Source organism: Endozoicomonas elysicola, assembly GCF_000710775.1.
Lineage (GTDB): Bacteria > Pseudomonadota > Gammaproteobacteria > Pseudomonadales > Endozoicomonadaceae > Endozoicomonas > Endozoicomonas elysicola.
Window position 1 is genome coordinate 1048770 of record NZ_JOJP01000001.1, and the last position, 57671, is coordinate 1106440.

The window sequence follows — 57671 nt, forward strand, 5'->3', positions numbered from 1 at the left end:
TCTCATAGACTTGCTTTTGGATGTACTCGCTCTCCATTCTGGCGGAAGGTCGGACAGGGTTGTCAAATCTTTACCACCGGAGATAATTAACTTCTTGGATAAAAAGCTTGGCTATCGAACTTTTGTATCTGAATCCTGCTCACGCGAAACGAGATCATTACTTCATCCAGCAAACCTGGGGTTGGATTAAAGTCTTAAGGAAGGGAACTTCTTTTATGGAAGTTGAGTGGTTTTATCGCCTGTACAAAGCTGTAGGCTTTATGGTTGGTAACGTATGAAACGATCAACGTTAATTTTCATACTGCTGTTTTTCCCAAACAGCCTTTTTGCTGAGTATGAGGGCAGCAGCTTCTCTGAGACATGGCAACAAGTCACTTCTGATGAGTATCTTCTTCCCCGGAATGAGATTTCTTTTGGCTATATTTTGAACTGGGGAATAAACGAAATAAGAGCGTCTGCAAAAAGAACATTATCAGATCGTTCAGATACCCTACCTCAGTTTACTAAGCTGGTTCATCCAAATGGAATTTGTCTCAGTGGAAAATGGCGAATAATAAATGAGAATCCATACGGTGGGTATTTTAAGCAGGGTTCTGAGGCTTTTATAATAACCAGAGCATCGGTGGCTTTTAATAAAACCACAAAAGGCAATCAACGGGCCTTTGGCTTTGCGGGTAAGTTATTTCCGACTACTAACAGTGATGAAGTAGTGAAAACGGCGAATTTCTTTCTGATTGATAATCTGGGTGGTACCAGGGCAGAACACTATACCAGCGTTAACATGACCAATGAGCCTGACAGCTCAATAACACTGGCCGTAATCAGACATTTGATTTATTCCATTAAATTAGCGGTTACATTTGGAATGGCAGACAGTAATCCGGGGATTCGGCAGCTCTATGAAGTGTCTTATCTCGGTGAAGAAAACACGTCTACAGTCAGAACGCCAAGATGGATGAAAGTTCAGGCGTTACCGGGGCAAATGGTTAATGCGGAAGACTTTCGGGATGAGCTGAATGTGGATATGCATGCAGGAGAAATAAAATTCACAATCTCAGTTGCCAGTATAGAAGGTGCTCACGGGAGAAAGCAGTGGCTTGAGGTCGGTGAGATCATTTTAGATGCTTCTGTAGTATCTAATTCTTGTGACCATCGATTGCATTTTCATCATCCGAAGTGGAAAAGCAATTTGACGTATTAGAATCTGCTGAAACCGCGCTTCAACAGATTCTAATACCAGTATTGGGTTAGAAATCCAGCATGTAGTCCTTACTGTTTACTTTGGCTTTCAGCTCCCCATTTTCCTGCAGATAGTCTGCAAATGCCTGATAACGACCTGCATCTTTAGCTGCAGGTCTAAGATCGAAGCGGGAAATAGTGTCAAACCAGGCGCGACGGTTCAGTTCGTTATCCAGTTTCTTGGGGCTGTAATCCCTGAAAATTTTCCAGGATTTTTCCGGGTTATTCACAATGTATTGTGTGCCCAGTTCAATCGCCCTGAGAAAACGACGAATAGCATCTTTATCGTTCTTCTTGCTATTGGCGATAAAAATCAGCTCATCATAAGGGGGAATATTGTTTTCCTCGTAATAGAACATGCGTCCCTTACGCCCTTCAATGGCCAGCTGGTTCAGCTCAAAGTTACGATAGGCACCCATAATGGCATCTACCCGGCCACTCATCAGGGAAGAGGATAGATTCCAGCCCACATTGACCAGTTTTACATCCTTGGCACCAAACCCATAAGGTTCAAAAAGTGTGTCCAGAATCGCATTCTCTATGCCTCCAATATTCAAGCCAATGGTTTTACCCTTCATGTCTTTTAGAGATTTGATCGGGCCATCATCCAGAACCAGTAGGCCATCCAGTGGTGTGGCCACCAGTGTGCCTGCCCAGGCCAGAGGAAGACCATTGGCTACACCATGAATCAGGCTGGGCTGATAGTAAACAGCAAGGTCCACCTTTTCAGAAGCCACCAGTTTTGGCGGAAGGTTTGGGTCCGCAGGTTCCTGAATATCGACCTTGAGCCCCTGATCTTCGAAGTAACCGTTTTCCTGTGCAATGATGATGGGGCCGTGGTCGGGGTTTACAAACCACTCCAGCATCAGCGTCAGTTCTTTGAGTTCTTTTTCCTGCTTATTATTGGAAGTCTGCTTATTTCCACTGGCATGCAGGCCAGCAGACAGCATCAGTGTTATTGCCCAGAGGAAAGTCAGTTTTATCAGTTTTTTCATTTCTTATTCCTGAGAAGTTTCCGGTTGCCACGGAATGAACCTGCGTAGAAGGCGGTCAGTGGTGTAATAAAGGCTGACGGAGCAGAATGCTAGCACGGTGAGTGCTGCAAACATCTGGTCAACCCAGAGGCGCGCATTGGCCTGGAGCATCAGGTAGCCAAGCCCAGCACTGGAGCCAACCCATTCACCAACGACTGCGCCAATCGGTGCAACCACAACAGCAACCCGGAGCCCGGACGCAAGGGCAGGCAATGCTGCTGGCCAGCGAATATTTCGGAGAATAGCAAAGCGGTTGCCGCCCATGGTTTGTGCCATATCCAGCCAGCCCTGATGGGTATGGCGCAGTCCGTCATAGCAGCAGGTGACCACTGGGAAGAAGATCACCAGGATGGTCATTACCACCTTGGAGGTCAGGCCATAGCCAAACCAGAGCATCAGTATGGGGGCGAGGGCAAATACCGGTATCGCCTGAGTGATTAACAGTGGTGGTAAAAGCCATGGTCTCAACGCCGCAAAGTAAACCAGCACCAGCGCAAGAACGATACCCAGTAATACGCCAAGCAACAGCCCTAGCAGCATTTCACTGAGTGTCACCAGTGTGTGTTCCCACAAAAGGCTGGCATTCTCAGCCATACTCTTTGCTACATCAACGGGTCCGGGAAGAATGTAGCCCGGCATATCAAAGGCAATCACCAGAGTGTGCCAGAGAACCAAAAGGCCAAGGAGAACAACGAAAGGTTTGATGGAGTCTTTCATTCCTTATTGCTCTCCTGCCAATGGCTCTAAAAGCGACTCATGTCGTAAACGATCCAGAAGCTTTCCCTGTAAAGCCATAAGGTTATTGTCTTCCAGTGATCGGGGTATTTCTCCCGGCGGGGTGATGGCATCGGTCAACTGAGCAGGCTGGCCTCTCAAATGATAGACATCATGACCAAGACGAAGTGCCTCAAGGGGGTCATGAGTAATCAGAAGTACGGTTCGGTTTTTTAGCAGTTCGCAGGCAAGATCCTGAAGATTAAGCCGGGTGATGGCATCCAGTGCTCCAAAAGGCTCATCCATTAAAACCAGTGGCCGGTTTTCCATCAGGGTTCGGGCCAGTGCAGCCCGCTGTCGCTGCCCACCGGAAAGGGTTTGAGGTAAAACATGTGCTTTCTCAGTCAGCCCGACCTTTTCCAGAATGGACATGGCTTTGTCCTGAACTTCCGGTGGTAATATGGGGCGGCGTTTAAGTATATCTGCCCAGCTGCGGCGAAGTCGCTGCCCTAATGTGATATTTTCGAGCACGGTAAACCAGGGCAGCAACAGGTCTTGTTGCGCCATCCAGGCAATACGGTTGCTTACGGGGAATCCATCCTGGCAGAGAATCTTGCCATCGGTTTCACCGGCAGGAAGGTCGGCAATCAAACGCAATAGACTGGTTTTTCCCACGCCACTACCCCCCAAAAGGCAGGTCCATTTGCCGCCTTTCAGGGTCAGGTTTAGCTTTTCAAAAACGCAGTGGTTGCCAAACCTCAGACTGGCATCCTGAATGATCACATCAAACATACGCCTGTGTATTCCTTACCAGCTGCGGTAGAAGTGGTGGACAGGCCCATGTCCGTCAGCCTTGTTCCTGGAGATATTCAGATGGTCTGCGTGAGCAATGGCTCCGGCAATGTATTCTTTAGCTGATCGTACGGCTTCCATTAACGGATAGCCTTTTGCCAGCAAGGCAGTGACAGCAGACGACAGAGTGCATCCAGTACCGTGGGTATTGCGGGTTTCGACCCAGGGAGACTCAAGCTTATGAAGAGCCTTACCGTCATGGAAAAGGTCAACAGCCTTGCCAGTTCCATTACTTGACGGTAAATGGCCCCCTTTTAGTAATACGGCTCCCGCTCCCAGTTCCATTAAAGGCTCTACCATGGCAATCATAGCTTCCAGAGATTCAGGGCGTGGGCAGTCGAGAAGAACAGAGGCTTCCGGCAGGTTAGGCGTAATGAGCGTCGCTTTGGGGATCAGTTTATTACGGAGGGTATCAATAGCTGCCGCCTGAAGAAGGACATCACCACTGGTGGCTACCATGACGGGGTCAACAACCAGATATTGCAAGCGGTGGTCACTGATTGCCTGAGCAACCGTTTCAATCACTTCTGGCTGGCTTAGCATACCAACCTTGGCGGCGGAAATATCTAGATCTGAAAATACAGAGTCCAGCTGCTGGCGTACAAAGGCTGGTGTGACATCAAAAATACCCTGAACACCCAGGGTGTTCTGTGCGGTCAGCGCAGTAATAACACTGCAACCGTATGCGCCCAGGGCTGAGAAGGTTTTCAGGTCTGCCTGAATTCCGGCACCACCGCCACTGTCAGAACCGGCAATGGTCAATGCGATTGGTGTAGAAGACATAAGCTCGGAACTCTCCATTGGGTACATCATCCGATCCGAGCTGGCGTGAAAAGGGGCGGGACGCTGGTTTAATTCTGGTTCAGACTCCTGTCCAGAAAATTGCTCCATGCAGAGTTGAATAACAGGCTTGCACTGTTGTTAGTACATCAGGGTTTTATCAGCTCTCTGGCAGCACTTTGCTTCAAAAGTCAGCCACGCCCGTCGGTTTCCTACGCCAGCATTATCTGGTTCAGGTTCTATGGGTGTTTCTCAGTTCTGTTTCTCTAATCAGGCTTTCAGTTGCAAGAAAGCAGAACACCCCAACCAACAACGGCCGAGTCTATGGGGTTTGGTACAGACTGTCCAGTGAGATAGGCGAATTGACGCCTCTCAAAAATGCGTTATGTTATAACATGTCTTTTCTCAAAAAAAGGAGTGTGGTATGAAAAAAGGTATTCACCCTGAATACAGAACGGTTGCATTCCACGACTTAGGAGCAGACAAGTTTATTTTTGTTCGATCCACCGTGCAGGTGGAACGAACGATGGATATTGATGGTACAACCTACCCCTATATGACATTGGATGTGTCTTCCTATTCTCACCCCTTCTATACCGGTAAACAGAAAACGTCCACACAGGATGGTCGTGTTGCCCAGTTCAATAAACGATTTGGGAATAAGGGGCTCAAAAGGAGTAAGTAGTGCAGGTTCTATGTTCTTTAAAAAGTGCGAAACACCGCAGCAGTGACTGCCAGGTGGTAAAACGCAGGGGGCGTGTATACGTCATCTGCAAATCAAATCCCAAGTTCAAAGCCGTTCAGGGGCGGGCAAAGATGAAAAAGTGATGCTTTTTGGCATTCAACATTAAAAGGCAGAAACCGGATAGATAATCAATGAGTTTGAGAGACACCGTAATTACTATCCGGTTTTGTTCAACCAGAAATTAATTTTCAGTTTATCAATAATAATGATGATTGGTATTTAAGTTTAAAAATTGTAATCTATATCCAGCTTTGTTGTTTAAAAAACTCTATGACTTTACTTGCGGAATTGCCAGGTTGTTTCGGTAGGTCATTTAATAATTTCCTAGCTTGATCAATTGGCGTTGTTTTTGCCTTTATATATGATGTTGTAATAAAGATTTTTTCTTGCTCACAGGCTTCAATAAGCCCATTAAGTAATTCAGGGTTGGCAGTAAGTCCATCTAGAATAGTCATACGATGATGCGTTAGTAAGTCTTTATCTTCTTGAGAGATTTGAGGAGCAAGTGTAGGAGATTCATTGTTATATTCTGGAGAGTGCGGGGGGAGAGTTACCGGCTGAATTCTAGAACCTGAACCGACACTCAATCTTAAATAACTTTGAGGATGCTGTCCTTGATTAAGTAATTCACAAACTCGATCTAGGACTTTTTTCTGTTCTACGGGATTAGATCGTTGGCCAAGTTGGCTCTTTAATTGGTGGACAAGGTTTGATGCAATTTCGTTGTTGTCTTCAATTTGTGAGCTATGTGCAGGTGAAGGATTCTGATAATTAGTTGATATCATGAGTTTACTCTAAGAAATGGTTGAATTTCATATATTGTAAGTTCTTAAATAATAAGAACTATACTTATTAGAGTTTTATTACCTTGGAAAGTTTCATTCCCTAGATCAGGGATCAGGTTTTAGGGTGTTTATGCTGAAAAAATATTGTGGAGTAGTTAATAGCTAATAAATATTTCTGATTACCACTTAATCTCAGCCATTATAGAAGCGGACACCTTAAACCCGCTGCATCATATCGTTTACATAGATTTTGCATAGTGGTGCAGTACAGGAATTCCAATAACTGACATTCCTGTAACACCTGTATCTACAAGGGGGCTTCTCTACGAGGCTGAAGAAGAGTAGTAATCAGGTAAATATTTATATTAATTGGTTTTTCGTATTAACCAGAAATACAGTGGGTAAGGCAGGCGACGCAAAATCCCCAAGAATGCTGCAAAAACACGTGGGAACCGAATCTCAAATTGTCGAGCCTTCATGCCTTTGACGATAATCTCCGCCGCTTTCTCAACCTCCATTATAAAAGGCATAGGAAATCGATTTTTACTGGTTAAGGGAGTCTTAACAAAACCGGGATTGATGACTTTGATATCAATGCCGATTTCAGAGAGCTCTGAGTGTAATGATTCTGCCATATTAATCAGCGCTGCTTTAGTTGCGCCATAACCTGCCGCTTTTGGCAAGCCACGATAGCCAGCCAGTGAGGCATTGATGGCAATAATGCCTTTGCCCTGAGTTTTCATGATGGATATCAGTGGCTCAATACAATGGCAAACCCCCATCAGGTTGAGCTCAACTTGTTGTCGAACGGCGCTGCTAGTGAACTCAGCTGCCGGGGTAGCGATATAGGTTCCGGCATTAAGAATGGCCTGATTGATCTGGCCATGATCCATGATGATTTTGTTTACGGTTTCATGGACGGCGTTCTGATCAGTAACGTCCAGAGGGTAAGGTATGATATTGCCTTGCAGCTCTGCCGAATGTTTTGCCAATACTTCCAGCTGGGCAGCGTTGCGTGCACTGGCCGCAACGATCATCCCTTCGCGAGCCATCGCCATTGCAACGGCTTTTCCAATGCCCTGACTGGCGCCTGTAATCCAGATTACAGGAGTACTGGTGGATATTTTCTCGTCATTAGTGCTCATTTCAGCAATGCCTTAATGATTATTCTTTTTGGCTTTTTGTGATCCGGGTTTTTCAAAAGCAACGGTCAGGGTACCCAGCTTGATCCCCCATTTGCTCATCGTGGCAACATTCAGTAAAACACCGTCTTCCTGCAGGAACATCCAGTCATCAAACGTGACGACCCACTCTCGGCCACTGATGGGGAGGCGCATCTGATATTTGAAGTTGAAGGCATTACCCGCACTTCGTCCAATCGCACGGCCAACGATATCTCCGGCGGTTCCCTGGTAGTGTCCATCACCAATAATTTTGACGCTCCAGATTCGGTTTGACTCAGTGCCGTCTGAGTAAATGAAATCCTCATTCAAGGTCAGCACACCGTCTTTTACTTCACCATTCATGAGAACTTTAAAGCGCTTTTGAACATTACCAAACCGATCCTGAAACATGCCCCAGGCAACGGTTTCTCCAGCAAAGTATTCTTCAATTTTCAGACTCGGCTCGCTGTCTGCATAATCTTCAATATTCATCGTGGAGCACCCCGTCAGCATAAACAGTAAGGTCAGGAGCCAAACACGACTCGACTGCCAGGTTGTTGTTAAAGTGCCTGACATGTTTTTCCCTCCAGTGGTTTGGTCAGCTTATAGAGGCAAACATCAATGCTTTTGAACTGAAAACCGGTAGTGCAGTAATCCAGATAGAATTGCCACATGCGTTTAAAGCGCTCATCAAATCCGAGTTTTTCAATCGCGGGCCAGGCGGCAAGGAAATGCTTTTTCCACTCAATCAGGGTTCTTGCATAGTCGAGTCCAAAGGACAGACGATTGGTGATTGCTAATCCTGCCCTGCTGGCTTGCTCTTTCATGGTTCGATCGCTGGGGAGCATGCCACCGGGAAAAATGTACCTCTGAATGAAATCAACACCGCTGCGGTATTCTTCAAAGCGACAATCATCAATGAGAATGGCCTGAATAACCGCAGAACCACCAGGTTTCAGGCTGCTGTAGATTTTTTCAAAATAAGCTGGCCAGTGCTCTTCACCGACAGCCTCGATCATTTCAATGGAAACGATATGGTCAAACTGCTCATGAATATCCCGGTAATCAGTGAGACTGAACTGATGGGACTGGGTGTCGGACATTTGTTGCGCATAGGTGAGCTGTTCTTTTGACAGTGTGATCCCGTGGTATGCGCCCTGATGTCTCTGGTTGAGTGTTCGGGCAAAACCACCCCAGCCACAGCCTATTTCAAGAACGGACTGCCCTTCTCGAAGTTCAAGCCAGTCAATAATGGTGTTGTATTTATTCTTTTGTGCCGTTTCCAGATCCTCGTGTTCCTCAAGGTAGAGTGCACTGGAATAGGTCATTGAAGGGTCAAGCCATAGCTTATAAAAGTCATTGCCCAGGTCGTAATGAGCGGCAATATTGCGGCGACTGCCTGAGCGGCTATTGCGGCGCATCTTGTGCAAGATGCGATTAAATATATTGCTGAGCCAGTTGGATGCCATTACTCCCTGCAGATTGTCCTCATTGGCCATGGCCCAGTCGGTCAGAGCTTTCAGGTCCGGAGTGCTCCAGTCACCATTGATATAGGATTCTGACCAGCCGAGTAACCCCTGGCTGCTTTGCTGGATCAAACCCATAGGGTTATGGATTTGCAGACAGGGAATGGGAGTGCCTGACTTGAATTGACCGACCATAACGCTTTCATTGCCATCAATGCGCAGCTCGATTCTGCTAACTTCGGCCTTTACCAGTCGTTTTTCCAGCCAGGAAAGTACTTTTCGTAGTGCAGGGAACAGCGGTTTACTGGTTATTTCCGTGGAACTGGTTGAGTTCATATATGTTTCTCCCTGTTCGCTGCATTTTTTCCTTTCGCTATAGGCATTTCTGCACGGCTATGGCTGAAAAAGAAATTTCTTGGTCTGTGTGTGTGAATTGATGTGCCCTTAAGCCAGAGCCTCAAGGCTTCCCAGTGAATGGCCGCCATGACTTTCATGGTTTGCAGTGGCAGAAGCATGGTCTGTTTTACGATGAAGCGGTCACTGATGGTTTGCCGAAGTCCGTTGAAAACAGCAGTAAAAAGTTTGCCACTGGGGTTATGCAGGTTAATAGCAAGAGTAACGCTCTCTTGTGGAGGGCGTATCCGGAAGTGGTAGTAGCAATCCATGGGGAAGAACGGGGAGACATGCAGTGCTTTATCCGCTCGTTGGTGAAAAACCTTTGTTTTATGGTCTATAGACAGGGGATCATTTGATCCTGTTTCAGCATCGATTTTCGCAACATACGAGTGTCTTTCACCAAACGTATTGCTGACTTCATAGACGATTGCTGTCAGCAGGCCATCTCGATAGCAAAAGTAAACGGCCAGTGGGTTAAATGTATAGCCAAACATTCTTGGATAGCAGAGCAGGCTTATTTTATCGGGTGTGTCGATATCATGTTGCTGCAGCAAAAGCTTGATCTGATCTTGTAATGGTGTATCTGAACCATCGCCGTGATCGCGATGATAGAACGACACAACATTGAACCTATTGCTGGAAAACAGGGTTAGCTTTTTATCCAGTTCGTCAATGCCATCCAGATCCAATAACCAGGAGGCAACACGGTAAGCAAAGCGATGCTTCTTTGGTTTAAAACGATGATGCATCAGCTCACCCACGTAGATAGATGAAGAGCTATCAGACGGGTGCATTCTCAGGACTCCTGCTTCTGAGGCTGAGACGTTGCAGATTGAGAGTCCGCGAAGCTTTGACCAGAAAAGTTCCTCCCAAACAGGTCTGGCCGATGAAGCCGGTCATTTTCGCCTTTAACCTGCCAGGGCCTGCGAATACCACCAAGACTTTCTGCCACGGCAAGACCGGATTGAAGCCCATCTTCGTGGAAGCCATACCCCATCCATGCACCACAATACCATGTGCGGTTTCTTCCCTGGAGCTCCCAGATTCGCTCCTGGGCTTCAATGGCGGCACGATCAAATACTGGATGATCGTAGAGGTAACAGCCATGAATCAGGCCAGTGTCAGGCTCCTGTTCGGGATTTAACGTGACAAATAGTGGCATGCCTTTCAGGTGTTGCAGTTTGTTCATCCAGTAGGTAACGGCAGGACCCTGTTTACTGTCTTTGCCTGACGGTGCGGATCCAAGATAATTCCAGCTGGCCCAGGCCTTTTTATTGTGAGGCATTAGTCGTTCATCACTGTGCAGAAGCGCTTTGTTTCGCTGAAAGGTAAATGCCCCGAGTAAATGTTGCTCAAACTCGTCAGGCTCAGAAAGCAGGTTGAGCGTCGTGTCCGCATGGCAGGCCATCACGATATGGTCAAAGCTCCACTCTTTGCCCTGAAAGTCGGTGAGTTGGACCCGGTCAGGAAAACGTTTGACCTTTCTGATGCAGCGATTAGTGAGTGCGTCAGTGCCCAGCTCATCGATAATCCGCTGAACATACTCACGACTACCGCCTTTAACTGTCTGCCATTGTGGGCGATCCGTGAGCTGAAGCAGTCCATGGTTTGAGCAGAATCGCAGAAAGGCCAGTGCAGGATAATCCAGCATTTTATCCGCTGGAGTTGACCAGATGGCAGCACCCATTGGAATCAGATGATCGTGAATGAATCGTTGGCTGAATCGTTCACGGTGTAACAGTTGTCCCAGTGTTAACGACGCATCAATGCCATCTTCATGCTCAAGGCTGCCCAGCCACTTCTCACTATTACGGTAGAAGCGCAGGATATCGGCGATCATTACCCAGAAACCCGGGCGAAACATATTTCGCTTCTGGGCAAACAGGCCTGACAGGTTGGTGCCAGCATACTCTGTAGCCCCGTTGTTCAAAGAAACCGCAAAAGACATGTCCGTGGGGACAAAAGGCACCTGTAGGTGTTTGAAAAAAGCGATCAGGTTTGGATAAGTTTGTTCATTAAAAACAATAAAGCCAGTGTCTACAGGTATAGGTTTCTCATCGCCCACAGAAACAGTGTGGCTGTGCCCGCCAAAGCGATCATCCTTTTCAAATAAAGTCACGTTATGCTGTTTGGAAAGTAGCCAGGCGCAGGAAAGTCCGCTAATACCGGAACCGACGACAGCTATATTCATTCCTTTTGTGGACACGAATGAGACTCCCTGTTGGTTTTATTCGCTATAAAAAGACCTTAATACAAGCAGTAATATTGTTAGTATTTGTTGTTTGTGAAGGCTTTTCATAAGAGCAGTTCAGCAATGCTAAGAGCGCTTACGATCAGAATGACACATTGGTTCACAGGAAAAAATGATTATTATGGGGAGAGCGTAGGGGAGGGGAGCAATTAGGTACTTGACCAGCCGTCCATGGTTTGCTGACAAAAGCAGTCATGGCTAGTTCTAAGCCCCGGGGGGCTGCTGTGAGTGTTTTATTTGGAAGAAGTACTAACGTCACAAAAAAGACTATTGAGATACTATCTGAATGAAATATGGCCTTCGAAGTATTGTCTATTTCAATGCGTTGAATGATATATATGATCAGTAGTTTTAACTTTATGGGCAGTTCCCTTCCATATGCTAGATGATAATTACATATCTTTATAGTGAATAACGGCAATAACTGTATTGAATTATTAGATTAGTAGCTGGATGGCCTGATCTCTGAAAAATTAACCATTTGTAGCTTTTTCAGATAATAATTTTAAATTAAATAGCATCGATTCTTACAAGGAGGGTATTAATTATTTAAATAATTAAGTCTATGGGGAGAGTGAAGTTATTAAGCCTGATAAGGAAGGGGTTAAGTACATAAGTTTTTATTGTTTTTTATGATTTTGATAAAAATTATTTTGAACATTTTTTAGGGGTATTTGTCTGAGTTTCCAGTTTTTATGCTTTTTCGTCTGGAGATTTGAGACATGCTTAGTAATTTAGTATCGAACTTGTTTGGTGGCAGTGGCGGAAATGAGTCTAATGGAAACAATAGTGTAAGAAGAGATTCATCTTCGGCTCTTGGTTACGACGGTGTTAGTCCTGCACCAGGTGTCTCTTCATTCGGTGTTGACAATGCAACTCCTTTTCCTGGGGACATGGGAAAAACTGATATTGAAAAGCGTGGTATCAAAGAGGCTCCATCAACTCACTATGTATCTGGCGATTTGATGCCTATGCAAACAGCTCAATCTTTCCCATCAGCACCTCCTAGTTATGAGAACTCTCAGCTAAATCATATCAATGACCAACTATCAACTTTGCAAGGCAATATTGAACGGCTATCGCGAGGAGATTTTTTTGGGCGCGAGACGGAATGGCTTAATTATCTCAATGATCAGCTACGTTGTTTAAGTGATCAAGTGCTCGCTACGCGCGCAGAGAATCCTGGTTGTTATGACGAACTTTGTGCAAAACATCATGAACTGAGTTCCCAGCTTGAAAACACCAGAATGAGAATTCTAGATTTTATGCTTCTGAATCAGTTTGAATGGGTTACATCCCAGCTTGGTGCTGTTTTGAACACAGAAATAGTTGAATCGAGTCAGGTTAAAGGCGTTGAACTTGGCCTTCAGGCTCTATCAAAATCAGTGCAAGACACTAGTTCATCGGCTAATTACGGTCAAAATCAGGAAAGACTTGCTCGTCTTCAAAATGAATTGCAAAAGATTAGGGCGTGTGCCGCTGCACAGGATGCATATCGATGCTTGTGTGGAAAGCTTGATGAACCCCTGATTATGGTTGACATAAACTCGTGCTCGGGCGAATTAAACGAATTAGAGGGGTTAGTAAAAAAGCTTCCTTCCTTGCAGCGGATTCCGCTTCAGCATCAATGTAACGGTTTACGGGGTAAGTTGGAAGACGCTCAGGCGGGGAAGAACATTATAGATATTAAACTAAAGTTTAGTCATCTAGAAAATAGCATGCAGCAACTGGAGTATTGCTCTGGAGATATATCCGCAAGTCGTCTTCCGGAAGCCCGGAGAATACTAAAAGAAGCTGCTGATTTAATTCTTCAATTAAAGCCAGATCAAGCCAGCCCATTCAATCATGAACTGGGTGATCTTTCGAAAAAGCTGGATTCTTTCGAAAATAAAAGTAACCCAAAGTCTAGGAAAGCAGAGACTACCCAGCATAGAAAAGATCCTCTTGATTCCGGGGTTGGTTCAGTACGCGAGCAGCTATCAGGTTTTCAGAATAAAATGTCCAGCGAGAGTGCCCAAAAGAGTGTGCGCGATCTGGGACGCTTACTAATGAATTTCCAAGTAAATAATCAAAATGATTCTGGCAGGCACCCCGCAAAGGTTGTCACGCCAAAACTAACAGAGCTTGCTTTTCAAGTTGCTAAAAAAATGGGTGCTGAAGTTGGTGCACAATTTCATAGCGATCTATATGTGGATGCAAAGGTAAGAGTGGAGGTTTCCAAAAGCCAAAATGGAGAGATACTGCCCGTCATTAAGCGTATAAATTTGGATGAGATCGATATGAGTCCAGTAATGCGTGCTCGAATGGTGCAGTCTAATTCAGGGTATCGATCAGGAACTGTTCCTGGTTATATTGTTTATCTTGTTGCAGATGATAAAAAAGCCTTTGGGGATGGGCGAAGTTTTAAGCTGCAGTTGAAAACCGATTTAACTCCCGATTATGCCAACAAATTTTCTCAGAGTGAGCTTGGTAAACAATATTGTCCTTTGGGTGTAAATCTCAAAATACCTGAAGGCTTAGAGGAGGGTGCTCGATATTTCGAGAACTATTGGATTGCAAATACAGAGTTGAGATCCTCCACCCACAGCCCTTTTGCTTTTGGTCAAAACCATGGGGATTTCAAAGAAGATATTGGAATTCTTGATGTTAGCAGGGTTCTCAGGTCAACGGGAGTCGATGCAAAGGAGGCATCTTCAGCTCTGTCCGGCCAAGTTATCCCTGTTGTTATTGAGTTGAAACGACAGCCTGATCATGTACTTGATAAGTTCAAGCCACCTGAAATTCCGAGAGCATATCTAGAGTCTTCATCCGGAAGGTCGTCTTTGGGTGGAGGTTGGTTGGAAAATCTTATACCTGAAGGATCTTGTTTTGAGGGAAGTGTGGTTGATGAAGATGAAGATTTTGAGCCAGAGTCGTGTGAGGGCGATTTTGAGTCAGAGTTGTGTGAGGGAGATATGAGTGATGATGAGGGTCTTGAACCTGAGTGTGAAGAAGGTGGCGTTTTCGCAGTAGGCCTTGATACCACCACAGCTCACGGTACGTCAAATAGGCATTCAGCTGATAAAAATCTGATTACCTCTCCAGCCTTCGTTTTTGTCCGTACAATCTCTCCCGGCAATGAAGGCGTTAAGAGTGTTGCAGAGCTAGAACGCTTGATGAATGATAGAACTGCTGATATTCAGAGAAATTTATCCCAATTAAAAGTGATGTAAAGGTATCTGTTGTTGGCCTTGCCAGTGAATCACCCTCTCCAAAAGGGGGAGGGTGATGTATCGCAGACTACTAAAATAAAGGAACCATCATATTTTTATTACTGCTTAATATCTGTTTGAAATTCCACTGATCCTGGCTCCATTTATCGTCACCAGTGTACTTGAACACGACATCACCACTGTCCAGATTATAGGTGATGCTGTACTCCGTAGCGTAGGTGTCCATGGCTCCTTCACCCGCATAAGCGGCCTGTTGGGGAACTTTTAACGTGGTGCCCTCAACGGCCATCATGGCGTGAATCGGAGAGTGTGACTCTTTAAGCTGAGACACAAAATAGTGGCTGAATACAAACCGCTGCTCTGCACTGGTATTGCCTGCTTCCAGGTTGAAATTCCTGTCAGGGCCACCGGCTTTTAAGAGTTCCTCTTTCTTGGTATGCCAGCTTTCCAGAAGCGTATCCTGCCCAGGATTGTTAGTCATTACCCTAGCGTCTTCACCACGATATACCTTCATACCATCTTCATCGTACTGAACAACCAGACGATCGCCGGATGCATCGGTCACACCATAATGAAATGCGGGTGGTTCAGGCAGTTCAGGAATGTTTGCAGAGCCCACTTTCAGGGAAGGCAGTGCCTTTGCAACCTCTTCAACGGTGGTGTAATTGGAGAGTAGATATCCTCCCAGTTCAACCTGAGATACGTCACCTGACTCTGCTTTATCCAATGTCATCGGGCGGTAGTATTGAACGCTTACCTGCAGGCCATGCTCATTCACACCTTCTCCAATAAGGTCACCATACCCGGCGATGGCCAGATAGTTATTTTTTACCTTATAGGTGTCGCCAGTCTGTACACCGTGAAGGTTACGGGTTGTCCCTTCACGAACGGTCATCAACACCGGTTTTGTGCTTTCCATCCAGTCCATGGTGCGGGTTAAGACGACACCGTGGTTGCTTTCCCAGACTACGGAAGAGCAGGCTTCAGCAAGCCCAATGGTACCCAGCATGACAGCAGATGTTGTGGCGGCAATCAGAACCTTTTTCATGAGTTATCCCTCTTGTTGTTCAGGTTGTTCTTGTTCATTTCGATTCAGGTTCACTTTACCGTGAGGGTGTTCTCAGGTTTAAATCACTTTTGTTGGATTAAATCCACGGTTTGGCTATTGGAGGAATGTTGAGTATGCCGGTCAGTTACGAACAGGTCAGAGCATTTGTTACGGTTGCCGAAACAGGGTCTTTCAGTGCAGCTGCCCGCCTTTTGAAACGGGATAGGTCAACCTTAAGCCAGGTGGTCAGTAATCTGGAAATGGATCTTGGTTATCCGCTGTTTCATCGAAATGGCCGCTACCCGGAGCTGACAGAATCGGGAGAAGTACTTTATGCCCATGCGAAGAATCTTGCCGAATATACCCTGGCGTTCGAATCCATCAGCAGAAGCATTGAGGCTCAGCAGGAGGCCCAGCTAACCGTTGCCTACAGCGACCTTTTGCCTGTGAAAATGATTGCGGATGTTATGGCAGATATCCGGAAGCCGTTCAAAGCGGTAAATATTCACTGGTTGAAACTGGGCCTGGAGGATGCCAGTGAGGCTATTGATCAGGGTAAAGCTGATCTGGCCATTGTTCTGATGAACAGTGGTAAGTCAATCAGCCCAAAAGATTATATTTACCTGATGAATACGGCGTTCTGTGCAGTTGCCAGCCCTGTAATGAAAGTTGCTTCCTGCGACTCACTGGCTGTGCACGATTTGAAAATGTACCGGCAGCTGATCCCCGAAGACTATTTTTCTTCCCATATGGATCAGACGACACTGCTTTCCAGCCATTACCAGCGTATAGCCAGCCATGATCTCCTGATGGCGTTATTGCTGATGGGGGAGGGATGGGCTTTGTTACCGGAATATTGCGTTGCTGATGCTATTGAAGAAGGAATCCTGAAACGGCTTGATGTTAAGGAGCTGAATACCCCCCTTAGGTTTCCATTCAGCATTTTGTCCCGCAGTGAAGCGGTGACAGGACCCGTTAAAAAAGCCCTGCTGGTTTCACTGCGTGAACAGGGGCAATTGTTCAGTGCAATAGAGACTTAGAAAGTTCGACTGGTATTCAATATCCGGGCTACGACAGGGCTTCAATTGATGCCGGGAATAAAGCCATGCATGGCCAGCTTTGCCTCCTCCGGTGTTCATAACGCTTCGGTTGGCAAGTGAGGTTAGCATCGTGAGCTACTGGTATAACCATGGAAATACAGGGGTAAATAAAGCAGGTCATCAGATGGTCGCGATTTTCTGTTCAGGAAATGCTATGCAGGGCGGCTAATGAGGGTACGATGAAGAACCATGACTTTGTTCGCCGTAAAGAGATCCTTATTGGGACTTCTTCCGGATCAGCTGGCCAGACAGCATGCGGTCAGGTATTACACCGAATTTTATCCTCTTCATCCCTATTACTCGAACCAGTGTGGCCCGGGAAAGCCTTATGATGAACGATTGCGTGATTCTACCTGGATATTCCTGAATTAGCCTTTTTTAACAGTGCTGGTTATTCAACTGATTTTAATTAATCTGGCGTTGTTTTTTAAGTAAATCGTGATGTTATTCTGACAAAATGGGACGTGGGGCCTGCATATATCTAATTGATGATCATCATAAAATGATGGCTTAAATATGGTTGGTGGTTGTGTTTTTGATGTCAATGTTAAGCTCTGGATTTAACTAAGGTGGATGGTTTTAATTTTTAAGATTAAAAAATGTTATCAAGTTATAGATTTTTCCATGACAAAATTGTTCAGAATAAAATTCTTGTTTAATCGTATAAAGTCTGGTTGATGTGTTTGATTGCAGGAACGTATTTTGGTTTTTCTTGTCTGATTTATTCGGTTATTAATAAATACACTAGGAGTAATTAACTCATGTTCAATACCTCCTCATATCTATCCGGTTCAAGTGGCCAAAACGGTTTATATGACAATAACAATTCAGGAAATGGTTTCAACTTGCCTTCAGGCAACAATGGTGTTGGTCCGGCTCCCGGAATGCCTACGGTCAGTGCTGCCAATCCGGGCCCTTATTATCATGGAAATGTGTATGATACTGGAATTGAACATCGTGGTGTAATTCAGACTCCATCAATGCCATACCTCTCATACGATTGGATGCCCACTCAGTCAGATCGGCCGTACCCGCACCCATCAGCACCTCCGCATTTCATGAACCTTTCTTACGATCAGCTCCGTAATGAATTATCACTAATGGGCACAGAAGTTAGTGGTTTATCAAATGGGTCATATCATGGACATGAGGGAGGCGATAATGACTGGCTTAATCATCTCAGTAATAAATTGTCTTGGTTAACACAGCAGGTGCAAAATGCTCAACGTGATAACCTTGATCAGTATGGTGTACTTACTTCTTCTTTAGAGCAACTGCGTCGTAATTTTGATAGTGCCAGAATAAATGTTTTAGAACGAGCACTTCAAAATGGTTTTAACCAGTTTGACATCGATATGATGAATGTTTTCAAAGAAGAACAAGTAGCACCAGCCCAGGTTTCAACTCTTGAACAAGGCTTTCAAAGCCTCTCGCATTGGGTTAATAATTTAGGTTTATATACTGATAATCGTAATTATCAGGATCGTCTTACTGGTCTTCGTACCAGGCTTGATACTCTAGAGAATAAAAGTCCCCCCTACAGACCAGGTGCTTTAGACTCTGGGGTCAGTTCAGTTCATGATCGGATGACCGGTTTCCAGGGTAAAATGTCTCCAGAAAGTGCTTTGCGCAGTGTAAATGATTTGGGGCAGTTGCTGACGAATTTCAGCATACATTCCCAGAATGTCTCTGACAGACCTTCTACAAAGGCTGCTCCACCCAAGCTAACAGCTCTTGCTTCTAAGCTTGCAGCAGATAGAGGGGTTCTTGATGGTGCAAAATTTCATAACGACCGGTATGTAAAATCCAAAGTAACCGTGGATGTTTCTAAGAGCGATCTTGGCAAGATACAGCCAGTGATTGAACGCACAGAATTTTCTGTTCGTAATATGAGCCAGGCAATGCTTGACCGAATGAGAGAACTTGGCATGAGCCTTAAAACTCGTACTGTACCTGGTTATATTATTTATCTTGTTGCTGATGACGAAAAAGCCTTTGGTGGTGATCGAAGTTTCAAATTGCAGTTGAAAACAGTCTTAACCGAAAATTATGCCAAAAACTTTTCCAGGGGGGAGAAGGGGAGCATGTACGTTCCTCTGAGTGTTGCACTTAAAATACCTGAAGGTTTGCATAAGAATGCGAGTTATTTCCCATGCAGTTGGGCTGCACATGAAAGTAAGCAGTTATTGAACTCATCCGAGCATGCTCCATTTGCTTTTGGTAAGGATCGTGGAGGGTATAAAGAAGATATCGGTATTTATGATGTCAGTAAGACTCTCAGATCTATGGGAGTTAGTGCAAGGGATGCTGCTTCAGCTCCTTCCGGTCAGGTAATTCCGGTGAATATCGAGTTGGTTAGGCAGTCTGATCATAGCCTTGAACAGTTGAAGCCCGCAGAACCCGCGAGACGTTCCTGGTTGAGCCGGTTGATATGGGGAGAGAGTGACAACAGTAGAAAGAGTAATGGTATACGTCTTGAGTGTGAATTTTTTGAACCTGAACGGGGTATACCTGAATCCTGTATGTACAGCTCCGATGAGGAGTGCGAAGTTCAACCTGAAGGCTGTGTAGAAGGTGGCGTGTTACCACTGGGTCTTGATACCACCACAGCCCACGGGTCTACGAATAAAATCTCGGGCAGTGAACGTTTGACTAACTCACCGGCTTTGGTTCTGGTTCGAACAATCTCTCCCGGTAAGGAAGGCTTTAAGAATACGGCAGAGCTGGCTCATCTGATTGATGATAGAACCGCTGATATTGAGAGGAGTCTATCCAGTTTAGATGTGATGTAATAGCATCTGTGGCTTTTTTTTGAACCTGCCTGTGAACCCCTCCTCCGTTAGTAGAGAGGAGGGAGAACGCCCCTGAAATAATCCATAAATTTACTGCTTGATAGCTTCTGGAAGCTGCCCTTACCAATGTATTTGAATACGGCACTACGTCTGTTCAGGTTGCAGACAGGACTGCGTTACGTTTTTTGAGAGCCACTGATGGCTCATCAGAAACAGTTGACCTTTAAGCGATTTTGCACGTTCTAGCTTATGTAATGACAATGGCTGTAGTCTGAGAGCATTACGTTCTGAGTTAACAGATAATGTCGTTCCCTCTTTGGGTGAGAGTAATAAAAAAAGAAAAATGAAGCTGAGCTACCAAAGCTGCCATTTTCTATCGAGGAAAAGCTATGCAGGGCGGCTAATGAGGGTATGATGAAGAAGCATGACTGCGTTCGCCGTAAAGAGATCCTTATTGGGACTTTTTACGTAGAAGTGGGCATGTATAAGAAAATTAAAGAACTATGGTACATCTTCGGCTTGTTGAAACCTCTATGGAATTCAAACCTGATCAGGCAGCGCAAAAGCAGGACTTCAGGCAGGTTCTCGTTGATCTGGCGAAAAGTCGCGATAAAAAGCTGTTTATGCAGCTCTACGACTATTTTGCTCCTCGACTGAAAAGCTTTCTGGTCAGAAAGGGGGCTAATGAAGAGCTGGCAGAAGAGCTGGTTCAGGAAACCCTGCTGTCTGTATGGCGTAAGACTTCCAGTTATGACCCTGCAAAAGCTACGGCTTCCACCTGGATCTTTCGCATTGCCAGAAATCTATGGATTGACCGGCTTCGTAAAGAAAAGCCTGACATGCTTTCGCCCCTGAACAGTTATCCCGAAGTTGGCTACACGCCAAGTATGGCAGCCTGTGATGCTGGACGATTAAAAGACGCCCTGGATGCTCTACCTCAGCAACAGGCTCAATTGGTTTACAAAGTGTATTACGAAGGAAAATCCCATCGAGAAATTGCTGAAGATATGGACATGCCCATAGGCAGTGTGAAATCAGGCCTAAGGCTTGCATTTGATAAATTGCGGGTTCGCATTGGAGGTGAGCCATGAGCTGCAATCACCATCCTGATGACAGCACCCTGCTCAGTTATGGCGCTGGCAGTCTGCCAGATGCTCTTGCTATGGTCGTCGCCTGTCATATTGCTGCCTGTAGCCACTGCCGCGGTAAAATTGCCGATGCTGAGCAGATTGGTCTTGGTCTGATGGAGCAGGAGCCTGTGCAATCCATGTCTGAAAGATCACGGGAATGGATGCTGGCCATGCTTGATGAGCCGTGTGAAGAAAGCATGCCAGAGCCTCAGCTAGCAGTTGGTGATGACTCGGACGGAGATATACCGGCACCACTGCAGCCGTTGATTGGTCAATGGTTCAGTGAACTGCACTGGAGAACGATGGCACCGGGCATGAAGCAGTTTATCCTGCCAGCTTCGCAGGGCAAGCTGCGGTTGCTCAAAATTGCTCCCGGTACCTTTATGCCCTCCCATGGACACAGTGGTTCCGAGCTGACCCTGGTACTTAAGGGGTCATACAGCGATGAACTGGGGCGTTTTTCCGCCGGAGATGTGGCGGATGTCGACCCGGATATGAATCATCAGCCAGTGGCAGATACCCATGAAGGGTGTATCTGCCTGATTGCTACGGATGGTCCCCTTCGCTTCAAGGGACTGGTTCCACGGCTGCTCCAGCCTTTTTTTCAGCTATAAACGCTGCTAGTCAGGTCAATGGCAAGATTTCTTGCTATTGACCTGAACTTTTTTCTCGACGAACCTGTCAAAAAGTTTCTAGTGTAATTCCAGAGAGATCGTTTCATGACGCTTGCTGCCCTCGCCGTAGTTGCTGTTGCTTCACTGCTGTCATTTGCACTGGCTTGGTTTGTCTGCCGGCAAACTCAGCATAGCCTGAAGTTGCAAATGGAGCGGGAGGTGGATGCCCAGCACCTGCAGATCGACCAACTGATCGAGCAGAAAAACGCTCTGCAAGATGAGCTGGCAGAACAGAAAGTCGTTCTGCAGGAAAAGCTTGAAGCGAGTAAAACTCTGCTGCAGAAAGAGACCCTGCGTCTTAGCGATCAGCTCAGCCAGCATCAGGTCAAGGCAGGGCGTCTGGAAGCCATGATGATTTCAGAGCGCAAACGCGAAGCTGAAAAAACCAGAGACTTTCAGGAGCTGGCTAAAGAGCTGGCATCCGAGCGGGCTGTGCGGAGTCAGGCAGAACAGCGGGCAAAAGAGCTGGAAACCCGCCTTGAAGAACAACAGAGCCAAAACCAGAAAGCCCTGATGCAGCTTCAGGAAAACAAGGAAGCCCTCAAACAGGAATTCAAACACCTGGCGCACGAAATCTTTGAAGCCAGAGGTAAAGTTCTCTCTGATCAGCACCATGAACAGCTGCATTCACTATTGGCTCCGTTCAAGGAACAGTTGGGTGAGTTCCGTAACAAAGTGGAAGAGGCGCACCGGGAAGACAGCGTTAGCCGCGCAGCACTGAAGCAACAGCTGGAAACCATGCATCAGCTCAATCGAAAGATGACGGACGACGCTGAAAGTCTTGCTAAAGCCCTCAAAGGAGACAAGAAGCTTCAGGGTAACTGGGGGGAAATGCAGGTTGAGACCATCCTCGACAGCAGTGGTCTGATCAAAGGCCAGGAGTACGAGCGTGAAGCCAACTTCAAAGATGAGGATGGTCAGAATAAGCGTCCGGACTTTATTGTTCACCTGCCCGAAGGTAAGCACCTTATCATTGACTCCAAGGTGTCGCTGGTGGACTACATGGCTTATGTGAATGCAGAAACGGATGCTGACCGTGATGCGGCCATGGTTCGTCATATTCAATGTATTCGAAATCACATCAACAGCCTGAACCAGAAAGACTACCCCAGCCTGCCGGAAATCAAGGCTCCGGATTTTGTTTTCATGTTCATGCCTATTGAGCCTGCGTTTATTTCCGCATTCCAGTATGACCAGCAACTGTTTAATGAGGCGTTTGAGAAACGTATCGTCGTAGTAACGCCCACAACATTGCTGGCAACCCTGAGAACGGTTGCTAACCTGTGGACCATTGAACGTCAGAATGCCAATACCCGGAAACTGGCTGATAAAGGTCGTCAGGTATACGACAAGCTTCGCATCTTTGTGGAAAAAATGGAGAAGTTGGATACACAGCTGGACAATGCCCGCAGTACCTACGATGAAGCCATGGGTACGCTGAAGCATGGCCGTGGCAATCTGATAGCCCAGGCCGATCAGTTTCTGGCACTGGGTGTTCGGGTGAAGAAAGAGTTACCCGCCAAAACGCTGGAAACGGCTGATCTGGAGCCCCTTGAGGCAGAAGAGTTACTGGCTTTTGAAGCAGGGGCTCAGTCAGCAGCCTCTGAAGTGGATGTCGTGACCTCCCATCAGGAGGAAACACCGGAAGCCCGGGAATCAACGCCAGAACCCGTAGAGGTTTCGCCTGTCACAGAAGCTCATTCATTAGCGGAAGAACCAGTAGAAGCCTATGAAGAACCCACTTCTGAACGGGGTGTGGATAGTACGGTTGTTGATGAACCTGAACCACAGGAACCGACATACTCAGATGTTGTCGCGTCTGAAGTGACTCCTGCAATTGCGGAGCAGTCCTTTGAGCATCAAGATTACGGTTTGCCTGAGCAGCACGCACAGACTCCGGAAGATTATGGTGTGGAAGAACCGGCTGCAGAAGCAACGCCTCATGAGTCCGTAATGGTGGCTGAATCGGGGAGCCAAGCGCCTGATCTCGCTTCGCTGGATTCCAGACCGGGTTTTGAATATGCAGAGGCAACGACAGCGACTCAAAACCTGCAACAGACCGAGTCTTCAGTTGAGGACAATGGCTATGCGCCGTCAGGTGAAGGTGAACTCCCAAATACTCCGGACTTCTCCGTGCTGGAATCCCAACTTGCCGAGCTGGGCAGTGACTTGTCCTCTACCGATGGAGAGTTGCCGTCTCTTGAAGCAGAACTGGCCAGACTGGAGCAGGAGCACCCTGAATATTCCTTATCTGACTATGAGCAACAGTTCAGGTCAGAAGACACCCCCTCAAAGTAACCTTCTCTAAATAGCGTATTTACCCCCACTGTGCCGAAGCCGGGATTTCAGTAAGCTAGTTTCAAAAGAACATGGACTTACCTGAAATCTCAATCCCGGCACACTCTAATGAACACGACGATTAAGGCAGATCTGGTACTTCTGCTGGTTACTCTGCTGGCTGCGTCTGGCTGGCTGTTTTCCAAGTTTGCCATCGGTGGCATGCCGCCCATTGGTTACATTGGAGTCCGATATATTGCAGCAGCTTTATTGTTGTTGCCTTTTGCCGCACGACAGCTGTTTCAGTTAAACAAAAGCCAGTTATTCATCTGCGTGATGGTGGGGTTAATTCAGATGGCAGCCATGTATCTCTGGATTCAGGCTGTCGACAGCTCTGACCGGCTGGGTGAAGGTGCTTTTATCATGAGCCTGTCCATGATCATGGTGCCCTTTATGGGAAGGTTGCTCTATGGTAGCCGAATTGATCGCTTCACACTCTTTGCCCTGCCATTTGCGATTGCCGGTATTGCCTTGCTGGCACTGAAAGGTAGTTGGGAATTTGAACCTGCCCAAGGGTTGTACCTGATGGCAACGCTGTTTATTGCCTTGCACTTTGTGTTCACCAATCGTAATGCGCCAGGCATCCCTTCAATGGCTTTGACCTTTATATTGTTGCTGGTTCCGGGTGTGCTAGGAATGGCTATTTCTGTCACTACAGAAAGCTGGCCGGAACAGATTGCTACCGATACCTGGGTCTGGGTAGCTGCCGCAGTATTGGTTGCCACCAGTCTGCGTTATTTCCTATACACCTGGGCGCTGAAACATTCAGAAGCAGGCCATGCCGCGCTGATCATGGTGATTGAACCGGTATGGACTGCGCTGATGAGTGCGATCTGGATGGGAGAGTCCATGACTTCCCAGAAGCTTCTCGGTTGTGGACTGATCTTTATGGCGTTGCTGGTTGCCAGGTGGCGTTCCATCTTTAAGCCAGCCATTGCCGAATCACAGCTGGTCCGGGAATAGCGTATTCAGAATAAACGGGTAGCGGCTTGCCACCGGGCGATGCCGCTTATGGGTCAGGTAAATGGTTTCATAAACGGCAGTGGTCATATTTAAGATGCTGATATCCTGCTGCCGGGGAAAAGCATTCACAATGGACTCTGGTAAAACGGTAAAGCCATTACCGGCAGCTACCGGCTCGAGAATCAGGTTGATCTGGTTTACCGCGCCTTTTACTGGGAATTCGGAAAGGTGCTGGAATTGAGCATAGTTTGCCCGAAGCACTGACGATATATGATGGCTGGCATCAGGGTGCATAATGACACCCAGCAGGCATAAGTCACTGTAACCCGCTTCTCGATAACGAGCAGGAACCACAAGCAGTAATTGCTCCTGATCGATAGGGCGGGCTATGAGTTCAGGCTCGTCGGTCTGATGGGTAATCAGGCCAATATCAATGGTATTACTCAACAGCTCTGACACAATCCTGTGGTTCGGGGCCACCTCAAACTGCATCAGCAGCTCTGGATATTGCTGCTGTATGACACAGAGCTGAGGGTAAAGCCTCATGGCCAGGGCTCCCGGACTGCTGAGTCGGCAGGCCCCCTCATAAGGATTGTCTTCTTTCAGGGACTCTTTCAACTGTTCTTCACTGACGACCAGTTCCTTGGCAAAACGAAGTACCTTTTCACCTTCCTGTGTCAGCTCAAAGCCTTTTTCATTCCGGTTAATCAGCGTTGCCTGGTAATAGTCTTCCAGTTTGCGAATATGCTGGCTGACGCCCGGTTGTGTCATGTGCAGCAAGGCAGCGGTGCGAGTGAAATGCTTCTGCTCAACCAGCGCAATAAAGGTCTTTAGCCAGAGTGGATTTATCATAACAGGATATTATCAATATCATCAAAAATGATAATTTTTTGTTCTCGAAATAAGCTTCTACACTGATGTCATTGCTATTGAGGTAAAAGACAATGACAGACCAAGTATACCCAAGAACCTTTTCTCATATCGGTATTTCTGTTCCAGATCTGGAAAAGGCCGTTAAGTTTTACACCGAAGTGCTGGGCTGGTACCTGATTATGGAACCCACCACGATTGTAGAAGACAACAGCGCGATTGGTGAGATGTGCACCGATGTATTCGGTGCCGGCTGGGAGCACTTCCGCATTGCGCACTTATCCACAGGTGACAAGATCGGTGTTGAGATCTTTGAGTTTAAAAATCAGGAAAATCCTGAAAATAACTTCGAATACTGGAAAACCGGCATTTTCCACTTCTGCGTACAGGATCCGGATGTAGAAGGCCTGGCAGAAAAGATTGTTGCCGCCGGTGGTAAGCGTCGTATGGAAAAACCACGCTTTTACTACCCGGGTGAAAAGCCATACCGCATGATCTACATGGAAGATCCATTTGGTAACATCCTGGAAATCTACAGTCACAGCTATGAGCTGACCTATTCCGCAGGTGCCTATAACTGATTCTTTAGGTTAACCACAGCGATCACAAAGCGCACAAAGAAAAGCAATTCTTGTGCGTTTTTTTTGTTCAGCGGCTAAACATATCACTGCATCATGCTTTCGAACGGGGTTGCCCGGTTACGATCAGCAGTCCTCGTGTATTACCCCGCGGATCAATCGTATTCATCGCTTTCAGCAGGTCTGGTATTTGCACCCACGCGGGTAAGTAATGAAACCGGGCCACATCCATAATCAGCACCCGATCGCTCTTGGCATCATAAGCACCCAATACCGACCAGTGGCCGCCACCTCTCTGCCTGAGACAGGCCCGTTGATAGTTGATCAGAACATAATGATCACTGTTTACCAATGCCTGACTCAGAAGGTTGCGTAGCTGATGAGCCGACATACTGTCACCATACATGGTTTGGACCTGAACACCGTGGGTTTCCAAGGCATAGTGCAGCTCTGTGATATCAGTTCCCCTGGACATCACGATTTTGGGTGAAAGATAAGGCAGAACGGTGGGGGTGAAAAAGCTGTCCTGTGTCAGGTATGTATGAGGGTAATAGACCGGGTCACCATATTGACTGCTGCCCAGGGCGTTAAGCACCGTAATGGCGCTGGCAATACCACAGTAGGTTTGCGTTTTCTGGGTTGTCAGATGAGGAACGAGGCGCCAGAAGTCTGCGTTTTCCGATAAGCGTTGCTGCATGGGGATTGCTTCAGAGCTGTTCCAGTAAACGACAGTCGTTCTTTTTGAGGCGGCGAAGCAAAAGCTGGAAAGACATATAAGCAAACTCAAAGAGATGAGCCTAATGTTTTTCATCATCATGGTTGTTGAGTCATGCTGTGAAGAATTATGTATGCGACAGTGTAGGACAAGCTGGAAAGCACTTTTGGACTTTGCATTCTCTTGAGATAGATTTTAGCGTGGTAAGCTGAAAAAATATTTGCAGAGCCAGAAAGGGATGAACCATGCCTTCAAGCAATAAAAATGTACTGATTACCGGATGCTCCAGTGGCATTGGCCGGGAACTGGCTCTTGAGTTTCAACAAAGAGGCTATCGTGTCTGGGCGACCGCCCGTAACCTGCAGAGTATTCAGGCGCTGTCTGACCAGAATATCCAGGTGTTGGAACTGGATGTGACCGATGAGTCGCAGGCTCAGGCGGTTGTACAGCATATTCTGAACACGGATGGTCATCTGGATATGCTGGTGAACAATGCGGGCTATGGCAGTATGGGGCCATTGATTGATTTGCCAGGCAAAGAGCTGGAACAGCAGTTCGCCACCAATGTGTTTGCACCCATGGCGCTTATCCGTCAGGTGGCTCCTCATATGTGTGCCCGTAAACAGGGTACCATCGTCAATATTGGCAGTGTCTCTGGTGTGCTGTTTACCCCGTTTTCGGGCAGTTACTGCGCCTCCAAAGCGGCGTTCAATGCATTGTCTGATGTGTTGAGAATGGAGTTGAAACCCTTTGGCGTGAAGGTAGTGACGGTTCAGCCTGGTGCCGTCCAGTCAAGGTTTGCAGATAATGCCAGCCGGGTATTGGAGCAGGTGTTCAAGCCGGACAGTCTCTATATGCCCATTGAGGCGAAAGTCAGGGCTCGAGCCAATGCCTCACAGGATAACCCCACGCCGGCGGATAACTTCTGTCGTGACCTAATCGATAAACTGGAGTCTGGGCGTGTGCTTAATATCATCCGGCTGGCCAATGGCAGTCTGGCATTTCCCTTGTTGAAAGCGCTGTTGCCAACTGCCATTCTTGAGAAAGTTCTGGGCAAAATGTTTGGCCTGAATCGCCTTCGGTAATTTTTTTGTCTGTAGGTATATATTCTTTTTGCCTTTGTGGGGCAGGTGATATAAAGTACGCCACCTGTTCGGGGCGGTAAACGTTTTGAGCAAATGGTGAGGTGTCCGAGTGGCTGAAGGAGCACGCCTGGAAAGTGTGTGTACGTTAATCGCGTACCGAGGGTTCGAATCCCTCCCTCACCGCCATATCCCCTTCTGTAAGTTCCTGATTTCCCTTTCTAAAATAGCTCATTTTTACGACCATTGTCTTTTTCTGTCAACGAAGTGTCGACGGAGAAAAAATACCCTGCATTTTCCGACTTAAATCGTTATTTCTTCCATTACCTCTATTGTTTCTTCTGCTTCATCATCCATGCCGGATAACGGATTCAAATTGATCGCCTCCTGAAAATGGGTCGGGTCAAATTTGGCGTATCTCATGGTCATGGAAATATCGGCGTGTCCCAGTATCCGTTGCAGCACAATGATATTGCCGCCATTCATCATAAAGTGACTGGCAAAGGTGTGGCGTAATACATGGCTGCTCTGGCCTCTCGGAAGCCGGATATTGGAGCGTTTCAATGCTCGGTCAAAACTGCACAGGGATGAAGTAAACTCGCCGTATCGCTCAAAATGCGCTTCTACTTCACGATAGAGTTTCTGGTTGATGGGGATGCTGCGAACCTTCTTGCCCTTGGTTTGCGAATAGACCATGCAGCCGTTTTGCAGGTGGGTCATAGTGCGGCTTTCAACCTCTCCCCAGCGAGCACCCGTAGCAAGGCAGAGCTTGGTAATCAGCAGAACATGAGGATTGTTACAGCTTGCCCTAATTTCCGTTAGCAGGGTGTTGATTTGCCGCTTGGTGAGGTAGGCCAGTTCCCGTTCCTGAAGCTTGATCTTCTTAGCCTTCTCCAGTGGATTCTGATAGTGGATCTCGTCAATCTCGATCAGGTAGTTATACACGGCTCTCAGGTAGCCCAAATGGTTGTTAAGGGTCTTGTCGGATACGGTGCGTTGGTTGTCGGCCTTGCCCATCTTGTTACTGCGTTTGATCGCCTTGTACTCATTGAAGCGGGAAACCGTCATTCTCCGAGCCTGAATATCTCCAATGAAGGCAACCATGCTATCCAGCACATTTCGGGTACGCTCTCCATCTGCCAGTTCCTGACCTCTGCCCTGATACCAGATGTCTATGATCTCGGATAACAGGCGTTTATCCTCCTTCTCGATAAACTCTTTATTCTTGAGCTGCGTCTGTCCCTTGATGAAGTTGACGAACTGGTTGCATTCGGCCTTGGTGTCGTAAGTACGCCGATACCGTTTTGCACCTCGCTTCAATTGCAGGTCAACTTTCCACTTTCCGGTTTTATGATCTTTTCGAATGCTCACTATTCAATGCCCCTAATTATTATTTTTGTTCTAAGCCGTGATTTTTTATAAACAGAAAATAAAAACTAACCGGTTGTAAGCGGTTTGAATTCTAGTTCTGAATTAAATGAGTAAAAAAATCACCGAGGATATTGTCAGCGTTGATTCCAAAATTATATGATTTCGAATTAACAGGGAAGTCATTTCTCTGTTCCACTAATCATAATAAAAAAGGAATGAAAGATGGCTGAGAATATCTGCTTGTTTTTTACTATCAATATGTTTGCTGATTCTGTTGGCGTCACAAAAAGAACCGTCGAAGGCTGGATTGATCGGGGATTTATTCCCACGGTTAAAATCGGCAAGCGTCGTTTGGTCAATGGTCACGCTATCAGGAAACAACTGGAAGAATCCAGCGATGAAAGCCCTGTTTTAGCAGGTTGCTAAACTGTTTGGGCATCCACTAAGTATAGTAGAAAAGCCTTGAAAATCAGGGCTTTTCTCGCTTTTATCTGCAAAAAATAAAGGATTATTTTACTCTTTTTCTGCTCTTCATCAGGGCGGGAAATAACTTATTTTATTTGACAGTGAAATCAGCGATTAGAATTGACGCCTCAAAAAATTCCATTTTTTGAGCGAGCGAAGCGGTGAATTCCGCTGATAAGCTTCACTGTCAAAAAAAATCGTTATTTCCTTTATATTGGTGGTTGTGGGCGGTTGTTAGCCATTGTTAGTGGTTAATGGTTTTAAACGCTTTTAATTAACAGTGTGAGTCTGCTTTCTTTGTTGATTTTGTTTTTCTGTAATGTAAGGATGATTCGAGAAGATTCAGAAAGTGCATTATGAAATAGAAACAGTGATGCAATTCAACAAAAAGATTTTTCCATTCACTTTGTCATTAAAAATGATGAAGTGATTGTATTGAATAAAAAAACAGAGCCACTATTGCCTCATCCTTCAAAGGCTCTCCTGATTTTCGTGAAGGCAAAAGCCACCAGGGCGAGTTGCCTTTACACATGGCGGCTGAAGCGGTGCTTTTTCTTTCGGTATGAAAAAGTACCGGTTTAGTCGAACCACCACGCTTGCAGATCCTCTGCGCAACTCGATGGCACTTGCCCATGGTGTTGCGCAGAGCGGTCGCAGCGTGCAAACCATCAGGAGGCACGATCTCAATGCTGACACCCAGCTCACCAACGACACCCACGGACTCGCCGTCTGACTCCCACGCCCTGACTTGCACGCGCAGCGCAAGCGGGCGGGGGGAACGTCCTTGTAGCACGTTATATAAATACAATATATGGAATGCGAAAAGTTATAAGAAAAGGAATTCTTAGCTATGAATCATCTAAAACGTTATAAGGTCGCCGAAAATGGCTTCACCACCGTACCCTCGGAAACCGGGTTGATCTTCTGCCATCCCAAGAAAGGGAAAGTACTCGATCTCACCGACAGTGGGTTTCAGGTGGTGGGAATGTGTGTGGATACCCTCCGGCAAATCTTCAAAGGCCGCATGGATCTGGATTTTCTGACGGATATTCAGTACAGCATCGACCTCAATGAGAAAAAGGTGCGATTCCTTGGGTTCGATTGGTTGGTGGGCAAAAGTTCCAAGTCCTCCGGTTATCAGTACCGACTGCAAAACAATGATCTTGGGTTGATCCTGTTTTTCAAAATGTTCCATGCCAAAGCGGAGTCAGAAAGCTCTCACCTGAAAATAGAATGTTCCCCCTGGTATCTGGATAACCGTACACCTGTCCAGATTGATGCGTTCCTGAGAACCATTGCAGAGAAGATTCTGAGAGTACCTGAACCGCACTACCCAGCCATCCATCTGGCCGTTGATCTACAGGGTTGGGAACCAGAACATGATCTGGCAGATAAGGTGGCTTGCCGCTCTCGTCGGGTTGCTCAATACAATGGATTCGAGAATATCGAGTTTAACTTCTCCTACATCTCCTGTGTGTATGATCGCTGTCAGTCGTTCAAGTTCGGTCCTGCCACCTCTGTACAGATGGCGATTTACGACAAAACCATCCAGTCCAAGGACTCTGATAAGCTGGATTACATACAAAACAAGTGGAAGAAGTATGCCGGTAAGCAGGGAAGGGCTTATGATGCTGACAGTGACGTATTTCGAGTTGAGCTGCGTTATCACCATTCCGTCGTTGAACAGTTCGCTCTTGGCTCCTATGACAGTAATGGTGTGATTGGGTTAAGTCTGAAATCTTACACTGAAATTACCAGTCATCTTCATGGGCTTTGGCAATATGGATTGAAGTCCTTCAAGCTGAAATACAATACCAACTATTTCCACCCAATCTGGAGTATCCTGATGAATGATCTGGTCTTCGCCCCTGAAGGAATCAGTACTCCAGATCAGCAATTCAACTACCAACGCCATTACAAGAAACCGGATACCTTCTCTGGCAAGAACTACCAGCTCTATCTGGGGAACTACCTGTCAGCCTGTGCCAGAAAGCGATTGCCCTTTGAAACGGTACTGGAAGAGCTGCAAAACAACATCATCTGGAATGACATTGCCCTCTACTATGAGCACATCAATACGACAGAGCATGAGTTGATTGAGCGACTTTGTGAGGGTTATCAGGAGCGTATCCTGCTGGGGTATGCCATATGAGAAAAACCAATACAGAAAGGGGAGAGTATCCCCTGACTGTTATTTTTTGGTGGATCGAGTCGGTTGCTCGACTGGATTCTGATTTTTCAGAGCGTCACCAAGAATCTCAAGGATTGCCACCAGTTCCTCAACTTCTGAGTTATAGCTCTCACGGATCACCTTGGTGGTGTACTGACTCAGGTCAGAAATCTCATGACGCTTGGCTTCAAGCTGGTTCTTGGCGAGATGAATCAGAGTGCAAAGCATGGAATTTGTAAGTGTTTTCATGATTTTTATCTCTCTTTTTTTGAATGTAATTTGTCCAGTAACGGCGAGAGGGCGGGTCAAGAAAATATTTTCTTCGAAGAAGCAACAGATTTTTTTGAGTAAGGGCGATGCTGTTCAAAATTACAGGAATTTTAAAAAAGAGATGATAAGTGACATGGGAATTACTGCCGAAAATACCTCTATTACGTGTGGTTCTTTCATGTTGGTGCAGTGATTGCCACATTGCACAAATAGGCTGTAGAGCAGCAGTTAGTCGGATAAGTGTATCCGTAACTAGATGATTACTGAAATATGATATGGAGCAATGTTAACCAATGCAGAGCAATGGTACTATTTTTGTCTCATGAATCTACATATATTGTGTCGTACAAAAAGAGCATGCCTGACTATTCCTGAAAATGTCTGGACGGGCGGTAGCGTTGGTTTTCAAAAAGAACGAAGGTTGGTTTTGCTTTGTTTTTATGATGAAACTCATCGGTGAGCTATCTGACTTATTTTGATTTTGAACGTTGAATCCAGCAATAAGTGTCCATTTTTTGTGTGTAACACTGACGAATATATATTATTAGGTACGAAGTTAAAATAATGACATCAAATTACCTGAAAGTCAGAGACTTTTATTTAAGTGACTATGACGCAACACTTTTTCCAATGGAGACATGTCGCTATATGGTTGAAAAATCAGCTAGCGAAATTTCAGATTACATTTCAAAAATTGGAAACCCTTCTGAGAAACAACACTGCTTTCTCTCTCAAGAAACTGTATATGCATCAAAAACTAAGCACCATTTGAGAAGGACGATAAAGCTTGATCCAGTAGCCGAATATTATTTATATGAAATGGCCTATAAAAATAGGAAGATATTTAGAAAAAGTAATAATCCAAATAGACAGCATTTTGGATATCGCTTTTCCGAAGGTAAAAAAATAGAAATTCACCAAAGTTATAAGGAGTTTATTGATTTAGCTGAGAGGCTGAAATGTGATTTTAAATATCATATAAAGTTTGATATATCTTCATATTTTAACTCAATATATCATCATGATCTATTAAATTGGTTTTCAGCACAAAAAACAACATCAGCTGATATGGAGTTGCTTGGCCAATTTATGAGAGAAATTAATTCTGGTTTCTCAATTGATTTCTTACCTCATGGATTATATCCAACCAAAATGCTAGGTAGTCATTTTTTATCTTATATTGATCATTCTGAACTAATAAAGTGTGAGGCCATGATTAGATTTATGGATGACTTTTTGTTGTTCTCTGATTCAAAAGATATTCTTGTTAAAGATTTTGAGACTATACAAAAATCTCTTGGTCAAAAGTCTTTGAATATCAATTCAGCAAAAACTATATTGTTTGGCGAAGAAGATAATTCAATAAGTAAAGTGGTTGATGAAATTAAAGAACGAGTTATGGGTAAGGTCAATACTGCCACAGGGTCTGGTATTGATTATGAAGTTTATATTCAAGAGCTAAAGGATCTAAACAAGAAAGAAATTGATCATTTATTAAGCTTGGTTTCTGATGACAATATAACAGATGATGAAGTTTCATTAATTATAGATTGTATTTGTGAGCATACGTCTGATTTTAAAGACTATGCTGCTGAATTTATTTATAAATTTCCACACTTATCAAAAAAAATATTCCACAAATGCTCTAGCGTAGAAAACTATGAGGAGCTATCACACTCTTTGCATGAGTTGGTAAAAACTGCAGAATACTTGAACGAGTATCAACTGTTTTGGATAGCTAAGATCACCGAAAAATATCTATTGGATACATCGCCGTGTGGTAAGATATTTGCATTGTTATATGAGCATAAAAATGCAACCACTATATCTAAAGCTAAAATACTTGAGATTCCAGGGGCCAAATATGGAATGCCTGAGTGGAGGGAGATACACCTTAAAAATGGCTCTAGCGGCTGGCTGTCATGGGCTTCTGCTATAGGGATGAGGAATGATACAAAGCAAACAAAAAACTACCTAATGAGCTATTTCTCAAAAGCCAGTAGCATAAACAAACTCATAGCAGATACGGTAACGGCTTCGTAAGCATCATCTAGCAAAATATAGCGGGCATCTTTGGGTTTGCTATATTTCTAATGATATAGAATTAAATTAATACAGAAATATGATGTTTAAATTAATTGATGGCGGTTTGCTATTAGCAATTATAAGTGCAATTCTTTTTTCACTAAGTATTGCTAATTATAATGGATATCTTGTTGGGTTAGGGGTTGAAACTGGTTTTATATTAAGGAACTCATATCAAATTCTCTATAATGCATTGTTTGTTATTTTGCTACCAGTATTGCAAGGAGTACCATTCCTTTTAGGCTCGATAATAGTTTTTAGGTTTGCAGCTACAGTTTACACTTCTCTAATATGCTTTTCATACAATACTAGAAAAAAAGCAGTAATAATTAGGGGTTTTTTTAGGATAAATACTAGAGACAGTAAGTCTGAGGTTTTTGCAAACAAGTTGATTGATAGGTTTTTTCCAAGCTTGATATTCATATTTTTGTTCTTCGGGTCACTTTATTATGCTGAGATTCAGGGAAAGGAGAAAGCAATAAACTTTTTGAAAGAAATCTCAGATACCGGTTACAGTAAGCTAAAGCTTTTAAAGTCAGAAGATTATCCTGATGGTTTGTACGTGATTACTTGTGGAGTAAATAATTGCGCCGCAATTAATGTTGAAAATGAAAGGATTTTATACTTTGAGAATAAGTTAAAGCTTGGTGAGTTTAGTGATAGTCTTAATAAGTTACCTATAGAGTAAAAATATTATAACTTTATTTATATCGCTCTGGGATTTCTCACTCCACTGAGCCTAGTTTAATAGTACCTATTACCCTTTATTTTGATACCATCTACATCGCAAGGAGCAATTTCTGTGCTAGCAATCAGTGAAGTTCAGTTAGAGACTATGAAGTTTAGGAAGCTTATAGAAACTTGTGATAAAGAAAATACCGAGCTGGTTATTGATTGTTTCCCTGTAATGAGCTGTAAGCTTGCATCTATGTTGTTAGCTTACCATTTTTTATCTATATGGTCTGATATTGAAATAAAAGGAGTAAGAGGGGTTTCAGGTAGAGGGGGGGTAATTACTCATTACTGGCTAGAAATTGATGAAATAGTTATAGATATTACAGGCGACCAATACAATATCATCGATGCTAAAGAGCTGACCAAAGCAATAGTTCTGAATCGTCCCTTTGATTCTGTGCATGTTGAATATCGTACTTCAAGCTATTTGTATGATCTATTTAAGATTCGTGAAAAAGAGCTTCTATTGTCTGGTTTTCCTACTATTGGTGATGACTTCATAGAAAGTATGGCTCATGCCCATTGCCAACTTCTTAATCAAGTAAAATGCTCATAACAATCAATTAAAATACATACTATGAAAGGTGCAAATAAGTCTTTTTTTAAAAGTAAACATCTTTAACACCAAAGAGGAGTGAAGTTAAAGTGGACTTTTTTGTACCTTCTATAAGAGTGGTGATCAAGTGTTGATGGTAATGACTCATATATATGTAGGAGCTGCTTTCTGACACTCAATTATCTTTAGATTCTGCAGGTGGTGTAACGATCCTAATACTTGGAGATATGGAACATAGTTCTTAGGCTGGATGTAATAATTGTGATAGTAGAGCTGGCTGGGAAAAGATGACTAGCTTGAAACGAAAGTAATCGTCCCCATAATGCTATGAATAACAATTAATAAATGGAGTTATAAATGAAAAGTCTTCTTGTTAATCCTGGTGATGTTGTAGTAACTGACTTTGGTATTTATCAGCACTGGTCATTTGTCTCAGATACGGTGTGCAGTAGAGGTAAACCGATGCTCATTTCTGCTACAAAGAGAAATGGAACAGTAAAAGAGGAAACTTGGGACACTGTTACTCAAGGAAAAAATACATATATTACTAAAGTTCAGAAAGTTAAGGCTCCTTCGGAAATACTTAACACTGCCAGAAGTCAAATTGGAAAGTGGAAATATTCTGTCGAAAGCAATAATTGTGAGCACTTTGTAAAGTGGGCATCAGGTTTAGAGGTAACATCAGCCCAAGTAGTTAACACTTCAGCTGGGCTAATTACTGGTGCAGTTCTTGTTGGTGTAGTTGCCGAAAATCCAAAGTTTGTGCACTTTTTAGGTGGGGCGCTTCTGGTTGCTGGTATCTTCTTAGCACTTACAAGAGCATCCGAAAAAGTAACAGCTGAATAATCATCTGCGTATAGCTAAGGCTCAAGTTTTTTCCAGATGCCGTCGTTGGCGGTACTGCTTAGCTTGGAGTTATATTTCTCCTTACCTATGAGTAGTGGTCATTTAACTCGGTTAAGGGTGTCGACCAAGTGTCGACACTATAGCGGTATTAAGGGGAGGAATGGGTATTTTCCAAAAATATAACTATTTGATATCGCTATAACTTATTGAAATTTCAGGTGTTTAAAAACCTCTGACTCGGGTTCGAATCCCTCCCTCACCGCCATATTCCCTTCTGTAAGTTCCTGATTTTCCCTTCTAAAATATCCTGTTCTAACGACTGTTGTAATTGTGTGTCCACGATGTGTCGACAGTAAAATCTCTTTGTTCTCCTGTCATAACATGCATCACTTCTGCTCGAATATTGAATGAGAAAAATTCTCTGGTTTCACAGCCTTTATCCGCAGATGTTACGCATGGTTTTTTGAACCACCTTTATACTGACTGACATCAAAATCCACTTCACTTTGGGTTGTTATAGTCAGGGCTGATTCCCCAGTTTGGATTTCTGCCCGGTGTGAATAGTTCACCATACCGGCTTCGCTGCAGCAGACTGGTGTCCGATTACCTCATTGATTCGGAGTGCCCTGTGAACCATTCCCAACCGGCGTTTTCCTTCCGGGACGTGCCTGCACCCAAAAAATGGCTGACGGCCTTTTACCACTTCGCCCGACTGTTTCTCAGTGGTCTGTTTCTTTACGCCGCCCTGAGTAAGTTGACCGATATTGATGCGTTTGCCGAAACTATCTATGCCTTTGGTTTTGTGCCAGAGGGCCTGACCCATCTAACCGCACTAGCTGTTCTTGGTACGGAGATCATGGCAGCAATCCTGCTGATGATGGATCGCCGGGGCGGGCTGCTGCTGATTTTTCTGCTTACCCTGATGTTCCTTCTGGTGCTTGGTTATGGCATTCATGCCGGGCTGGATATTGACTGTGGCTGCTTTGGTGTGGATGACCCGGCAGGTAATGCACTGTCTAGCCTGAGAACATCATTTATCAGAAATATCGGTTTGCTGGGTGTAATGGCGTTTATCCAATGGGCAAGAACGCACCTGAACCTTCACCCAAAACCGTTTGCCTGTTTTCAATAACCATCCGTAGCCAATCGCATAACATCGTATTTATGATCGATTTCTCGGGCGCTCTGGCTGGGCTGGTTGCATCACTGTGCTCTAGCGGCAGGGTACCTGATCATGAAACCCTCGATGCCATGTGGCGGCTACCTGACTGACTCCATGGGGGATAGTATGAAACGTGTAGCCATTTTACTGTCGGCGCTTCTTGTTGTGGCCGGTGCCAGCTACGCCGGTTTGTTTGGCAGTAATAAATACGAAAAAGAGGTAGAGACGGAAACCAGTGCCGTCAACCTAGCTCGGGAAGCAGCCTCCGGCGACTACCTACTGGTAACAACGGCAGAGCTGAAAGCCTGGATGGAGGATGGCAAACCGATGCTGATCATCGATGCCATGCCGCTGGAAGCCAGCTACAACAAAGCGCATATTCCGGGGGCAAAACAGTTTCTGTTTCCCATTCCGGATATGAAAGAGTGGAACGCCGCTGAAACCGAGAACCGTTCACTGGAAGATTACCAGACATTATTGGGTAACGATAAAGAAATACCCATTGTCGTTTACTGCGGATTCGTAAAATGCACCCGCAGCCACAATGCCGCCATCTGGGCGAAAAAACTCGGGTTTAACAACGTCTACCGCTACCCCGGCGGCATCTATGCCTGGCAGGGGGCAGGCTACTCCATTGCCAGTAAATAGTAACCAGTAAGTCACAATGGTACAGGCTATTGGCGCCATTCTGGTGTCGGCCTGTGCCAGAAGTGCTCTGTTAGAAGCAGGCTTCTTTGTTGAGACAAACTCCGAATATAGGCCAAATTGACGCAGATTTATGATTTCTAAAATACGGCTGAGCCCTTATAAACCGTGGGATTATGCTGTAGATAAAAGTCGGTGGAATAATAATTGGGTTTATCTTTCACTTATGAAATTTATTTGATACGTTGGTACATATTTTTTTGTCAGTCATGGTTAATTGCATCGTACAAAAATAATCCTAAAAGTGGTTGCTGAGCTATTTCATAACCTGCTCTCGGATGTCAGTAAAAGGCAGAAGTACAAGTGACGGGCGGTAGCGTGCTTTTTCAATTATCAATATAACTCTATATCGATTGGGCTTCTTGCTCCGGATTGGTGTTTGCCAAAAACATGGGTATCAATCTGAGGGATTTAACATCCTAATGTCCTAACAGTTCTTGGACTACACGGATATCATGACCTGTTTCGAGTAAGCGCGTTGCAAAACTATGACGAAAAGTATGGCTGGTGATTCGCCGGGGGATGCCTGACTCTTTAACTGCTCTTAAGACTTTCCGATAGCTTGAGTTATGCCGGTGATGTCGGCAGATTTGACCTGTGTAAGGGTGTTGACATCGAGAGCTGGAAGGAAAGAGGTATTGCCAGGCAAAGTCTTTAGAAGCTGAACTGAATTTTTCAGTAGTGCAGGTGGAAATGATGCCATACCAAAATCATCATCAATGTCTTTGGCATGTATTTTTTAGCATGCGTGATTTGTTGCTTTATTGATTTAACCAGTTTTATTGGTAGTCGTATTCTTAACGCTTGAAATTTCCAGATAATGTGCATATAACAAGTCATTAAAGCGGGACTGCTAAAGTTTGGCTCGGTTCCACTTCGTTACACAGTTTAGCCAAACATTTATCAGCCCCTTAATGGGGCGTTATATGCACAAGGAAGTCTAGTGAATATACATAAACTTGTATCGTTATTTTTAGCAATAATTTACATGCTGATATTTAATGGTTTCTTTGAATATTATTCTGGATTTAATAACGCTCAAGATTTTGTTGGTTCAGTTCTAACCACTAGAGCAAATGGCGTTTATTATATTTATCTCGCCGCAATTGCTAGCTTATATTTTTTAGTATTTCCTCAACACGCAGCTAGGAAGTTATCACCTTTATCAAAAGGCTTAAAAGAACAAATATTGCCAGCTAATTTTTGGGTTTGTGTAGGTTATTTTTTATCGGTAGTCGTATTCTTAACGCTTGAAGTTTTCAGATAATGTGCATATGACAAGTCATTAAAGCGGGACTGCTAAAGTTTGGCTCGGTTCCACTTCGTTACACAGTTTAGCCAAACATTTATCAGCCTCTTAATGGGGCGTTACATACTCGAATTACCCACGAATACCGCAAACTTATTATTGAGTTTTATTAAAGATATCAATAATAGGCATCCAGTTTTTGCAGGCAACGCTATTTGTATACTGAATGTATTTGCAATGAAGTTAGAGGTCTGTGTAAAGCAGAACCTAACAGGTTGTTTCAATAACATAAGGGATAACAATGACTGGCCAATACCAATTTATCGGTAACGAAAGCAATGGGCTGTTATTAAAAGGCTCGATTCCTGCCGGTAAAGCAGTTGAATTGGCCGGAAAGGACTTCCATTTTGCAACGTCCAACATGGAAGGGTATGTTCGCTGTGCCCTAATGGTTGTGCAGATTGACGATATTATCCCCTGGAAACTCCGTCTGTTTAAAACCTCATACCCAGAAGCGGTCTGGTTACTGGATTTTGGTAACGGTGAATTCATGGCGGTAAAAGCGCATAGCATTCCCCGTATGGTCAACATCCTGAGGCTTTTCGATAATTACAATACGGTCTCTGGGCAGATGGCTCTGTCAAAAAACGGTGATAGCGCTACGGTTGCTGTCGTTTCAAAGGACGGTCGCTTTAACGTTGAGCTTAATGGCTCAATTCAGGGGGACACTACGCTGATTAATAAGCTGTGGACTCGCAATAAAAAAGGGAAGTATTACCGTATTCCATGGGGAGCCTCTGATTGTGATGTTATTTCGCGAATGAACTGTGAGGTCACAGTCGGTGATTTGGGTGCACAGGTGTTTGGCGATCAGGTCGTGTGGGATAACGATGCTGTCTACTTCACTAATCGTACTCACTTATGTGGCCCATCCTACGCTCAGGAGCCTGTGCAGTCGTCTAACTGTTAATGCAGGCGAAGGTCTCTCTTCTGAATGCGGTACGTCAATCACAAGCCAGACATCACCAGTGATTGCGCTGATTCAAACTCATCCCCCTATACCTTCTATCAAGCCTTTTCTCCTGCCTGACTTACGTCTACAACACTCTTATTTTTTACTACCGCTTTGATGACAAACTCACTCAATGCAAGAACCGCATCGGGTTCAGGCACTGTTGTATTTGTATTGATAACCGCCCTGTCCAGGTAACTTCGCTGTAAGGTATAGATAATTCCGGCGGTGTGAGCTGTATTCATTGCCCGATCGAATACGTTGTGGGCGATGCCATCCTTGAGAATTGCCATGATCCGATTGCGCCAGCGGCGTCGAAGTCGGCGAAATAGCGGCTGATAGCGTGTTAAGGTTTCGGTGTCACCGGTGAGCAGTGTCTGTAAAACGGGCTTGTTGCGCAGAATATCAAATGGCACGCAGATCAGGCTTTGCAGGTCCGCTGTCGGGTCGTCCTTATGAGTAGCAATGTGTGCGCTTTCTTCCAGCCATTGCGATAGCTCCCTGCGTAACGTGGCTTCATAGAGTGCCTGTTTGTTTTTATAGAAGCAGTAAATCAGTCCTTTCGATACTCCAGCATCCTGTGCAATGTCATCCATGGATGCACTCTGGTAACCGAAACGGGCAAACCGATGGCTGGCGGCCTGCAAAATGCGCTGATGACGGATTTCACTCTGCTGCTGTCGTTTGTTCATGAGGTTATTTTCCTCCTTTTCCTTCCCTCATCCTTTGGCTCTCACTCTGAAGGACGCCTCACGTTACCTCGAACCGTCGCTAGAGTATAGGTTCAGGGTTTCAATCGCGTCTGGAAAGTAAGCACCCGGTAATATCGGCCTCTGACCCTGTGTAGCCCCTATACTTTGTGTGGTTACCACATCACACATTTGGTGTATGGAGGCCAGATATGCCTGAGAACCCCTACCTTACTGGTAACTACGCCCCCGTTGATGATGAATTAACGACATTTGACCTGAAAGTTACCGGCTCTATTCCCCCGGAGTTGAATGGCAGCTTATTGCGTATTGGCCCAAACCCGATAAATCCTGATCCTGATGACTACTTCTGGTTTCTCGGAAATGGCATGGTTCATGGCTTATGCCTTCAGGAAGGGCGTGCAACGTGGTATCGCAGCCGATATGTGCGGGATGACCAGGTCGTGGCAGCCAAACAATGGCCACCGGTGGCAGGGCCGGATAATCCTTTACAATTACTCGGTGGCATTGTGAACACCAATATAATCGCTCATGCCGGAAGGTTATGGGCACTGGTTGAAGCGGGCAACCTGCCGGTTGAACTGGATAGTGAGCTTGAAACCGTGGCCAGAACGAATATGGGCGGCACCTTGCCCGGTGGGTTTACTGCTCATCCTCACCTTGATCCGGAAACGGGTGAGCTGCATGCTGTCGTTTATTCCCTGTTCTGGACGCATATTCAGTATCTGGTCGTTGGTACTGATGGCTGTGTGCGAAAATCCATCAATATCCAGCTGCCGGGTTTGCCCATGATTCATGACTGCATGTTCACCAGGCACTACGTCATTCTGCTCGACCTGCCGGTGGTCGCTGATGAATCCATACCGGTAAGCAGTGGTGCGCTGCCATTTCGATGGAGACCCGGCTATGGTGCCAGAGTTGGCTTGCTTCCCAGGGAGGGTACGCCGGAGCAGATATCCTGGCATGAGCTTGAGCCCTGTTATGTGTTCCATATCATGAACGGTTTCGAGGATGATCAGGGCCGAGTCATACTGGATGTGGTTCGTCACAGCAGTTTTTTCGATGTGAGCAGTCAGGGGGAAGGGAATAGCAGACCGCCGACTCTGGTGCGCTGGACCATCGATCCTCAACAGACAACCGTTCAGGAGCAGTGCCTGGATGATCGCCCCCAGGAGTTCCCTAGGATTGATGAACACCTGACCGGAAAACCCTACCGTTATGGTTACACCTCACCATTGCCCACGATTCCTGAAATCGGATTGACAAAGTACGATCTGAAGACCGGCCGTTCTGAAACTCACCTTGAAGGTAAGTACCGGACCTTTCTTGAGCCGGTATTTGTTCCCTGTGCTCGCCATGCCACTGAAGATGATGGCTGGGTTATGGCGTTTGTTTACGATCAAGAAAAAAACAGCAGTGATGTGGTGATTATCCAGGCCCGGGACTTTGCCTCTGAGCCGGTGGCCGTGATCCATCTTCCACGGCGTGTACCTTTTGGCTTCCATGGGAACTGGGTACCTTCGTCGTCTTTCGGATAGTCTTTCCTACGGTTTCGCTGACTTTTCAATATTTCATAGTCACTGAGTGCCATCTACTATCGATCGTGCATGTCCGGCATGGTTCCGGGTATTGGCATGGATAATAAATGGAGGTTGGTATGGGACAGTGGACGAAAGAGCATCTTCTTGATGCCTGGCAGCACTACGAAGCGGTGGTGGAGCGGTGTGGTAAAAGCAATGACTGGAACGACTACGCAGACCTGTTTACGGAAGATGGCCGTTATGTCGACGATGTCGACCCCGATCGAAACAGACGGGAAGAGATCCGGGATTGGATTACTGGTATCTACACTAACCCGGTTGCCAGGGCGGTAAGAACCTTTGTGACCAAGTGGTTTATTGTGGATGAAGAAAGAGGCTGGGTGATAGCGGAGTTTGACAATATCTGGGACGACCCGGGTAATGGCCAGGTGTTCAGCTTCCGCAATTACACGCTGATGAAATACGCCGGTGATTATCAATGGTACTTTCAGGAGGATCAGTACAATCCTCAGAAGCGAATGGAAGCCGGTATGGGGTGGATGCAGGCACGTCAGGCGGTGAAAAAGAGTGTGAAGGAAATAGTTTCATAGTTTATTGGCCCAAGTCAGCGATTTTATGATGCTGGGTTTCAAACTGGTTTTAGGTAAGGTGAGCCAAGGGACAGGTCATTGCGTTAGTGCGTGCCTTCATGATCCTTACCTCTTTTTGAATGTAATCAGCCTGGGAGTGGCGGTAGTTCGAGGTGAAATTTTTTTGTCCTCGGTGACAATCGATTTTTGAAATAGAATGATATTATTTAAAAATGCATGAATTAAAAAGTCAGGTGTTTTATAAGTGTTTAATAAATTTTGTTCTGTCTCAAAGAAAGAAAAATAGCCAGGTGAATTCAATTAAATTGATCAATGTTGCCAGGTTATTAGTCGTGTCGTTATGTATCCAATAGGTGCCTGATACACAGTTTATTAAGCTATTCTGAACTCAGGCTTTGATTCTTATCATATGTTACCCATGATGCCTTGAACTATTAAACGATGGCTTTGCCATTATACCCTCTTTGGGGAACGTTGATGTTATACAATGAAATGATCCCTCAAGCTCGTTTGATAACTTCTTGCTTCTACTGGTAACTACTTTGAACCCTAGTTTTTTGTAAATCTGTTTTGCTTCTTCATCGGTTGGCTGGTCGAAAGTGGGCATGAATAGTGTATTTCTGACAATTACAGAGTTTACATAGGTTTCATATTCATTTTCCGGTTGTGGTAACAGTGTGACGGTATATCCCAGTTTCTCGAAACGTTGCTGATAGGCAGGCTGATCGGTGACGACATTGTTTGAATCAATAAACTTTACTACTTCATCGGTGTGCCCTACACCTGCTATGTGCTCAAGCCGAATCGTTGTGTTGCAGCCATAGTAATGACTGTAAATACGGTCAGGTATCATCTGGGTGTCTTCATTGTTCACGACAACACAGTTGCCCTTGCTGTCGGCCATGAAGTTACCTCCTATAACATCGTAGTGTGGCTGAGAGACTAATTCTGCATCCAGAAAATGGGCTAAAGCCTCATCTGGCTGAAAAAATGGATTCTTACCGCTGATGAGCTTCAGCTCTCCGGTTTTACCAATGACAGGGATGGGAAGGTTATCCCGGGCCCATAAAAGGTTTTTCCCCCCTCGCGGAACGTGCAGTACATGCAAGCGTTCGTCACCAACCAGTGGCCCGTAGTTAGCGCGAATATGATCGGTACGGTCAGCAGTGGTGTAAACAACCAAATCAACACCGTTGGGAAGTTTGCGTGCAAGTTTACGCTTCATTCCTCTTGCCTCATAGGTCGGCTCATCACTCACCGTATCATCACTGAAAAACAAGTATCTGGTGTTTTTTTCATATTCCGCCCAGGGGCGGCCTTCTACCTGTACCGTATCCTGATCAATCTCAGGAACCTGCTCCGACTCACCGTAAATCTGTCGAAGCAGTTCAAGGTATCGTGCTCTGTCAGCATCAGGATCCAGCTCACTATTACCTGATGTGGATACTTCCACCGGTTGCTCAGTGGTCGCTGCTGTTGTGGATGCTTTCACCTCTTTTTCATGAGTGGCTGTTGTTGTGGTTACTTTTAGCTCCTGCTCAGGAGTGGTTGTCTTTGCAGATACTTTCATTTCTTGCTCATCACTGGTTGGTGTGGAGACCTCAACTCCATTATCCCAGGGGTGCATTTTTCTGGTTGCCCATTGACTGACATGTTCTGAATCTTCGCTTAAGGCATCAAAAATAAAGGCTTCTGTTGTTGGGGGAATCCATGGTGGTAATCCTTCTGTGGTTTTTATTGAATGAGTGACTGGAAGAGGAGGTGTTGTTCTTGCCGTTCGATCAGCCAATGGTGTACTCGAAGACTCTTTAACCCCATTCCCGGCTTGGTGTATTCCAACAGTGTACCCTGCTCCAAAACCTGCACTAACTAACCCTAAACCAGCAAAACCCCAAGCCAGGGAGGATTTCGCAGGGCACTTACTGATAATCCAGTGACCGAAGCGGGAACAATACCCTTGGTCTGCACTGCTTTGCTGAGGCTCTACGTCAATGGTGATAGCCGGGGGAGTAATGAAGCTTGTTGTCTCACAGTTACTCATGCCATTTGCCAAATGTAATGTACGAATTGTTTAAAGGCTTTAAGTTACCTTGGTTCCAAAAAAGCCTCAGCGGTTCAGCTTTATCAAGGGTAAATATATCTGGTTTTGATATAGAGTCAGCACCTTAGAAGTCGGTTTGCTCTTAAGAAGTTTACATATCCAATTATCTCTAATTTTAGCTTTCGAAGTTGAATCAATCATCGAAACAGTAAGTGGCTTCATTCTGTTTGAAAACAGCTGGTAAGGAAAATTACCTGTTATTCACGCTTAGAAGAAATACTACTGATTAATCATGAAAAATACCTGAACACAGGATAGCCTATTTTTTATTTTTACTTTATTGTAATCAAAACCGATTTTTCTTCGTCTTCAATAGTAAAGGGAAAAAATAACTATAAACTGATGATTGTGGAAGTTCGTTCCATTCAGCTGGGTAAAGTGACAGGCTATCTTTCTCACCTGGGTTTTTCATTGATAAAGTTTAAATACTTGGTAGGCCGTCAGTGGGAGTTGCTGGGCGGTCGTTATTGCAGTCTTCAGGGTAAGCTTGCGGCGCAGCTGAAATTGCGTAACCGGTCTGATAACCGCATCTATACTTTCTACCAGTCCTTACTGCCAGAGCCGATGACTGATTTCAGCAAGCATGAAGGGTATGTGGATGGTATTAAGATTTCTCGCTGGCAGAAGAATGATCTGTTGCCTGGACTTGTCGGGCAGTCTGTCCATTGAGCCCTCGGGTGGCTCGTAAAGCCGCCTTCCAGCTTCGTTGAACTGGTTTTGATGTAGAACCAATACACCTGTACCAGTTCGCCTTGTGGAATACGGCTTTACGAGCCACTGAGTTTGGAGCCTTATGTCAACAGAATCTGGGGTGAGAATCCCTTCTTTATTTCCAATAGGGTGAACTATCAAGCTCATTAGCAAGATGCTTTCTGATTTCACTGAGCTCTTGGTAATCAAAAAGATTTGAAGCTTCTAATTCTCTCATGACTTCTCTGGATTCTTTATTATCAAATATTGATAACTTAAGTCCACTTTCTTGAAACCTGGTTTTGATCAACTGAAATAATCTTTCCTGCTTCTCACGTAATTCAAAAACTTCATCTGAAACTTCATTTTCATTGGTTCTTGAGGAGTTTAAAAGAGCATTCATCTCAGCGTCTACCTCAGGATCATTTTGGTTAGTTCCAGAAACCTTGTCATCAGGTGATATTGAAATTTCCTTGTTAATAGTTCGATTATACACTTTTTTAGCTTCGTAAAAATGTTGCAGCGTTTTCGGTGAATGTGTCTGGCTTCCCTTTCGTAAATTTAAGTATTCAGCATTAGTGATGGTCTTACCCTTAAAAAATGCAATGAATGCTTTTTTAAACCCAAGACCTTCTTCTTTTACAAATCGAGCAGAATCCATCCATTTTAATTGAAATGATTCCCCAGAGCATGTGATTGACATGGCAAAATTCCCTTTTTGTCAATGGATTAAGTGGTTCTAAATTAACATTATATAATGTTATTGTGATATTGGACTTATGATATACGGTCTAATTTATTGCTGAGAGATTATAATTATTTGTTTTTGTTCGTTTTTTATGATGTATGAGCAGTTTTCCATAGCCTGAATTATTAATGGGGAAATATGAATTTCTCTATATAAAGCTATCAATATTCTGAGAATGAATAAAACATGCAATAAATAAGAGGGTGATTTAATACGTTACCAATTTTGTGTTTAACTATTTGATTTCATTAGTTTAGAGTGAGTCGGATATAGGGAGCTAAATCTTCTCTCAATGCTGTATTTTTTGTCTAATTTATTGTTTTTTCTATTGTTACATCTCTTTCCGATGTGCTCAGAAAGTGTCTGTTTTGTTTAATCTCTGTAGGTCTAATTTCCAGTAGATTATTCCATGCTACATAGAGTTGCCTTGATCCAGGGTGGCTCACTGCCCTATTACCAATCCTAATTAGTTAGATTCTGATTTCTGATCTTGATTTATTCAGCAATGGCTGGGGATGGCAGTATGCCTAATGCATATTTATAAAAAATGAACTTTCCAATTCAAAAATTGACTAATAAGTTAGTACGTTGATACCTGCTTTTTTTCTTATTCATAATCATGAATAGAGAGGTTTTATTTTCTTGAAGTGAATATTTGGCATACAACAATCTAATAAGTAAAAAATGCTAATAATGGAGGTGGTATTAAAATGGAATCTGTGACAATTAATTTTAACCCTACTCAAAAACAAACTCACAATAGTTCGACTTGTAATGCATTAGGTAGAGCTGCAAAGTGCTTTGGCAGAAATGTATGCAAAATAGCGGTTGCCGTACCGTATGTTTTGTATCATGCCTTTAGCATAGGTACTGAAGCATTGTGTGGTGCGGGTGGTGCCGTCGTTGGTGCTGTAAGAGGCGGAGCTGTTAAGCTTGCAAGGGCTATTGGAGCGAAGCTTAACTTGTGTAAGAAATCAACACGGCCACTTTCAGACTACGTAATAAAAGACTTCCATCGAGGCGCTAATATTGGCTGGTTTCCCGGTCAGGTTATTGGTGTGGTTGGGTCGGCAGTGACTTCAGCTGGGATACTCTTGAATCCGGTCTCACTGGGTGTTGGAGGAACGGTTCTTGGTGCATACAGCCTTATTGAGGGCGTGGTTACCTATAACCAGCTTAAAAAGACAGGACACTCTTCTGCTGAGCAGGATTCTAAAAATGTCTTGAGAGATATCCGCCGGGAATGTCGAGATATACATGATTGGCTTTATGGTGATAAAAAGCTTTAATGCTCCACCCTGACGTTATCAAGCATTCTGTCAGATCTAATCTGGAGTGCTGTGATAGGTCAGGGTTTCTCGACTTTCCCAGATACTCCTGTGTATATTTTCCGCTTAGTAGGCGTGCATTGCTGTTCAAAGAGCTTTATCCCGCGAGATTTATGCTTCCTGCTACAGTGAACTTTTAATCAGATAATGCAACCTGAGATTGTCGCCCAAAATATAATCATTCAGAGATATAGCTGATCACACATATTGTTTACTGCTATAAATGAGTAATCAACTTTTATTGTGTTGCACTGATGGGGAAATAATGTCTGATAAAAAAGTGATGGTCAGTGCCTGTTTGTTGGGTGAACAGTGCCGGTTTGATGGTGGTACCTGTACGAATCAGGAATTAAAAGAAGATCTTGAGGGTGTTGAGCTCATTTCGGTATGTCCGGAAGAGATGGGTGGGTTAGCAACCCCGAGGCCCAGGGCCAGAATTGTCGGTAAGGATGGCTCTGCGGATGGGGTAGATGTATTGAATGGCGAAGCTGATGTCCTTACTCACGAGGGTAACGATGTGTCAGATGCGTATATTCGGGGTGGTATGAAGACACTGGACCTGGCTAAGTCATCTGGAGCTGGGCTGGCGATTTTAAAGAGTAACAGTCCATCTTGTGGTTGCGGCAAGGTGTTCACCGAAGACTTTCAGAACCTTAGAGAAGGCGATGGAACGACTACTGCAATTCTGAAAAACGCCGGTATTCATGTGGTGAATGATGTTGATTATCATGAAGCTCTGGATCAGTACAAAGAGAAGTAGGCAAACCTACAGAACCGTAGCTGGGCTTATCTACAATGTTAAGCTTAAGCTGGTTAATCCCTGGTAAGTCAGTACACACATAAATACAGAGAGTACATAGCGAATGATAACCCTGTAGCGTTCGGCATTTATTCGGGTCTGTAACCGGAAGCCTGCAAACAGACCAGCACAAGCTACCACTGTTATCAGCGTTAATGGTATTAGCTCTATTTCATCAGGTGCCAGGTGCGTTGATAGTATGATCAATTGCATGAATTTACTGAGCAGAAAACAGATATTTGAAACAATAATTATTTCTTTTGATGATTTGGTGACCTCCAGTAAATAGATCATCAGGATAGGGGCAACAGCATTGGTTGCGCCACCAATCATACCGGCAAATGACCCCATCACGATGGGAAACAGGATTGGATGATCCGATAAGGCTGAAAAATACTTTTTGATACTGCTTGAGAACAGGTAGATAAAGATGGATGCTGCAAGCAGAAGCTTCAGCAGGTCTGGGTTGGCCCAGGTGAGAGCCCAGGCTCCCAGTAAACTGCCAAGGGTTGTAACAATAATAATTAAGCCATATTGTCGAACTGTGCCTTTTATATTTCTGCAGTTACACAGGCTAAGTGTAATCACCACCAGTGATGGGATCATTGTGAGCAGTACTGCTGTCTTTAAATCGTAGGCGAGAGCCAGTACTGGTGTGGAGAGCATGGGAAACCCAAACCCCAATGCTCCATGCACAGTACCTGCCATTAAGATTAACAGCAGGCCAATGATCATTAATTCCATTGCCATGTTCTAACTGGCCTTTAGCATTGGTGGCATATTGAATCGTATCCGCTTCAGATGTCTGTTTTTTTCTTTTATTTTGGTTCTGGCATCAAGATACCGGCGGTTATCTAATAATAAAATCTGCTGGTCTTCAAGGCTTAGTTTTAACATGTTTTAAGGTAATTAGAGTTGAAGCGCTAACTCTGCCAGTGCTTTCAGTTCATCATTTGAGCAATAACGCCTTTCAATAATATCATGTCGATACCTGAAAGCAGGCAACAGTGAAAGTTTAATGCTCACTACTTTTCTGCTTTGATACACAAGTTTCCAAACTGAAAACATAAAGCGCTATAGTGCTTGTAATTTCATTAAGCAATAACAGTGCCAAAAATTAAAAATAATAATAGGGTAGGATTTAACTGGATAATTTGTATTTGATTATTTTTCCGATAACACTGGGAGTCATCAATACTGCCGGGCTTTTTAAAAAAGAGAAGGCGTTAATAAAGCGTTGATGAATATCCTCGTCTTTAGCAGCCAGTTTCATAACGGCTTTGGTATATCCATTTATGATTCCAATGCCCAGCGGCTTTTTCCCTGTTGTTCCTGTATGCATAAAGTCTGGACTGGCAGCCATCAGCCATGGCAAAAGTTTTGACTGACTGATCTTTCTCTGTAACTGCCCAATGTGTTTTGCAGTCGGGTTGATCTCCCTCTGCTTCAGAAAAAGCTCAAGCTTTTTCAGGTCAAGCAGCATCATGGTGATACCCTGGCCGTAGATTGGGTTAAAACTGCAGACGGCATCGCCTATCACCAAAAAGTTATCTGGCCACGGTTTAATATGGTCGAATCTACGCCATAAACTGCCGGGGCACCGGTAGTTCATTGTTTCACTGACAGCAGTGGCCTGTTGTAAAACGTCATACAGGTCTGGCTGAGGAAGCGATTGCGCGTACTCCATGAAACCATCCATATCGATGGGAGCCGCTTCACCATTGATACCGATTAATGTTGCCATCCATTCACCATTACCAATGGGATAGATCAGGCCTCCTCTGGAGGTCAGCGGTGGCTCGGGATAAATGGCAAGTACTTTCCAGTCCAGAGTCTTTATCAGGCTTTCTGGAAGTTTGAAGCGCGATGTAGTGTATGAAAGGTGAGCACGGACCTCGTCTTCTCTGATATGGGTGATATTTGCTTCACTGAGCCATTTGGGGGTATGGGTTCCCCGGCCAGAGGCATCAATGATCAGGTCAGCTTCCAATGCATTTATTTCCTTTTTATCCGTGCCAGTCTGGTAACGTACACCGTTGATGTGGCTGCCTTCTTCAGCCACCATAAGCCCAGTAACACGGGATCTGCTGTTCAACAGAATGTTGTCGACCGAGAGCAGGTCCTGACGAACACGCCACTCAAACTGTGAACGGTGACACCAGCCCATATTCACACCGGAGTGAAATCGCTTTTTCCAGACACCAAACTGAAACCATTTCAGGTCTTCAGCCGCATCTGCCGGATAGATGCCATATTCCCGAGGGTTGAGTTCAGGGGAGTCTAAGAGCTGTTTCAGTATTTCCATACCACTGGGCAATAGAACGTGAGAGTGTGGCCCCTGGCCAACCCCTTTATGGAGGCCGTTCTCGCTGTTGAGCGTATCCTTTTCCAGAATGACCACTTCCCGGAAAAAGGGTGACAGGGTTTTCGCTGTCATCAAACCCGCGACACTTCCACCAATCACCACTGCTCTTTGCATAAGCCTTGTCTCACTATCTCCCGAATGGTTCTATTACCATGATGCATAACGGTAAAAAATCAAGCCGCTGCTTTTTATTGACCGGCATGGTTTTGAATCTTTTCCCTTAACCACTGGTGAGCAGGACTGTAGTCCGTTCTTGAGTGCCAGATCATCACGTGCTCAATCGGCAGGGTTTCAAAGGGTTGCTCAATAACCTGCAGATTAAACAGTGGCGCGTACCGGCTGGCCAGGCTCCGTGATGTGCTGCCGATGCTGTCTGAGCTGGAAACCAGAGCCAGCATGGACATCAGGGAGTCGCATTCGGCGCTGATTTTCCGGGGTTTCAGTGGTGTTTTGGTGAAGTAGTCAGCGGCGTACATATTGCTTCTACGTAAACGAATAGTGACGTGTTTTTCCTGGTAGTACTGCTGCTCAGTCAGTGCCCTGTTTATTCGCGGATGATCTTTTCTGGCAACGATGACGATTTCATCCTGAATGATGGGATGACTTTTATAGGAAAGGCTCTGGTGGCCTTTCACATCCAGAGCCAGATCGGCTTTCTGCATGCTCAGGGCCTGTAACATCTCTTCTTCATGACTGGGAGCGATGACAAATTCAACATTAACGTTGCCCATGGTGGTGTCACGCTCAATCTCCGGGTGAAAGTGCAGAAGCGCCATTTCGTTACAGAGCACTTTGAAGGTGCGAGGCTGCTGTGGATCGAACTGTTTTATATTGCTGATGGCGTTACTGACATTATTCAGGGCCGGTGAGATCTCACCTGCCAGCTGCACGGCAATATGAGTAGGGGATATCCCACGGCCTTCCCTGACAAACAGCTCTGCGCCTAACTGTTGCTGCAGGCGTTTAAGGGCTCCACTGACACCAGGCTGCGTCATCTCCAGGGCATCGGCTGCCAGCGTAATAGAGCCCAGGCGATAGACTTCAAGGAAAACCGAAAGCAGGTTCAGGTCAAGGGAAGCGGCTGTTTTTGTAATCACAATACATAACCATTCGTGATGTTTTGAATAAACATTACTTTATTTTTTGTTATGAGTCTTGCCCATAAACTGGCTTCAACAAAACGACAGATGTTTCAGACATTAAAAAATACAGTTGGAGAGACAGTTATGAAAACCCGGACTCAAACCAAATTCACCGCACTTGCCCTGGCTATGTCCATTGCGCTGCCAGCAGGAGCCGCCGGTCATCACGATCATGACCACGTTCATGGTGATCTTACCGTTCACGGAAAGCCCGCCAGTGTGCACACGCTAGCCGCTAACAAAGCGTTGAGTGAACAACTGAACTGGCAGGACCGTGATGCCTTTGAGCGTAATGAAAAAGGGCTGATCGTTCCCCTGGATTTCAGAACCGCCAACATCATGAGAAACAGTTATGACTTTATCAGTCAGGATGAGATAGCCGACACTGTTAATCCATCACTGTATAGACAGGCTCAGGTAAATAATACGGCGGCAGGTCTCTATGAGGTGCGCGATGGCATTTACCAGGTGCGGGGAACAGACCTTTCAAATATTACCTTTATCCGGGGTGAGACTGGCTGGATTGTTTACGATGTCCTGGTGACCCGGCAGGCGGCGGAACTCTCTACAACGTTTTTCCTGGAAAATATACCGGAAGGTGGCGACCTGCCCATTGTGGCGATGATCTATTCCCACAGTCATGCAGACCACTTTGGCGGCGCCCGTGCGATTCAGGATATGTTTCCCGATGTGAAGGTTTATGGCTCCCATAACATCACCAAGGAAGTGGTGGATGAAAATGTGCTGGCTGGCAATGCCATGTCCCGGAGGACGTCCTACCAGTATGGTTCCACACTCGGGGCTCATGAACACGGGATCGTCGATGCGGGTCTGGGAAAATCAACGTCGACCAGTTCACCTGAGTATGGCAAGGGCGAAATCACGTATGTGGTGCCGGATTACACCTTCAATGGCCAGGGAAAGTATGAGCAGTACCGTATCGATGGCCTTGAGATGATTTTTATGGACATCTCCGGTACTGAGGCGCCTTCTGGCATGGTGACGTACATTCCATCGATGGATGCCCTGTGGACCGGCGAAATAATGTATCACGGTATGCACAATATCTACACGCTGCGCGGTGCCAAGGTGCGTGATTCGCTGAAATGGTCCAAAGACATCAATGAGATGATCAATGAATGGGGCAGTGATATTGATGTGCTGTTTGGCTCCCACTCATCACCCATCTGGGGCAATGATGACGTGCTCGATTTTATGAAGCTGCAGCGGGATAACTATGGCTTTGTCCACAACCAGACGCTGCGTCTGGCGAACAATGGCGTGGTGATGCAGGACATTGGTGATGCTGTGGTTGAGGCGCTCCCTGATACCCTGGAAAAGGCATGGCATACTAATGGCTATCACGGTTCTTACAGCCATAACGCCAAAGCCGTTTACAACATGTACCTGGGTTACTTCGATATGAATCCGGCGAACCTGAACCCATTACCAGTGAAGCAGGAGGCCTCCAGAATGGTGGACTACATGGGCGGAAGTGAGGCCGTGTTCAAGCTGGCTCAGGCGGATTATGAAAAGGGAGAGTACCGTTTTGTTGCCACGGTCATGAATAAGGTGGTGCAGGCTGAACCCGATAATAAAGCGGCCCGTCAGTTACTGGCCGACACCTATGAACAGCTGGGCTATCAGGCAGAAAATATGGGTTGGCGTAACACCTACCTGACCGGTGCCCAGGAATTGCGTGTGGGCACTTTGCCTGGAACACCCAAGACGGCATCACCGGATGTATTGTCTGAAATGTCCATCACCAACCTGTTGGATTACATGGCTGTGAAGGTGGACTCAACCATTGCACAACATATGCCTTTTACCATGAATGTGGTGGTACCGGACATTGATGAAGTGCACTTTGTGGAGATGTCCAACGGTAACCTGAATAACGGCCTGGTGGATAAAGCCCGTGACGCGGATGCCACACTGTTTATCAATAAGTCCGATGTGACTCAGATCCTGCTTGGCAAAACCACGCTGGCTGAGTTGTTTGAAAGCCGTCAGGCCGGACTGGAAGGGGACGCCTCTGTAATGGATAAGCTGAAGCAGGCCTCTGTTGAGTTCGACCCTTCATTTGAAATCGTGCCCCGTCCTGCGAAAGGGCAGACCGTAGACGCCCACCTCTACAACCTGGGTTAACCGTTCACATTTTTCCTTTCAGTGGGGAGCCTGGTGCTCCCCTTTTTTTACGCTTTTCTGAGAATACGTCATGTCTACAAAAATGCAGTGGGCTGCTTTTGCTTTGCCATTTTTTCTGTTGGGGGTATCGCTTCCACATTCCGTAAAAGCTCAGGAGTCGGACGAGGTTCAGGATATGTCGGATCCCATGGCGGTATACACGCAGGCCGGGGCGGGTCTGAGTAACGAGGGGTTAAACCTGAAAATTGGTCACGCTTATGACACCGGGAATCCTGATACCATGGCGATGAACCTGATTGAACTGAAGGGTTTTCTGGGGGACACGCTGGGGCTGGATGGGAATGATTCCGTGAATACGTTTCGCTATCGACATTTTTCCCTGGATACAACCACCGGCCGGGGAGCCCAGATTGATATCAACTGGAACTTTAATAAGGACATGGGCAGTGCATCGTACAGCTTCATCCAGGCGTTGCCTGAGATGGGTGTCGTGCAATTTTATCCACTGGCCGGTGTCGGTATTACGGTGAGGGATACCGGAAAAATAGTGGATCAGAAAGATCCGGACTTTGGCAGTGTCGGTTATGCCATTCCTTCCAGTTTTGCCGTGATCGGTACCTACACAGCGATTGAGATCAGTGAGAAGGTCTGGCTTAACTACAACCCGATGTATGTAAAAACGATCAATGACAATACCCGAATGAGCGAGTTGTCCGATGGTTTTCATCATGAGCTGGCGGTCAGCTATCAGTTGAATCCACGGCAGAATGTGCGCTGGTTTGCCAACTATAACGATACTGAGGTGAATGCTGAGAATGACTGGGACTGGCGGCTGGAGTTTAATCACCAGTTTTAGGCCCTGTATACCCATCGCCTTTCAAGTTGCTACTTTGTTGGCTACTCTCGCTCACTGGAGCGCCAGTCCAGCATGGCCACATAGTATTTCTATGCTCCCATGGATTCGCTCATTTGCCGCCGCGCAGCAACTTGAAATCCATTGGGTATAAATGAAGGCTGTACATATTCCCGGTCTTCTTATATGATGCACGCCGCTGACGAGAGCTGGTTTGCCGATGTAAACCTTTCTGCTAGTGAGTTGAACGATTGTTGTTGACTCCTGCAGGAAATTGAGTATGATTCGCCCTCGTTGACGTAACGCGCTCGTAGCTCAGCTGGATAGAGTACCTGGCTACGAACCAGGCGGTCGGAGGTTCGAATCCTCCCGAGCGCGCCATATCAGAAAAGCCCATCTCGATGAGATGGGCTTTTTTTATGCCTGTAAAACTACCGTTCAACTTCTTCCAGACTGTTAATGAAAAGACTCTTTGTTTCTGGGGATAGGGAGTACGTAAGATAAAAGCTAAGGGACAGCACTATTCATCACTGTCCCTTTTTTGAAATGTGATTAAGCGTTGGCAGCGGCCATCGTCAGGCCAGGCTGTTGAGTGGTGCCCAGCTGCTCTTCAGTCTGCTGTGCCAGATAAAGATCGCGATAGTGTCCTTCCTGCAACAGCAGCTCCTCATGGGTTCCACTCTGCACAATCCTTCCTTTATCCATCACCAGAATCTGGTCGGCATCCTGAATCGTGGAAAGACGGTGAGCCACAGCAATGGTGGTCCGGTTTTCCCGAAGAGTAATCAGTGCCTCTTTAATATGATGTTCTGTTTCACCATCGATATTGGCGGTGGCTTCATCCAGCAACAGAATTTTTGGATTCTGGGCGATGGTTCTGGCAAACGACAATAGCTGTCTTTCACCAGTGGACAGCGCTTTGCCTCCGGGACCTGGCTTGTGCTCATAGCTTTCGTCCAGTTCCTGGATAAACGGATCTGCATGCACTTTTCTGGCGGCTGCCTGAACATGCTCATCAGTGATTTGGTCATGGTTCAGGCTGATGTTTTCAGCCATTGTTCCACTGAAAATATAGGGCTCCTGGAACACCAGACCTAAACCTTGGCGCAATGTGTCTTCCTTCAGGCTGGTCAACGGCTGGTTATCAATCAGAATCTGGCCTTCCTGATGCTGGTAAAAGCGCATCAACAGGTTGATCACGGAGCTCTTGCCACTGCCACTGTGACCTACAATGGCGACAAACTGCCCCGGTTCTACGGTAAAGCTGACATTATCCAGTGCCATATTTTTTGAGTCATAAGACAGTGTTACGTTATTGAATTCCAGCTTACCGCTGTGGATTTCAGGACTGTCAGTCTGGTTTTTACTCTGGCCATGCTGAGTGTCTTCTGTCTCTTCATTCAATACCTGAAACAGTCTTTCGGAAGCAACCAGAGACTGCTGCAGGCTGCTCATCTGCATGGTGATCTGCCTGAACGGCTCAAAGAAACGGCCCAGGTAATTAATAAAGGCGTAGAGTGTACCCACTTCGACCAGCGAAAAGCCGGACTGGTAGCCAAACCAGCCCACCACAACCGCCAGGGCAATGCCATTCAGCAGGTGGGTGAAAGGCATCAACAGCAGGCTGTCGATATTGATGTTCTTGCGTTTGAGCTGGCTCCACTCTTCATTGTCTTTATCAAACTGCTGTTGCAGGTGTGCTTCCTGCCCCATGGCTTGGATGATGCGCATGCCATTCAGGGATTCATTGACGCGGGTATTAATGTTGGCCAGCTGACTGCGTACTCCGTGAATCACGGGGTGACTGATTTTCTGGTAGAGGTGAATCGCCAGCAGCATCACGGGAATCAGCATCGCGGTCATGAACATCAGGCGGACATCCAGCAGGGCCATGGCGATAAAGATACCCACCACCCGGAAAAAGGCCTGAAGAATTGCCGGAATCACACCTACAAACATCTGCCGCAGAACTTCAGAGTCATTGGTGATACGGGACACCAGGCGTCCAGTAGGCTCACTGTCAAAGTAGCTCATGGGCAGTCTCAGAACATGGGCAAACAGCATGCGTCGGATGTCATGAACCACCTTAAGTGCATTTTCCTGA

The 57671-nt window shown here is 45.4% G+C and carries 54 protein-coding genes, 2 tRNA genes and 1 riboswitch (2 of these 57 cut by a window edge); of the genes, 32 read left to right on the plus strand and 24 right to left on the minus strand.

What is annotated here, in order from left to right:
• Together GV64_RS04375 and GV64_RS04380 are read left to right on the plus strand one after the other, a co-directional pair.
• Positions 1-190: the 3' end of a hypothetical protein gene (locus GV64_RS04375; protein ID WP_020584133.1), read on the plus strand. The gene continues 821 nt to the left of window position 1, outside the view; the window shows 190 of its 1011 coding nt (coding positions 822-1011); its start codon lies off the left edge, out of view; its stop codon occupies positions 188-190.
• Between the two features lie 84 nt (positions 191-274).
• On the plus strand, positions 275-1201 hold the full coding sequence (locus GV64_RS04380; RefSeq protein WP_020584132.1) for a hypothetical protein: 927 nt from the start codon (positions 275-277) through the stop codon (positions 1199-1201).
• Between the two features lie 46 nt (positions 1202-1247).
• Here the strand turns inward: GV64_RS04380 and GV64_RS04385 are convergent, their stop codons facing one another.
• From GV64_RS04385 to thiD, 4 genes are read right to left on the minus strand one after another with little or no spacing between them, the layout of a single operon-like run.
• Positions 1248-2234, minus strand: a complete 987-nt coding sequence (locus GV64_RS04385) for an ABC transporter substrate-binding protein (protein WP_020584131.1) — start codon at positions 2232-2234, stop codon at positions 1248-1250.
• A 3-nt stretch (positions 2235-2237) separates the two neighbouring features.
• The gene (locus tag GV64_RS04390) at positions 2238-2990 is read right to left on the minus strand and encodes an ABC transporter permease (protein ID WP_020584130.1); all 753 of its coding nucleotides are present in this window, start codon (positions 2988-2990) and stop codon (positions 2238-2240) included.
• 3 nt (positions 2991-2993) lie between these two features.
• Positions 2994-3779, minus strand: a complete 786-nt coding sequence (locus tag GV64_RS04395; RefSeq protein ID WP_020584129.1) for an ABC transporter ATP-binding protein — start codon at positions 3777-3779, stop codon at positions 2994-2996.
• Positions 3780-3794: 15 nt separating this feature from the next.
• Entirely contained in the window at positions 3795-4622 is an 828-nt protein-coding gene (thiD, locus tag GV64_RS04400) for a bifunctional hydroxymethylpyrimidine kinase/phosphomethylpyrimidine kinase (protein ID WP_201772463.1), read from the minus strand.
• Positions 4623-4811: 189 nt separating this feature from the next.
• Positions 4812-4934, minus strand: a riboswitch (TPP riboswitch).
• Positions 4935-5043: 109 nt separating this feature from the next.
• Between thiD and GV64_RS04405 the strand changes: the two genes are divergently transcribed.
• Both GV64_RS04405 and ykgO read left to right on the plus strand, forming a co-directional pair.
• Entirely contained in the window at positions 5044-5304 is a 261-nt protein-coding gene (locus GV64_RS04405; RefSeq protein WP_020584127.1) for a type B 50S ribosomal protein L31, read from the plus strand.
• Positions 5304-5447, plus strand: coding sequence for a type B 50S ribosomal protein L36 (ykgO, locus tag GV64_RS24130; protein ID WP_081622200.1), 144 nt, complete (start codon positions 5304-5306; stop codon positions 5445-5447). The genes GV64_RS04405 and ykgO overlap by 1 nt, the downstream gene beginning before the upstream one ends.
• A gap of 156 nt (positions 5448-5603) precedes the next feature.
• Here ykgO and GV64_RS04410 read toward each other — a convergent pair whose 3' ends face one another.
• The 6 genes from GV64_RS04410 to GV64_RS04435 all read right to left on the minus strand — a co-directional run bounded on the left by GV64_RS04410 (position 5604) and on the right by GV64_RS04435 (position 11380).
• Positions 5604-6149: a hypothetical protein gene (locus GV64_RS04410; RefSeq protein WP_020584126.1), complete on the minus strand. Its 546-nt coding sequence runs from the start codon at positions 6147-6149 to the stop codon at positions 5604-5606.
• A gap of 365 nt (positions 6150-6514) precedes the next feature.
• Complete coding sequence (locus tag GV64_RS04415) at positions 6515-7294, minus strand: SDR family NAD(P)-dependent oxidoreductase (protein ID WP_020584125.1); 780 nt, start codon at positions 7292-7294, stop codon at positions 6515-6517.
• Between the two features lie 12 nt (positions 7295-7306).
• Positions 7307-7888 (minus strand): DUF3833 domain-containing protein, encoded by a 582-nt coding sequence (locus tag GV64_RS04420; protein WP_020584124.1) that lies wholly within the window; start codon positions 7886-7888, stop codon positions 7307-7309.
• Positions 7873-9114, minus strand: a complete 1242-nt coding sequence (locus GV64_RS04425) for an SAM-dependent methyltransferase (protein ID WP_020584123.1) — start codon at positions 9112-9114, stop codon at positions 7873-7875. Before GV64_RS04425 ends, GV64_RS04420 begins: the two co-directional genes overlap by 16 nt.
• Complete coding sequence (locus tag GV64_RS04430) at positions 9111-9968, minus strand: DUF1365 domain-containing protein (RefSeq protein WP_020584122.1); 858 nt, start codon at positions 9966-9968, stop codon at positions 9111-9113. Before GV64_RS04430 ends, GV64_RS04425 begins: the two co-directional genes overlap by 4 nt.
• A gap of 2 nt (positions 9969-9970) precedes the next feature.
• Positions 9971-11380, minus strand: coding sequence for an NAD(P)/FAD-dependent oxidoreductase (locus tag GV64_RS04435; protein WP_236632916.1), 1410 nt, complete (start codon positions 11378-11380; stop codon positions 9971-9973).
• Positions 11381-12147: 767 nt separating this feature from the next.
• Between GV64_RS04435 and GV64_RS04440 the strand changes: the two genes are divergently transcribed.
• Positions 12148-14637, plus strand: a complete 2490-nt coding sequence (locus GV64_RS04440; protein ID WP_020584120.1) for a hypothetical protein — start codon at positions 12148-12150, stop codon at positions 14635-14637.
• Between the two features lie 70 nt (positions 14638-14707).
• Here GV64_RS04440 and GV64_RS04445 read toward each other — a convergent pair whose 3' ends face one another.
• Positions 14708-15685: a linear amide C-N hydrolase gene (locus tag GV64_RS04445; RefSeq protein WP_020584119.1), complete on the minus strand. Its 978-nt coding sequence runs from the start codon at positions 15683-15685 to the stop codon at positions 14708-14710.
• Between the two features lie 134 nt (positions 15686-15819).
• Between GV64_RS04445 and GV64_RS04450 the strand changes: the two genes are divergently transcribed.
• The 6 genes from GV64_RS04450 (at position 15820) to GV64_RS04475 (ending at position 24681) form a co-directional block, all read left to right on the plus strand.
• Positions 15820-16725, plus strand: a complete 906-nt coding sequence (locus GV64_RS04450) for a LysR family transcriptional regulator (protein WP_020584118.1) — start codon at positions 15820-15822, stop codon at positions 16723-16725.
• A gap of 821 nt (positions 16726-17546) precedes the next feature.
• Entirely contained in the window at positions 17547-19577 is a 2031-nt protein-coding gene (locus GV64_RS04455; RefSeq protein ID WP_034844036.1) for a hypothetical protein, read from the plus strand.
• Between the two features lie 533 nt (positions 19578-20110).
• Positions 20111-20668: a sigma-70 family RNA polymerase sigma factor gene (locus tag GV64_RS04460; protein ID WP_033403559.1), complete on the plus strand. Its 558-nt coding sequence runs from the start codon at positions 20111-20113 to the stop codon at positions 20666-20668.
• Positions 20665-21321, plus strand: coding sequence for a ChrR family anti-sigma-E factor (locus GV64_RS04465; protein ID WP_020584115.1), 657 nt, complete (start codon positions 20665-20667; stop codon positions 21319-21321). The genes GV64_RS04460 and GV64_RS04465 overlap by 4 nt, the downstream gene beginning before the upstream one ends.
• 105 nt (positions 21322-21426) lie before the next feature.
• Entirely contained in the window at positions 21427-23679 is a 2253-nt protein-coding gene (gene rmuC / locus GV64_RS04470; protein ID WP_020584114.1) for a DNA recombination protein RmuC, read from the plus strand.
• A gap of 108 nt (positions 23680-23787) precedes the next feature.
• Positions 23788-24681, plus strand: coding sequence for a DMT family transporter (locus tag GV64_RS04475; RefSeq protein WP_020584113.1), 894 nt, complete (start codon positions 23788-23790; stop codon positions 24679-24681).
• Here GV64_RS04475 and GV64_RS04480 read toward each other — a convergent pair.
• Positions 24661-25533: a LysR family transcriptional regulator gene (locus tag GV64_RS04480; RefSeq protein ID WP_020584112.1), complete on the minus strand. Its 873-nt coding sequence runs from the start codon at positions 25531-25533 to the stop codon at positions 24661-24663. The genes GV64_RS04475 and GV64_RS04480 overlap by 21 nt on opposite strands.
• A 92-nt stretch (positions 25534-25625) precedes the next feature.
• On the opposite strand from GV64_RS04480, the gene GV64_RS04485 reads away from it, so the two are divergent.
• Positions 25626-26132, plus strand: coding sequence for a lactoylglutathione lyase family protein (locus GV64_RS04485; protein ID WP_020584111.1), 507 nt, complete (start codon positions 25626-25628; stop codon positions 26130-26132).
• A gap of 91 nt (positions 26133-26223) precedes the next feature.
• Here the strand turns inward: GV64_RS04485 and GV64_RS04490 are convergent, their stop codons facing one another.
• Complete coding sequence (locus tag GV64_RS04490) at positions 26224-26826, minus strand: phytochelatin synthase family protein (RefSeq protein ID WP_020584110.1); 603 nt, start codon at positions 26824-26826, stop codon at positions 26224-26226.
• 263 nt (positions 26827-27089) lie between these two features.
• On the opposite strand from GV64_RS04490, the gene GV64_RS04495 reads away from it, so the two are divergent.
• Together GV64_RS04495 and GV64_RS04500 are read left to right on the plus strand one after the other, a co-directional pair.
• Positions 27090-27929, plus strand: coding sequence for an SDR family oxidoreductase (locus tag GV64_RS04495; protein WP_020584109.1), 840 nt, complete (start codon positions 27090-27092; stop codon positions 27927-27929).
• A 95-nt stretch (positions 27930-28024) separates the two neighbouring features.
• A tRNA-Ser gene (locus tag GV64_RS04500) sits at positions 28025-28115 on the plus strand.
• A 114-nt stretch (positions 28116-28229) separates the two neighbouring features.
• On the opposite strand, the gene GV64_RS04505 is transcribed toward GV64_RS04500, so the two are convergent.
• Complete coding sequence (locus tag GV64_RS04505) at positions 28230-29297, minus strand: phage integrase (protein WP_020584108.1); 1068 nt, start codon at positions 29295-29297, stop codon at positions 28230-28232.
• Positions 29298-29519: 222 nt separating this feature from the next.
• Between GV64_RS04505 and GV64_RS04510 the strand changes: the two genes are divergently transcribed.
• Complete coding sequence (locus GV64_RS04510) at positions 29520-29723, plus strand: helix-turn-helix domain-containing protein (RefSeq protein ID WP_020584107.1); 204 nt, start codon at positions 29520-29522, stop codon at positions 29721-29723.
• Positions 29724-30174: 451 nt separating this feature from the next.
• Here the strand turns inward: GV64_RS04510 and GV64_RS04515 are convergent, their stop codons facing one another.
• A complete protein-coding gene (locus GV64_RS04515) occupies positions 30175-30516 on the minus strand; it encodes a hypothetical protein (RefSeq protein WP_152553918.1) in 342 nt (113 codons plus the stop codon).
• A 96-nt stretch (positions 30517-30612) separates the two neighbouring features.
• Here GV64_RS04515 and GV64_RS04520 point away from each other — a divergent pair, with 96 nt between their 5' ends.
• Positions 30613-31914: a hypothetical protein gene (locus tag GV64_RS04520; RefSeq protein ID WP_020584105.1), complete on the plus strand. Its 1302-nt coding sequence runs from the start codon at positions 30613-30615 to the stop codon at positions 31912-31914.
• Positions 31915-31953: 39 nt separating this feature from the next.
• Here the strand turns inward: GV64_RS04520 and GV64_RS04525 are convergent, their stop codons facing one another.
• The gene (locus GV64_RS04525) at positions 31954-32181 is read right to left on the minus strand and encodes a hypothetical protein (RefSeq protein WP_152553919.1); all 228 of its coding nucleotides are present in this window, start codon (positions 32179-32181) and stop codon (positions 31954-31956) included.
• Positions 32182-32766: 585 nt separating this feature from the next.
• On the opposite strand from GV64_RS04525, the gene drt5 reads away from it, so the two are divergent.
• From drt5 to GV64_RS04560, 6 genes are all read left to right on the plus strand, one after another.
• Complete coding sequence (gene drt5 / locus GV64_RS04535; protein ID WP_026258495.1) at positions 32767-34245, plus strand: antiviral reverse transcriptase Drt5; 1479 nt, start codon at positions 32767-32769, stop codon at positions 34243-34245.
• An 82-nt stretch (positions 34246-34327) separates the two neighbouring features.
• A complete protein-coding gene (locus GV64_RS04540; protein WP_020584101.1) occupies positions 34328-34975 on the plus strand; it encodes a hypothetical protein in 648 nt (215 codons plus the stop codon).
• 114 nt (positions 34976-35089) lie between these two features.
• A complete protein-coding gene (locus tag GV64_RS04545) occupies positions 35090-35578 on the plus strand; it encodes a hypothetical protein (RefSeq protein ID WP_020584100.1) in 489 nt (162 codons plus the stop codon).
• Positions 35579-35935: 357 nt separating this feature from the next.
• Entirely contained in the window at positions 35936-36424 is a 489-nt protein-coding gene (locus tag GV64_RS04550) for a lecithin retinol acyltransferase family protein (protein WP_020584099.1), read from the plus strand.
• Positions 36425-37052: 628 nt separating this feature from the next.
• Positions 37053-37556, plus strand: a complete 504-nt coding sequence (locus tag GV64_RS04555; RefSeq protein ID WP_157237091.1) for a MauE/DoxX family redox-associated membrane protein — start codon at positions 37053-37055, stop codon at positions 37554-37556.
• A gap of 102 nt (positions 37557-37658) precedes the next feature.
• On the plus strand, positions 37659-38234 hold the full coding sequence (locus GV64_RS04560; RefSeq protein ID WP_020584096.1) for a rhodanese-like domain-containing protein: 576 nt from the start codon (positions 37659-37661) through the stop codon (positions 38232-38234).
• Positions 38235-38710: 476 nt separating this feature from the next.
• Here GV64_RS04560 and GV64_RS26170 read toward each other — a convergent pair whose 3' ends face one another.
• A complete protein-coding gene (locus GV64_RS26170; protein WP_081622207.1) occupies positions 38711-38989 on the minus strand; it encodes a tyrosine-type recombinase/integrase in 279 nt (92 codons plus the stop codon).
• Between the two features lie 245 nt (positions 38990-39234).
• Here GV64_RS26170 and GV64_RS04565 point away from each other — a divergent pair, with 245 nt between their 5' ends.
• Together GV64_RS04565 and GV64_RS04570 are read left to right on the plus strand one after the other, a co-directional pair.
• The gene (locus tag GV64_RS04565) at positions 39235-39558 is read left to right on the plus strand and encodes a hypothetical protein (RefSeq protein WP_026258493.1); all 324 of its coding nucleotides are present in this window, start codon (positions 39235-39237) and stop codon (positions 39556-39558) included.
• 283 nt (positions 39559-39841) lie between these two features.
• Positions 39842-40510: a hypothetical protein gene (locus tag GV64_RS04570; RefSeq protein ID WP_020584095.1), complete on the plus strand. Its 669-nt coding sequence runs from the start codon at positions 39842-39844 to the stop codon at positions 40508-40510.
• Between the two features lie 98 nt (positions 40511-40608).
• Here the strand turns inward: GV64_RS04570 and GV64_RS23585 are convergent, their stop codons facing one another.
• Positions 40609-41244, minus strand: coding sequence for a TetR/AcrR family transcriptional regulator (locus GV64_RS23585; protein WP_020584094.1), 636 nt, complete (start codon positions 41242-41244; stop codon positions 40609-40611).
• 209 nt (positions 41245-41453) lie between these two features.
• On the opposite strand from GV64_RS23585, the gene GV64_RS04580 reads away from it, so the two are divergent.
• Positions 41454-42800, plus strand: a complete 1347-nt coding sequence (locus tag GV64_RS04580) for a carotenoid oxygenase family protein (RefSeq protein ID WP_020584093.1) — start codon at positions 41454-41456, stop codon at positions 42798-42800.
• Positions 42801-42919: 119 nt separating this feature from the next.
• Positions 42920-43393 carry a hypothetical protein gene (locus GV64_RS04585; RefSeq protein ID WP_026258492.1) on the plus strand — a complete coding sequence of 158 codons (474 nt, stop codon included), beginning with the start codon at positions 42920-42922 and terminating at the stop codon, positions 43391-43393.
• Positions 43394-43805: 412 nt separating this feature from the next.
• Here GV64_RS04585 and GV64_RS04590 read toward each other — a convergent pair whose 3' ends face one another.
• Positions 43806-45434: an agmatine deiminase family protein gene (locus GV64_RS04590; RefSeq protein ID WP_020584091.1), complete on the minus strand. Its 1629-nt coding sequence runs from the start codon at positions 45432-45434 to the stop codon at positions 43806-43808.
• Positions 45435-45836: 402 nt separating this feature from the next.
• On the opposite strand from GV64_RS04590, the gene GV64_RS04595 reads away from it, so the two are divergent.
• Positions 45837-46163: a hypothetical protein gene (locus GV64_RS04595; RefSeq protein ID WP_020584090.1), complete on the plus strand. Its 327-nt coding sequence runs from the start codon at positions 45837-45839 to the stop codon at positions 46161-46163.
• A 157-nt stretch (positions 46164-46320) separates the two neighbouring features.
• On the opposite strand, the gene GV64_RS04600 is transcribed toward GV64_RS04595, so the two are convergent.
• Positions 46321-46887: a hypothetical protein gene (locus tag GV64_RS04600; protein ID WP_152553921.1), complete on the minus strand. Its 567-nt coding sequence runs from the start codon at positions 46885-46887 to the stop codon at positions 46321-46323.
• Positions 46888-47642: 755 nt separating this feature from the next.
• Between GV64_RS04600 and GV64_RS04605 the strand changes: the two genes are divergently transcribed.
• Positions 47643-48221 (plus strand): hypothetical protein, encoded by a 579-nt coding sequence (locus GV64_RS04605; RefSeq protein WP_152553922.1) that lies wholly within the window; start codon positions 47643-47645, stop codon positions 48219-48221.
• Positions 48222-48525: 304 nt separating this feature from the next.
• Complete coding sequence (locus GV64_RS04610) at positions 48526-49020, plus strand: DUF523 domain-containing protein (RefSeq protein ID WP_020584087.1); 495 nt, start codon at positions 48526-48528, stop codon at positions 49018-49020.
• Positions 49021-49050: 30 nt separating this feature from the next.
• Here the strand turns inward: GV64_RS04610 and GV64_RS04615 are convergent, their stop codons facing one another.
• The 3 genes from GV64_RS04615 to GV64_RS04625 all read right to left on the minus strand — a co-directional run bounded on the left by GV64_RS04615 (position 49051) and on the right by GV64_RS04625 (position 52521).
• A complete protein-coding gene (locus GV64_RS04615; protein ID WP_020584086.1) occupies positions 49051-49809 on the minus strand; it encodes a sulfite exporter TauE/SafE family protein in 759 nt (252 codons plus the stop codon).
• A gap of 391 nt (positions 49810-50200) precedes the next feature.
• Complete coding sequence (locus tag GV64_RS04620) at positions 50201-51538, minus strand: NAD(P)/FAD-dependent oxidoreductase (RefSeq protein ID WP_020584084.1); 1338 nt, start codon at positions 51536-51538, stop codon at positions 50201-50203.
• A 74-nt stretch (positions 51539-51612) separates the two neighbouring features.
• Positions 51613-52521, minus strand: a complete 909-nt coding sequence (locus GV64_RS04625) for a LysR family transcriptional regulator (RefSeq protein WP_020584083.1) — start codon at positions 52519-52521, stop codon at positions 51613-51615.
• A gap of 129 nt (positions 52522-52650) precedes the next feature.
• Here GV64_RS04625 and GV64_RS04630 point away from each other — a divergent pair, with 129 nt between their 5' ends.
• The 3 genes from GV64_RS04630 to GV64_RS04640 all read left to right on the plus strand — a co-directional run bounded on the left by GV64_RS04630 (position 52651) and on the right by GV64_RS04640 (position 55948).
• Complete coding sequence (locus tag GV64_RS04630; RefSeq protein WP_026258489.1) at positions 52651-54714, plus strand: alkyl/aryl-sulfatase; 2064 nt, start codon at positions 52651-52653, stop codon at positions 54712-54714.
• A 70-nt stretch (positions 54715-54784) separates the two neighbouring features.
• On the plus strand, positions 54785-55570 hold the full coding sequence (locus GV64_RS04635; RefSeq protein ID WP_020584081.1) for a hypothetical protein: 786 nt from the start codon (positions 54785-54787) through the stop codon (positions 55568-55570).
• Positions 55571-55871: 301 nt separating this feature from the next.
• Positions 55872-55948, plus strand: a tRNA-Arg gene (locus tag GV64_RS04640).
• Positions 55949-56119: 171 nt separating this feature from the next.
• On the opposite strand, the gene GV64_RS04645 is transcribed toward GV64_RS04640, so the two are convergent.
• Positions 56120-57671 carry the 3' portion of an ABC transporter ATP-binding protein gene (locus GV64_RS04645; RefSeq protein ID WP_020584080.1) on the minus strand. The gene runs 278 nt beyond the window's last position, so 1552 of the gene's 1830 nt are visible here — the last part of the coding sequence; its start codon lies beyond the right edge, outside the window; it ends in the stop codon at positions 56120-56122.

Bases quoted from the DNA above. Each gene is read 5' to 3' on its own strand.
- GV64_RS04380 (WP_020584132.1), top strand. From the start codon at position 275: ATGAAACGATCAACGTTAATTTTCATACTGCTGTTTTTCCCAAACAGC.
- GV64_RS04385 (WP_020584131.1), bottom strand. From the start codon at position 2,234: ATGAAAAAACTGATAAAACTGACTTTCCTCTGGGCAATAACACTGATG.
- GV64_RS04390 (WP_020584130.1), bottom strand. From the start codon at position 2,990: ATGAAAGACTCCATCAAACCTTTCGTTGTTCTCCTTGGCCTTTTGGTT.
- GV64_RS04395 (WP_020584129.1), bottom strand. From the start codon at position 3,779: ATGTTTGATGTGATCATTCAGGATGCCAGTCTGAGGTTTGGCAACCAC.
- thiD (WP_201772463.1), bottom strand. From the start codon at position 4,622: ATGTCTTCTACACCAATCGCATTGACCATTGCCGGTTCTGACAGTGGC.
- GV64_RS04405 (WP_020584127.1), top strand. From the start codon at position 5,044: ATGAAAAAAGGTATTCACCCTGAATACAGAACGGTTGCATTCCACGAC.
- GV64_RS04410 (WP_020584126.1), bottom strand. From the start codon at position 6,149: ATGATATCAACTAATTATCAGAATCCTTCACCTGCACATAGCTCACAA.
- GV64_RS04415 (WP_020584125.1), bottom strand. From the start codon at position 7,294: ATGAGCACTAATGACGAGAAAATATCCACCAGTACTCCTGTAATCTGG.
- GV64_RS04420 (WP_020584124.1), bottom strand. From the start codon at position 7,888: ATGTCAGGCACTTTAACAACAACCTGGCAGTCGAGTCGTGTTTGGCTC.
- GV64_RS04425 (WP_020584123.1), bottom strand. From the start codon at position 9,114: ATGAACTCAACCAGTTCCACGGAAATAACCAGTAAACCGCTGTTCCCT.
- GV64_RS04430 (WP_020584122.1), bottom strand. From the start codon at position 9,968: ATGCACCCGTCTGATAGCTCTTCATCTATCTACGTGGGTGAGCTGATG.
- GV64_RS04440 (WP_020584120.1), top strand. From the start codon at position 12,148: ATGCTTAGTAATTTAGTATCGAACTTGTTTGGTGGCAGTGGCGGAAAT.
- GV64_RS04445 (WP_020584119.1), bottom strand. From the start codon at position 15,685: ATGAAAAAGGTTCTGATTGCCGCCACAACATCTGCTGTCATGCTGGGT.
- GV64_RS04450 (WP_020584118.1), top strand. From the start codon at position 15,820: ATGCCGGTCAGTTACGAACAGGTCAGAGCATTTGTTACGGTTGCCGAA.
- GV64_RS04455 (WP_034844036.1), top strand. From the start codon at position 17,547: ATGTTCAATACCTCCTCATATCTATCCGGTTCAAGTGGCCAAAACGGT.
- GV64_RS04460 (WP_033403559.1), top strand. From the start codon at position 20,111: ATGGAATTCAAACCTGATCAGGCAGCGCAAAAGCAGGACTTCAGGCAG.
- GV64_RS04465 (WP_020584115.1), top strand. From the start codon at position 20,665: ATGAGCTGCAATCACCATCCTGATGACAGCACCCTGCTCAGTTATGGC.
- rmuC (WP_020584114.1), top strand. From the start codon at position 21,427: ATGACGCTTGCTGCCCTCGCCGTAGTTGCTGTTGCTTCACTGCTGTCA.
- GV64_RS04475 (WP_020584113.1), top strand. From the start codon at position 23,788: ATGAACACGACGATTAAGGCAGATCTGGTACTTCTGCTGGTTACTCTG.
- GV64_RS04480 (WP_020584112.1), bottom strand. From the start codon at position 25,533: ATGATAAATCCACTCTGGCTAAAGACCTTTATTGCGCTGGTTGAGCAG.
- GV64_RS04485 (WP_020584111.1), top strand. From the start codon at position 25,626: ATGACAGACCAAGTATACCCAAGAACCTTTTCTCATATCGGTATTTCT.
- GV64_RS04490 (WP_020584110.1), bottom strand. From the start codon at position 26,826: ATGCAGCAACGCTTATCGGAAAACGCAGACTTCTGGCGCCTCGTTCCT.
- GV64_RS04495 (WP_020584109.1), top strand. From the start codon at position 27,090: ATGCCTTCAAGCAATAAAAATGTACTGATTACCGGATGCTCCAGTGGC.
- GV64_RS04510 (WP_020584107.1), top strand. From the start codon at position 29,520: ATGGCTGAGAATATCTGCTTGTTTTTTACTATCAATATGTTTGCTGAT.
- GV64_RS04520 (WP_020584105.1), top strand. From the start codon at position 30,613: ATGAATCATCTAAAACGTTATAAGGTCGCCGAAAATGGCTTCACCACC.
- GV64_RS04525 (WP_152553919.1), bottom strand. From the start codon at position 32,181: ATGAAAACACTTACAAATTCCATGCTTTGCACTCTGATTCATCTCGCC.
- drt5 (WP_026258495.1), top strand. From the start codon at position 32,767: ATGACATCAAATTACCTGAAAGTCAGAGACTTTTATTTAAGTGACTAT.
- GV64_RS04540 (WP_020584101.1), top strand. From the start codon at position 34,328: ATGTTTAAATTAATTGATGGCGGTTTGCTATTAGCAATTATAAGTGCA.
- GV64_RS04550 (WP_020584099.1), top strand. From the start codon at position 35,936: ATGAAAAGTCTTCTTGTTAATCCTGGTGATGTTGTAGTAACTGACTTT.
- GV64_RS04560 (WP_020584096.1), top strand. From the start codon at position 37,659: ATGAAACCCTCGATGCCATGTGGCGGCTACCTGACTGACTCCATGGGG.
- GV64_RS04570 (WP_020584095.1), top strand. From the start codon at position 39,842: ATGACTGGCCAATACCAATTTATCGGTAACGAAAGCAATGGGCTGTTA.
- GV64_RS23585 (WP_020584094.1), bottom strand. From the start codon at position 41,244: ATGAACAAACGACAGCAGCAGAGTGAAATCCGTCATCAGCGCATTTTG.
- GV64_RS04580 (WP_020584093.1), top strand. From the start codon at position 41,454: ATGCCTGAGAACCCCTACCTTACTGGTAACTACGCCCCCGTTGATGAT.
- GV64_RS04585 (WP_026258492.1), top strand. From the start codon at position 42,920: ATGGGACAGTGGACGAAAGAGCATCTTCTTGATGCCTGGCAGCACTAC.
- GV64_RS04590 (WP_020584091.1), bottom strand. From the start codon at position 45,434: ATGAGTAACTGTGAGACAACAAGCTTCATTACTCCCCCGGCTATCACC.
- GV64_RS04595 (WP_020584090.1), top strand. From the start codon at position 45,837: ATGATTGTGGAAGTTCGTTCCATTCAGCTGGGTAAAGTGACAGGCTAT.
- GV64_RS04600 (WP_152553921.1), bottom strand. From the start codon at position 46,887: ATGTCAATCACATGCTCTGGGGAATCATTTCAATTAAAATGGATGGAT.
- GV64_RS04605 (WP_152553922.1), top strand. From the start codon at position 47,643: ATGGAATCTGTGACAATTAATTTTAACCCTACTCAAAAACAAACTCAC.
- GV64_RS04610 (WP_020584087.1), top strand. From the start codon at position 48,526: ATGTCTGATAAAAAAGTGATGGTCAGTGCCTGTTTGTTGGGTGAACAG.
- GV64_RS04615 (WP_020584086.1), bottom strand. From the start codon at position 49,809: ATGGCAATGGAATTAATGATCATTGGCCTGCTGTTAATCTTAATGGCA.
- GV64_RS04620 (WP_020584084.1), bottom strand. From the start codon at position 51,538: ATGCAAAGAGCAGTGGTGATTGGTGGAAGTGTCGCGGGTTTGATGACA.
- GV64_RS04630 (WP_026258489.1), top strand. From the start codon at position 52,651: ATGAAAACCCGGACTCAAACCAAATTCACCGCACTTGCCCTGGCTATG.
- GV64_RS04635 (WP_020584081.1), top strand. From the start codon at position 54,785: ATGTCTACAAAAATGCAGTGGGCTGCTTTTGCTTTGCCATTTTTTCTG.